The sequence below is a fragment of the Tenacibaculum aquaeponti genome, from assembly GCF_052084715.1.
Lineage (GTDB): Bacteria > Bacteroidota > Bacteroidia > Flavobacteriales > Flavobacteriaceae > Polaribacter.
In genome coordinates, this window is the sequence record NZ_CP197288.1 from 2,670,316 (window position 1) to 2,727,986 (window position 57,671).

Annotated in this window: 50 protein-coding genes and 3 tRNA genes (2 of these 53 only partly in view); 26 read left to right on the forward strand and 27 right to left on the reverse strand. The window is 30.4% G+C overall.

The features are described from left to right. The 9 genes from glpK to ACSIGC_RS12080 form a co-directional block, all read left to right on the forward strand. Nucleotides 1-1,413 carry the 3' end of a glycerol kinase GlpK gene (gene glpK / locus ACSIGC_RS12040; RefSeq protein WP_442265065.1) on the forward strand. It extends 1,758 nt beyond the left edge of the window, so 1,413 of the gene's 3,171 nt are visible here — the last part of the coding sequence; its start codon lies beyond the left edge, outside the window; the stop codon is at nt 1,411-1,413. A 14-nt stretch (nt 1,414-1,427) separates the two neighbouring features. Continuing rightward, the gene (locus tag ACSIGC_RS12045) at nt 1,428-2,864 is read left to right on the forward strand and encodes an SLC13 family permease (protein WP_442265066.1); all 1,437 of its coding nucleotides are present in this window, start codon (nt 1,428-1,430) and stop codon (nt 2,862-2,864) included. Nucleotides 2,865-2,944: 80 nt separating this feature from the next. Next, entirely contained in the window at nt 2,945-5,233 is a 2,289-nt protein-coding gene (locus ACSIGC_RS12050) for an NADP-dependent malic enzyme (RefSeq protein WP_442265067.1), read from the forward strand. 66 nt (nt 5,234-5,299) lie between these two features. Further along, on the forward strand, nt 5,300-5,881 hold the full coding sequence (gene ruvA, locus ACSIGC_RS12055) for a Holliday junction branch migration protein RuvA (RefSeq protein ID WP_442265068.1): 582 nt from the start codon (nt 5,300-5,302) through the stop codon (nt 5,879-5,881). 5 nt (nt 5,882-5,886) lie between these two features. Further along, the gene (gene sprA, locus ACSIGC_RS12060) at nt 5,887-13,062 is read left to right on the forward strand and encodes a cell surface protein SprA (protein WP_442265069.1); all 7,176 of its coding nucleotides are present in this window, start codon (nt 5,887-5,889) and stop codon (nt 13,060-13,062) included. A 35-nt stretch (nt 13,063-13,097) separates the two neighbouring features. After that, complete coding sequence (gene gcvH, locus ACSIGC_RS12065; protein WP_442265070.1) at nt 13,098-13,478, forward strand: glycine cleavage system protein GcvH; 381 nt, start codon at nt 13,098-13,100, stop codon at nt 13,476-13,478. Next, the gene (locus ACSIGC_RS12070) at nt 13,444-13,833 is read left to right on the forward strand and encodes a VanZ family protein (RefSeq protein ID WP_442265071.1); all 390 of its coding nucleotides are present in this window, start codon (nt 13,444-13,446) and stop codon (nt 13,831-13,833) included. The genes gcvH and ACSIGC_RS12070 overlap by 35 nt, the downstream gene beginning before the upstream one ends. A 48-nt stretch (nt 13,834-13,881) precedes the next feature. Beyond that, nucleotides 13,882-14,607 carry an energy transducer TonB gene (locus tag ACSIGC_RS12075; protein WP_442265072.1) on the forward strand — a complete coding sequence of 242 codons (726 nt, stop codon included), beginning with the start codon at nt 13,882-13,884 and terminating at the stop codon, nt 14,605-14,607. Between the two features lie 102 nt (nt 14,608-14,709). After that, entirely contained in the window at nt 14,710-15,459 is a 750-nt protein-coding gene (locus tag ACSIGC_RS12080) for an energy transducer TonB (RefSeq protein WP_442265073.1), read from the forward strand. Nucleotides 15,460-15,623: 164 nt separating this feature from the next. On the opposite strand, the gene ACSIGC_RS12085 is transcribed toward ACSIGC_RS12080, so the two are convergent. Genes ACSIGC_RS12085 through ACSIGC_RS12110 form a run of 6 tightly spaced genes read right to left on the reverse strand, consistent with a single transcriptional unit; the run spans nt 15,624 to nt 22,632 of the window. Further along, nucleotides 15,624-17,015, reverse strand: coding sequence for a mannosyltransferase (locus tag ACSIGC_RS12085; protein WP_442265074.1), 1,392 nt, complete (start codon nt 17,013-17,015; stop codon nt 15,624-15,626). After that, on the reverse strand, nt 17,016-18,506 hold the full coding sequence (locus tag ACSIGC_RS12090) for a cellulose synthase family protein (RefSeq protein WP_442265075.1): 1,491 nt from the start codon (nt 18,504-18,506) through the stop codon (nt 17,016-17,018). Then, nucleotides 18,506-19,201: a glycosyltransferase family 2 protein gene (locus ACSIGC_RS12095; RefSeq protein WP_442265076.1), complete on the reverse strand. Its 696-nt coding sequence runs from the start codon at nt 19,199-19,201 to the stop codon at nt 18,506-18,508. Before ACSIGC_RS12095 ends, ACSIGC_RS12090 begins: the two co-directional genes overlap by 1 nt. Then, nucleotides 19,201-19,677, reverse strand: coding sequence for a toxin-antitoxin system YwqK family antitoxin (locus tag ACSIGC_RS12100; RefSeq protein WP_442265077.1), 477 nt, complete (start codon nt 19,675-19,677; stop codon nt 19,201-19,203). The genes ACSIGC_RS12095 and ACSIGC_RS12100 overlap by 1 nt, the downstream gene beginning before the upstream one ends. Next, the gene (locus ACSIGC_RS12105; protein ID WP_442265078.1) at nt 19,667-21,271 is read right to left on the reverse strand and encodes a 4Fe-4S binding protein; all 1,605 of its coding nucleotides are present in this window, start codon (nt 21,269-21,271) and stop codon (nt 19,667-19,669) included. The genes ACSIGC_RS12100 and ACSIGC_RS12105 overlap by 11 nt, the downstream gene beginning before the upstream one ends. A 17-nt stretch (nt 21,272-21,288) precedes the next feature. Then, nucleotides 21,289-22,632, reverse strand: coding sequence for an NAD(P)/FAD-dependent oxidoreductase (locus tag ACSIGC_RS12110; protein WP_442265079.1), 1,344 nt, complete (start codon nt 22,630-22,632; stop codon nt 21,289-21,291). 157 nt (nt 22,633-22,789) lie between these two features. On the opposite strand from ACSIGC_RS12110, the gene ACSIGC_RS12115 reads away from it, so the two are divergent. The 6 genes from ACSIGC_RS12115 to ACSIGC_RS12140 all read left to right on the forward strand — a co-directional run bounded on the left by ACSIGC_RS12115 (nt 22,790) and on the right by ACSIGC_RS12140 (nt 30,647). Next, nucleotides 22,790-23,671, forward strand: a complete 882-nt coding sequence (locus ACSIGC_RS12115) for a hypothetical protein (protein ID WP_442265080.1) — start codon at nt 22,790-22,792, stop codon at nt 23,669-23,671. A 46-nt stretch (nt 23,672-23,717) separates the two neighbouring features. Beyond that, a complete protein-coding gene (locus ACSIGC_RS12120; protein WP_442265081.1) occupies nt 23,718-24,719 on the forward strand; it encodes a glycoside hydrolase family 113 in 1,002 nt (333 codons plus the stop codon). Next, a complete protein-coding gene (locus ACSIGC_RS12125) occupies nt 24,709-25,446 on the forward strand; it encodes a hypothetical protein (RefSeq protein ID WP_442265082.1) in 738 nt (245 codons plus the stop codon). The genes ACSIGC_RS12120 and ACSIGC_RS12125 overlap by 11 nt, the downstream gene beginning before the upstream one ends. A 2-nt stretch (nt 25,447-25,448) precedes the next feature. Beyond that, on the forward strand, nt 25,449-26,711 hold the full coding sequence (locus ACSIGC_RS12130; protein ID WP_442265083.1) for a POTRA domain-containing protein: 1,263 nt from the start codon (nt 25,449-25,451) through the stop codon (nt 26,709-26,711). A 119-nt stretch (nt 26,712-26,830) separates the two neighbouring features. After that, a complete protein-coding gene (locus ACSIGC_RS12135; RefSeq protein ID WP_442265084.1) occupies nt 26,831-28,651 on the forward strand; it encodes a transglutaminase-like domain-containing protein in 1,821 nt (606 codons plus the stop codon). After that, nucleotides 28,617-30,647 (forward strand): DUF3857 domain-containing protein, encoded by a 2,031-nt coding sequence (locus ACSIGC_RS12140; RefSeq protein WP_442265085.1) that lies wholly within the window; start codon nt 28,617-28,619, stop codon nt 30,645-30,647. Before ACSIGC_RS12135 ends, ACSIGC_RS12140 begins: the two co-directional genes overlap by 35 nt. 13 nt (nt 30,648-30,660) lie before the next feature. On the opposite strand, the gene ACSIGC_RS12145 is transcribed toward ACSIGC_RS12140, so the two are convergent. From ACSIGC_RS12145 to ACSIGC_RS12220, 16 genes are all read right to left on the reverse strand, one after another. Further along, nucleotides 30,661-31,563 carry a sterol desaturase family protein gene (locus ACSIGC_RS12145; RefSeq protein WP_442265086.1) on the reverse strand — a complete coding sequence of 301 codons (903 nt, stop codon included), beginning with the start codon at nt 31,561-31,563 and terminating at the stop codon, nt 30,661-30,663. A 159-nt stretch (nt 31,564-31,722) separates the two neighbouring features. Next, entirely contained in the window at nt 31,723-34,833 is a 3,111-nt protein-coding gene (locus ACSIGC_RS12150; RefSeq protein WP_442265087.1) for a TonB-dependent receptor, read from the reverse strand. A 96-nt stretch (nt 34,834-34,929) separates the two neighbouring features. After that, nucleotides 34,930-35,604, reverse strand: a complete 675-nt coding sequence (locus tag ACSIGC_RS12155) for a DUF2064 domain-containing protein (protein ID WP_442265088.1) — start codon at nt 35,602-35,604, stop codon at nt 34,930-34,932. Between the two features lie 119 nt (nt 35,605-35,723). Beyond that, a complete protein-coding gene (locus ACSIGC_RS12160; RefSeq protein WP_442265089.1) occupies nt 35,724-37,085 on the reverse strand; it encodes a TlpA family protein disulfide reductase in 1,362 nt (453 codons plus the stop codon). 201 nt (nt 37,086-37,286) lie between these two features. Further along, nucleotides 37,287-38,255, reverse strand: coding sequence for an arsenosugar biosynthesis arsenite methyltransferase ArsM (gene arsM / locus ACSIGC_RS12165; RefSeq protein WP_442265090.1), 969 nt, complete (start codon nt 38,253-38,255; stop codon nt 37,287-37,289). Between the two features lie 2 nt (nt 38,256-38,257). Then, on the reverse strand, nt 38,258-38,671 hold the full coding sequence (locus tag ACSIGC_RS12170; protein WP_095074716.1) for a DoxX family membrane protein: 414 nt from the start codon (nt 38,669-38,671) through the stop codon (nt 38,258-38,260). Further along, complete coding sequence (locus tag ACSIGC_RS12175; RefSeq protein WP_442265091.1) at nt 38,671-39,486, reverse strand: purine-nucleoside phosphorylase; 816 nt, start codon at nt 39,484-39,486, stop codon at nt 38,671-38,673. The genes ACSIGC_RS12170 and ACSIGC_RS12175 overlap by 1 nt, the downstream gene beginning before the upstream one ends. Next, nucleotides 39,483-40,085 (reverse strand): TIGR04282 family arsenosugar biosynthesis glycosyltransferase, encoded by a 603-nt coding sequence (locus ACSIGC_RS12180; RefSeq protein WP_442265092.1) that lies wholly within the window; start codon nt 40,083-40,085, stop codon nt 39,483-39,485. The genes ACSIGC_RS12175 and ACSIGC_RS12180 overlap by 4 nt, the downstream gene beginning before the upstream one ends. Beyond that, nucleotides 40,078-40,581 (reverse strand): rhodanese-like domain-containing protein, encoded by a 504-nt coding sequence (locus ACSIGC_RS12185; RefSeq protein WP_442265093.1) that lies wholly within the window; start codon nt 40,579-40,581, stop codon nt 40,078-40,080. The genes ACSIGC_RS12180 and ACSIGC_RS12185 overlap by 8 nt, the downstream gene beginning before the upstream one ends. Nucleotides 40,582-40,584: 3 nt before the next feature. Further along, nucleotides 40,585-41,637: an arsenosugar biosynthesis radical SAM (seleno)protein ArsS gene (gene arsS / locus ACSIGC_RS12190; RefSeq protein ID WP_442265094.1), complete on the reverse strand. Its 1,053-nt coding sequence runs from the start codon at nt 41,635-41,637 to the stop codon at nt 40,585-40,587. A 75-nt stretch (nt 41,638-41,712) separates the two neighbouring features. Further along, the gene (locus ACSIGC_RS12195) at nt 41,713-42,048 is read right to left on the reverse strand and encodes an arsenosugar biosynthesis-associated peroxidase-like protein (protein WP_095074706.1); all 336 of its coding nucleotides are present in this window, start codon (nt 42,046-42,048) and stop codon (nt 41,713-41,715) included. A gap of 35 nt (nt 42,049-42,083) precedes the next feature. Next, nucleotides 42,084-42,794: a DUF547 domain-containing protein gene (locus ACSIGC_RS12200; RefSeq protein WP_442265095.1), complete on the reverse strand. Its 711-nt coding sequence runs from the start codon at nt 42,792-42,794 to the stop codon at nt 42,084-42,086. 530 nt (nt 42,795-43,324) lie between these two features. Continuing rightward, nucleotides 43,325-43,492: a hypothetical protein gene (locus tag ACSIGC_RS12205; RefSeq protein ID WP_442265096.1), complete on the reverse strand. Its 168-nt coding sequence runs from the start codon at nt 43,490-43,492 to the stop codon at nt 43,325-43,327. 486 nt (nt 43,493-43,978) lie between these two features. Continuing rightward, a tRNA-Leu gene (locus ACSIGC_RS12210) sits at nt 43,979-44,064 on the reverse strand. A gap of 25 nt (nt 44,065-44,089) precedes the next feature. Next, a tRNA-Gly gene (locus tag ACSIGC_RS12215) sits at nt 44,090-44,161 on the reverse strand. A gap of 257 nt (nt 44,162-44,418) precedes the next feature. Beyond that, a tRNA-Leu gene (locus ACSIGC_RS12220) sits at nt 44,419-44,504 on the reverse strand. A 257-nt stretch (nt 44,505-44,761) separates the two neighbouring features. Between ACSIGC_RS12220 and cyoE the strand changes: the two genes are divergently transcribed. The 10 genes from cyoE (at nt 44,762) to tsaB (ending at nt 51,895) form a co-directional block, all read left to right on the forward strand. Further along, the gene (gene cyoE, locus ACSIGC_RS12225; RefSeq protein ID WP_442265097.1) at nt 44,762-45,628 is read left to right on the forward strand and encodes a heme o synthase; all 867 of its coding nucleotides are present in this window, start codon (nt 44,762-44,764) and stop codon (nt 45,626-45,628) included. Beyond that, nucleotides 45,628-46,212, forward strand: a complete 585-nt coding sequence (locus ACSIGC_RS12230; RefSeq protein WP_442265098.1) for a cytochrome c oxidase subunit 3 — start codon at nt 45,628-45,630, stop codon at nt 46,210-46,212. The genes cyoE and ACSIGC_RS12230 overlap by 1 nt, the downstream gene beginning before the upstream one ends. 57 nt (nt 46,213-46,269) lie before the next feature. Further along, nucleotides 46,270-47,250: a cytochrome c oxidase subunit 3 gene (locus tag ACSIGC_RS12235; protein ID WP_442265099.1), complete on the forward strand. Its 981-nt coding sequence runs from the start codon at nt 46,270-46,272 to the stop codon at nt 47,248-47,250. A 23-nt stretch (nt 47,251-47,273) separates the two neighbouring features. Further along, entirely contained in the window at nt 47,274-47,612 is a 339-nt protein-coding gene (locus ACSIGC_RS12240; protein ID WP_442265100.1) for a cytochrome C oxidase subunit IV family protein, read from the forward strand. A gap of 56 nt (nt 47,613-47,668) precedes the next feature. Further along, nucleotides 47,669-48,349, forward strand: a complete 681-nt coding sequence (locus tag ACSIGC_RS12245; RefSeq protein ID WP_442265101.1) for a hypothetical protein — start codon at nt 47,669-47,671, stop codon at nt 48,347-48,349. Beyond that, a complete protein-coding gene (locus tag ACSIGC_RS12250) occupies nt 48,336-48,983 on the forward strand; it encodes an SCO family protein (RefSeq protein WP_442265102.1) in 648 nt (215 codons plus the stop codon). The genes ACSIGC_RS12245 and ACSIGC_RS12250 overlap by 14 nt, the downstream gene beginning before the upstream one ends. Beyond that, entirely contained in the window at nt 48,976-49,506 is a 531-nt protein-coding gene (locus ACSIGC_RS12255) for a DUF420 domain-containing protein (protein ID WP_442265103.1), read from the forward strand. Before ACSIGC_RS12250 ends, ACSIGC_RS12255 begins: the two co-directional genes overlap by 8 nt. Nucleotides 49,507-49,561: 55 nt before the next feature. Then, nucleotides 49,562-49,708, forward strand: coding sequence for a hypothetical protein (locus ACSIGC_RS12260; RefSeq protein WP_442265104.1), 147 nt, complete (start codon nt 49,562-49,564; stop codon nt 49,706-49,708). Nucleotides 49,709-49,778: 70 nt separating this feature from the next. Then, a complete protein-coding gene (locus tag ACSIGC_RS12265) occupies nt 49,779-51,116 on the forward strand; it encodes a TolC family protein (RefSeq protein WP_442265105.1) in 1,338 nt (445 codons plus the stop codon). Nucleotides 51,117-51,208: 92 nt separating this feature from the next. Continuing rightward, nucleotides 51,209-51,895 carry a tRNA (adenosine(37)-N6)-threonylcarbamoyltransferase complex dimerization subunit type 1 TsaB gene (tsaB, locus tag ACSIGC_RS12270; protein ID WP_442265106.1) on the forward strand — a complete coding sequence of 229 codons (687 nt, stop codon included), beginning with the start codon at nt 51,209-51,211 and terminating at the stop codon, nt 51,893-51,895. Here the strand turns inward: tsaB and ACSIGC_RS12275 are convergent. The 3 genes from ACSIGC_RS12275 to ACSIGC_RS12285 form a co-directional block, all read right to left on the reverse strand. Continuing rightward, entirely contained in the window at nt 51,880-52,557 is a 678-nt protein-coding gene (locus tag ACSIGC_RS12275) for a hypothetical protein (protein ID WP_442265107.1), read from the reverse strand. The two genes, tsaB and ACSIGC_RS12275, sit on opposite strands and share 16 nt — an antisense overlap. 16 nt (nt 52,558-52,573) lie before the next feature. Beyond that, the gene (locus ACSIGC_RS12280) at nt 52,574-53,374 is read right to left on the reverse strand and encodes a mechanosensitive ion channel family protein (protein ID WP_442265108.1); all 801 of its coding nucleotides are present in this window, start codon (nt 53,372-53,374) and stop codon (nt 52,574-52,576) included. Between the two features lie 244 nt (nt 53,375-53,618). Continuing rightward, nucleotides 53,619-53,819 carry a dodecin family protein gene (locus ACSIGC_RS12285; protein ID WP_442265109.1) on the reverse strand — a complete coding sequence of 67 codons (201 nt, stop codon included), beginning with the start codon at nt 53,817-53,819 and terminating at the stop codon, nt 53,619-53,621. Nucleotides 53,820-53,976: 157 nt separating this feature from the next. Between ACSIGC_RS12285 and ACSIGC_RS12290 the strand changes: the two genes are divergently transcribed. After that, nucleotides 53,977-54,327 carry a toxin-antitoxin system YwqK family antitoxin gene (locus tag ACSIGC_RS12290; RefSeq protein ID WP_442265110.1) on the forward strand — a complete coding sequence of 117 codons (351 nt, stop codon included), beginning with the start codon at nt 53,977-53,979 and terminating at the stop codon, nt 54,325-54,327. A 77-nt stretch (nt 54,328-54,404) separates the two neighbouring features. On the opposite strand, the gene ACSIGC_RS12295 is transcribed toward ACSIGC_RS12290, so the two are convergent. Next, nucleotides 54,405-56,621, reverse strand: coding sequence for a hypothetical protein (locus ACSIGC_RS12295; RefSeq protein WP_442265111.1), 2,217 nt, complete (start codon nt 56,619-56,621; stop codon nt 54,405-54,407). A 126-nt stretch (nt 56,622-56,747) separates the two neighbouring features. After that, nucleotides 56,748-57,671, reverse strand: partial view of a TonB-dependent receptor domain-containing protein gene (locus tag ACSIGC_RS12300; RefSeq protein WP_442265112.1) — the end only. It continues 1,863 nt past the right edge of the window; the window shows 924 of its 2,787 coding nt (coding positions 1,864-2,787); its start codon lies beyond the right edge, outside the window — the gene reads right to left on this strand; its stop codon occupies nt 56,748-56,750.

The window sequence follows — 57,671 nt, forward strand, 5'->3', positions numbered from 1 at the left end:
GAACGTGCTATTGTGCATCAATTAGCTCCGCATTTAGTAATTCCAGAGAAAATGTTATTGCCTTTAATTGAAGGTGGAACTTATGGTAAAATGATGACCGCAATCGGATTAAAAGTTTACGATTTATTAGCAAATGTAGATGGTGACGATCGCAGAAGAATGTTAGATAAAAAACAGACTTTAGAAAAAGAACCGCTTTTAGATGAAAGTATCACTTTAGGAAGTGGTTATTATGCAGAATATAGAACAGATGATGCTAGATTAACAGTGGAAATCTTAAAGAAAGCAACAGAATTCGGAGCCACAATTGTGAATTATTGTGAAATGGAATCGTTTGTTTACAATAGTGAATCAAAGATTGAAAGTTTAAACTGTATAGACCACAATACCGGGAAAACATTAAATATTAAAGCAAATAATTATGTGTCTGCTGCTGGTCCTTGGGTAGATACATTGCGTAGAAAAGATAATTCACTAAACAATAAACACCTGCATTTAACAAAAGGTGTGCATATTGTTTTTCCGTTAGAGAAATTACCAATTAAACAATCTATTTATTTTGATGTTCCAGACGGAAGAATGGTTTTTGCAATTCCTAGAGGTCGTTGCACATATGTAGGAACAACTGATACAAATTATGCTGGTGATTTAGATAGAGTAGTAGCGACTAAAAAAGATGCAGAATATTTGTTGAGCGCTGTGAATAATATGTTTCCAGAAATTCATTTAACAATAGATGATATAGAATCAAATTGGGCAGGATTACGTCCTTTAATTCATGAAGAGGAAAAAGATCCGTCAGATTTATCAAGAAAGGATGAGATTTTTGTTTCAGATACAGGTTTAATTTCTATCGCTGGAGGAAAATTAACGGGGTATCGAAAAATGGCACATCGAGTAATTGATGCTGTTTTAAAAACCATGAGTGAAAAACGTAGAAGATCAGTTAAAAAATCAGAAACAGAACATATTTCATTAGTAAACCCTTCAATGTCATCTTCGGAAGAAGTTCAGGCTTACGAAAAAGAATTGGAAACGAATTTGGCGAACTTAGGAATAGATGATGAAGATTATGCTTGGTATTTGGCTACAAATTTTGGAAAGAATGCAAGTAAGATTTTAGAACGTTTTTCTTTTTATTTATCAGGAACAATCGAAGAGCGTTTCATTCGAGCAGAACTTTGGTATTGTATTCATTTTGAAATGGTAAACGGATTAGCAGATTTCTTTGTGAGAAGAACAGGAAGATTATATTTTGATATTCACAGCATCTTTAAATACAAAGATTTAGTCTTAAAAGATTGTGTCAAAACATTAGATTGGGATCGTAAACGAATTGAGCACGAAAAGCAAATTTTACAAATGCTTTTAGACGATGCAACAACGTATTATGAAACAGAATTTAATTCATAAAGAATGTATTTAAAATGAAATACCCGATTACTAAAAGAGTAGGTTTACTTTTAGGCCCTGTTTTCTTTTTGATTATTAGTGTTTTACCTTTTGAACTGGTTTCTGATAATGGTGATAAAGTTATTAGTGTAGCACTTTGGATGATTACATGGTGGATCACAGAAGCAGTTTCAATTTCAGTAACGGCATTACTTCCTTTGCTTTTATTTCCTTTGCTGAAAGTTATGCCGATGAATGAAGTTGGTTCCAATTACGGGAGTCCGATTATATTTTTATTCTTCGGAGGATTTGTAATGGCCTTAGCTTTAGAGAAAGTGAATTTGCATAAACGTATTGCATTAACCATTATTAAATTAACAGGAACAACACCCAAAAAAGTAGTGTTAGGTTTTATGATTGCTACAGGATTGTTAAGTATGTGGATTAGCAATACAGCTAGTACAGTGGTGATGCTACCAATAGCTTTGTCTGTAATTCAATTGTTAATTGATGATGAAGATGGTTTTACAAAAGATGATAAGAACTTTGCAGTTTCAGTAATGTTAGGAATTGCTTTTTCAGCAAATGCTGGAGGAATAGCAACAATTATAGGTACACCACCTAATTCTGTTTTAATAGGATTTTTAGAAAATGAATACAATATTGAAATCTCTTTTTTAGAGTGGATGACTATCGGTCTTCCATTTTCTCTAATAATGATTTCAGTTGTGTATTTGGTGTTGGTAGAGTTTATGTATCCAAATAAAAATTTGAAATTTAAGGCTTCTCAAGAAGTAATTCATGCAGAATTAAAAAAGCTCGGAAAAATATCAAAACGTGAGAAATTTGTTTTGTTAGTTTTTGTTTGCGCTATATTTTTATGGATTTTCAGAGCTTTAATTAATAAAGTCTTTCCGGAATTAAAGCTTACAGATACGATGATTAGCGTATTTGCTGCATTGGCAATTTTTGCGGTTCCATTCAATTTTAAAAAAGGAGATTTTATATTAAACTGGAAAGATACAGAGAAGCTTTCTTGGGGGATTTTAATATTATTTGGAGGAGGTTTGGCGCTAGCCAAAGGAATGTCAAGTAGCGGTATTGTAGATATGGTTTCTAATACAATTGCATCATATAATTTAGGAGTGTTTTTAACAGGTGTTATTTTAATATTTCTTATGTTATTTATGACAGAGCTTATGAGTAATGTAGCGTTAATAGCTGTATTAGCACCAGTAGTTGCGGGTATCGCTTTAGGTTTAAATATTCCAATTATTAATTTGTTAATTCCTGTTACCATAGCAAGTAGTTGTGCTTTTATGTTACCAATGGCAACTCCGCCAAATGCAATTGTCTTTGCGAGTGGTTACGTTACAGTAAAAGATATGATGAAAACAGGGTTGATTTTAAATTGCTTAGCGGTATTATTACTAGTAATAATCTTTAAATATATTATACCAATTTTACTTTAATTGATATTTTTTCAATCAAACCATAAAAGTTATAACAAAACAACTATATTTATTTTTTAAATAATCAACTAAAAGAGTTTATGAGTCAATCACGTAAAAGACGAGAAGCACTATTGTATCATGCTAAACCTAAGCCAGGTAAAATATCAGTGGTGCCAACGAAGAAGTATGCAACTCAACACGACTTATCATTAGCGTATTCTCCTGGTGTAGCAGAACCATGTTTAGAAATTGAAAAAAACAAAGAAAACGTATATAAATATACTGCTAAAGGAAATTTGGTAGCAGTAATATCTAACGGAACAGCCGTTTTAGGATTAGGAGACATTGGTCCTGAAGCATCAAAACCTGTAATGGAAGGTAAGGGGCTGTTATTTAAGATTTTTGCAGATATTGATGTTTTTGATATTGAAGTAGATGCAACAGATGTAGATAAATTTATAGAAACAGTTAAAGCTATTGCTCCTACTTTTGGAGGAATAAATCTTGAAGATATCAAAGCTCCAGAGGCTTTTGAAATAGAGAGAAGATTAAAAGAGGAATTAGATATTCCCGTAATGCACGATGATCAACACGGAACAGCTATTATTTCTGCTGCAGCTTTAAAAAATGCATTAGAAATTAATGGTAAAAATATTTCAGAGGTTAAAATTGTGGTAAACGGAGCTGGGGCAGCTGCGATTTCTTGTACACGTTTGTATTTAGCGTTAGGAGCCAAGCGTGAAAATGTAGTAATGTGTGATAGTAAAGGAGTAATCCGAAAAGATAGAGATAACCTTACTTCTCAAAAAGAAGAATTTGCTACAGAAAGAGATTTAAATACTTTAGAAGAAGCAATGAATAACGCAGATGTGTTTATTGGTTTGTCTAAAGGAAATGTGGTGAGTCCAGAAATGTTATTATCTATGGCGAAAAATCCTATTGTATTTGCTATGGCTAATCCAGAGCCAGAAATTGATTATGATTTAGCTGTGGATACAAGAGATGATATTATTATGGCTACTGGTAGATCAGATCATCCTAATCAAGTTAACAATGTACTTGGTTTTCCATTTATATTTCGAGGAGCTTTAGATGTTAGAGCAACAAAGATTAATGAAGAAATGAAAATGGCTGCTGTACATGCGTTAGCAGATTTAGCAAAGAAATCTGTACCTGAGCAAGTAAACATTGTTTATGATGAAGTTAGTCTTTCTTATGGTAAAGATTATATTATTCCAAAGCCTTTTGATCCAAGATTAATTTATGAAATTCCACCAGCAATTGCTAAAGCAGCTATAGAAAGTGGAGTTGCTCAAGAGCCAATTCAAGATTGGGAAAAGTATAGATACGAGTTGATGGATCGTTCTGGTTCTGGTAGCAAAGAAGTTCGTATACTACACAATAGAGCTAGAACAAATCCTAAACGAATTGTGTTTGCAGAAGCAGATCATTTAGATGTGTTAAAGGCAGCACAAAGAGTTTATGATGAAAAGTTAGGGCACCCTATTCTTTTAGGAAACAAGGAGATAATTTTAGAGTTAAAAGAAGAATTAGGTTTTGACGCTAATGTGCCAATTATAGATCCTAAAACTACTGAAGAAGTAGAAAGAACTAAACGTTTTGGTAAATTGTTTTGGGAAAAACGTCAACGCAAAGGAATGACTTTGTTAGAAGCAGAAAAGTGGATGCGTCAACGTAATTATTTTGCTTCTATGATGGTGAATGAAGGAGAAGCAGATGCATTAATAACAGGATACTCTAGGCCTTACTCTTCGGTAGTAAAACCAATTTTAGAATTAATAGACCGAGATAAGGGAGTACAAAAAATAGCAGCAACAAATTTATTGTTAACTAAGCAAGGACCTATGTTTTTAGCAGATACAACAATAAATATAAATCCATCAGCAAAAGAGCTAGCAAAGATAACACACTATACAAGTATTTTAGCTAGGATGTTTGGTATGCAGCCAAAGGTGGCGATGTTAGGTTTTTCTAATTTTGGTTCAACCAAGTCAGAAACATCAACAAAAATTAGAGAAGCAGTTGCTTACATGCATGAAAATTACCCCGATTTAATTGTTGATGGAGAATTACAAGCTGATTTTGCATTAAATGCAGAAATGTTATCTAAGGAATTCTCATTTTCTAAATTAAATGGTCAAAAAGTTAATGTTTTAATCTTTCCTAATTTAGAGTCAGCTAATATTACATATAAATTAATGAAAGAAGTTAATGGAGTAGAATCTATTGGGCCGATTTTATTAGGTTTAAGTAAGCCAGTTCACGTCATACAACTAGGAGCAAGTGTAGATGAAATGGTAAATATGGCAGCAGTAGCAATAGTTGATGCACAAGAGCGTGAGAAGGGAAGATTAAGTAATTTTTAAACAGTAAAGTATCGGTTTTACAATAGTAAAAAATTTACTACTTTAGGCGTCTGTTAAAAGAGAACAATGATTACACAAATAAAAGGAAGGTTAGTTGAAAAAAATCCTACACATGTAGTTGTTGATTGTAATGGATTGGGGTATTTACTCCATATTTCATTAAATACATTCTCTGCTCTCCCCAAAGATGAAAATGTATTGTTGTATACACATTTATCTATCCGTGAAGACGCGCATACACTTTACGGATTTATAAATAAAGTTGAACGAGAAGTGTTTAAATTACTGATTTCTGTGTCTGGTGTTGGCCCTAGTATTGCTAGGACAATGTTGTCTTCAATGACAGCAGAGGAAGTACAACAAGCCATAGCTTCAGAAAACGTAAATGTAATCCAATCAGTAAAAGGTATAGGGGCAAAAACAGCTCAACGTGTTATAATCGATTTGAAACAAAAAATATTGAAGACCTTTAATATTGATGAAGTTTCAGTGGTTCAAAACAATACAAACAAAGAAGAAGCGTTATCTGCATTAGAGGTTTTAGGTTTTACACGTAAACAAGCAGGTAAAGTTATAAACGATATTTTAAAAGAATTGCCATCAGCAAGTGTAGAAGAGCTGATAAAAAAGGCACTAAAAAATTTGTAAAAAGGTTGGGAGAAAATTTTCGCAATAAATGTTTAACGACACTTGCTTTATTGGTAAGTGTTGTTTTATTTGCTCAAAATACAACAAAGAAGAATGATTCAATATCTAGAAAAAAAGACACAATCATTCCTCTTAAATATAATTTTAATTTCAATCAAAAAGCTCATCTCTTTTTAAATAATCCGAGTTCTGTTCAAGTTACTTACGATAAGTCAATTGATAAGTTTGTAATTGTAGAAAAAATAGGGAATTATTTAATTGGAACTCCAATGTACTTAACTCCTAGAGAGTATGATAAGTTTCGATTAAAAAATGATGTGAAAACATATTTTAAAGAAAAAGTTGATGCTACAAATCCTAATAAAAAAGATAATAAAGGAAGAAAAAATTTATTGCCAAAATATTATGTGAATTCTAAGTTTTTTGAATCTGTTTTTGGAGGCACAGAGGTTGAAGTTATTCCAACAGGACAAATTAGTATAAAGCTTGGAGGGATTTATCAAAACACTGAAAATCCTCAGATTTCTGTAGAAAACCAAAGTAGTTTTACTTTCGATTTCGACCAACAAATTAGTGCAAGTATACAAGCTAAAGTAGGAACAAGATTACAGGTTACAGCAAATTACGACACACAAACGACTTTCGATTTTCAAAATATTATCAAATTAGAATATACACCTACTGAAGATGATATTATTCAAAAAATTGATGCAGGTAACGTAAACTTGCCAATTAAAAACTCCTTAATTAATGGGGCGCAAGCTTTATTTGGGGTTCGAGCAGATTTTCAATTTGGAAAAACCACAATTCGCTCAGTCTTTTCACAACAAAATTCTCAATCTCGTAATGTAGTTGCTCAAGCGGGAGGTTCAATAGAAACTTTTGAAATTAGAGCAACAGATTACGATAATGACCGCCACTTCTTCTTATCTCAATTTTTTAGAGAGAATTACGAAACTGCATTAAAAAACTATCCATTAATAAACAGTCCGATTAACATCAACAGAATTGAAGTTTGGGTAACGAATAGGAATCAAAATGTAACAGATTTTAGAAGTATTGTTGCTTTTGCAGATATTGGAGAATCTAAACCAGATAATTTAGTAAGTGCAACTGCGGTTGGAGGGGTTTTTCAAGAAGGATATGTAGATGTTGTAAATAACCCAATTACAGTTAGAGGTGAAAATTTACCTTATAATGGAGTAAATAATATAAATGATTTACTTATAGATAATGGAGGAATAAGAGATGTAGCAACAATAAATACTACAGTTCCAACAGAAATGGTTCAAGGTAGAGATTATTCATATTTACAAAATGCTAGAAAGTTACAGCCAAATGAATATACATTACATCCTCAATTAGGTTTTATCTCTTTAAATAGGAGATTAAATGATGGTGAAGTATTAGCTGTTGCCTATGAATATACAGTTGTTGGTGCTCAACAGAGCGGAGGTTCTGTAAATGAAACTATATATAAAGTTGGAGAATTTTCTAATGATGGAATAAATGCTCCTTCAAATATAGCAGTAAAATTACTGCGTAGCGAAATTTTAACTACTCGAAGAGAAATTTCACCTAATAATTTTGTTCCTTTTCCAACTTGGCGTTTAATGATGAAAAACGTTTATGCTTTGGGAGCTGTACCTTTAAATCAAGATGGTTTTCGTTTTGAGTTATTATATAGAGATGATAATACAGGGATTTTACAAAACACACTACAAGGAGCAAATGATCCTAGTTTATTAAATAGAACTTTATTGAATTTATTTGAGATAGATAAACTAGATCAAAGTCAATTTAAAGTTGATGGAGGAGATGGTTTCTTTGATTATATAGAAGGAATCACAGTAAACTCTGCTAGAGGGTTAATTTATTTTCCAAAACCAGAACCTTTTGGAGAAGATTTAGCAATTACAGATGCTGCAGATAGGCAACGTTTTGCTTTCGATCAGTTATACTCTACAACAAAAATTCAAGCTAAAAATGAGTTTCAAGATAGAGATAAATTCTTCTTAAAAGGATATTATAAATCAGAAACAAGTAGAGGAATTCCTTTAGGAGCATTCAATATTCCAAGAGGATCAGTAAGAGTAACTGCTGGAGGTAGAACTTTAGTAGAAGGAGTAGATTATGTGGTAGATTATCAGTTAGGTAGGGTTCAAATTTTAGACCCTGGTTTAGAGGCGTCTGGAGTTCCAATTAATGCTTCGGTTGAAAATAACACATTCTTTAATCAGCAAAGAAAAACATTTTTAGGAGTTGATGTAGAACATAAATTTAATGAGAATTTTATTCTTGGAGCTACATTCTTAAATGTTACAGAACGACCAATTACTCCAAAAGTTAATTTTGGAGCAGAACCAATAGATAATATGATGTTCGGTTTGAATGTTGATTTTTCTACTGAAGTACCATATTTTACAAAGCTTGCAAATAAATTACCTTTTGTTGAAACTGATGCACCATCAAATTTATCTGTTAGAGCAGATATGGCTTATTTATTACCAGGTTCGCCTAGCGGAATTGATGTTAATGGAGCAGCAACTTCATATTTAGATGATTTTGAGGCAACTCAAATTCCTATTAATCTTACTTCTCCACAGCAATGGGCATTAGCAAGTTCACCTTTGTCTCAGCCATTTTCGGAAGATATAGATTTACGATATAATGATAACAGAGCTAAATTAGCATGGTATAGTATTGATCAGTTATTTTATTCAAATAGTGCGAATAGACCATCAAATATAAATGATATTGAATTATCAAGAAATGAGGTAAGACAAGTTAGTTTTTCTGAATTATTTCCGAATACAGATTTAGATATTACTCAGTTAAACTTAGTTAGAACTTTAGATTTAGCTTTCTATCCAAATGAAAGAGGACCATATAATTTTAATCAAACTGCAGGAAATCCAGAAGACAAATGGGGTGGGATAATGAGAGCTTTAACAACTACAAATAACTTCGAGCAAGCGAACGTAGAGTATGTACAGTTTTGGTTAATGGATCCATATGAAGGATATTCTTTAACTGCAGAAGAAGGATTACCAACAGGAATAGATCCTCAAAGTGATATCAATCAAGGTAAACTATTTTTAAACTTAGGTAGTATTTCTGAAGATATTCTAAGAGATTCACAAAAACAATTCGAAAATGGGTTGTCTACAACACAGAATCCGGCACCTCAAGTTGAAACTGTTTGGGGTAATGTACCTAGAAATCCATCAATTTTATATGCATTTAGTACAGATGCAGATGAAAGATCACAACAAGATGTTGGTTTAGATGGGTTAAATGATACACAAGAACTTGAGAAAATTGTTCAAAATTTTCCAGGTATTGCTGATGTAGAACAAGCAAGAAGTATTTTTGGAAATGATCCGGCTGGAGATAACTTCCAGTTTTTTAGAGGGAGTGAGTTTGATGCTATTGGAGCTTCTATTCTTACACGTTATAAAAACTATAATGGTACACAAGGTAATTCTCCAACAATTGATCAATCTAGTGAAGATTTTCCAACATCAGGGTCAACATATCCAGATACAGAAGATTTAAACAGAGACCAAACAATGGATGCGGTTAGTGCGTATTTTGAGTACGAGGTTTCATTAAAAAGAAGTGATTTAGTAAAAGGATCTAACTTTATTGTAGATGTAAAATCTGAACCAATTTCTTTACCTAACGGAGAAACAAGAAGCACAACTTGGTATCAATTTAGAATTCCTGTAAGAAATGGATTCTCACAAGCAGTTGGAGGTATTACTGATTTTAACAGTATTCGTTTTATGCGTATGTATTTAACGCAATTTAGAATGCCAGTTATTTTGCGTTTTGCAGAGTTAGAATTAGTTCGTGGAGACTGGAGACGTTATACAAGAACTTTAGATCCAGCAATTGATCCTCAAGAAGATTTAGATAATACAGACTTAAATAATTTTGAAGTTGGGGTTGTAAGTATCGAACAAAATGATGATCGCTATGAATTACCTCCAGGTATTCCTAGGGAACAATTACAAGGTACAAATAGAATTCAACGACAAAATGAACAATCGTCTACAATTACTGTTACAAATTTAGAACCTAATAAAGCTAGAGCAATATTTAAAAATATAAGTATCGATTTACGTCGTTATAAGAATTTAAGAATGTTCTTACATGCTGAAGCAATTCCTGGTAGTGTATTAGGAGATAATGAAATGAATGCGGTTATTAGACTAGGTACTGACTTAAATGATAATTACTATGAAATTGAAAAACCTTTAATCCTATCAACATTAAGCAACGTTCCAGAGGAAGTTTGGCCAGAGGAAAATAATTTAGATGTCCCACTATCTCAGTTAGCAAGTTTAAAGTTAGAGCGTGATGGTACAGGAACAGCTGTGACAGATGTGTATACAGGAACTTCTTCTAATGGTTTAACAATAAAAGTAAAAGGTAATCCAACTTTAGCACAAATTAGAACAGTTTTATTAGGGGTCAAAAATAATACCACAAATAATGTAAGTGGAGAAGTTTGGTTTAATGAATTAAGAGCTGTTGGTTTTGATAATAAAGGAGGATGGGCTGCTGTATTAAATGCAGATGCTAACTTTGCAGATGTTGCAGATGTAACTTTAGCAGGTAGTATGTCTACAGTTGGTTTTGGTAATGTAGATCAAAGAGTACAAGAAAGAAGTTTAGAAGAAAATAAACAATATAGCGTAGCTACAAATGTACAGTTAGGTAAAATGATGCCTAAAAAATGGAACATGCAAGTTCCTATGAGTTACAGTTATGGAGAGCAATTTATTGATCCTAAATTCGATCCACAATATCAAGATGTTGAACTTGCTGATGCTAAAGCCTCAGGTTCAGATCAGGTAAAACGTAATGCTGAAAATGCACAAGATTACACAAGAAGAAAAAGTATTAGTTTTATCAATGTAAAGAAAAATAGAAACCCGAAAAGTGATAAGAAACCTAAGTTTTACGATGTAGAAAATGTTTCTGTTTCTTACGCTTTTAATGAAGAGTTTCATAGAGATTATAATATTCAAAGATTCGTAAATCAAAATCTAATGGCGGGTGCTAGTTATAATTTCAATTTCGCACCTTGGAGTATAGAACCATTTAAAAAGTCTGAAAAATTAAAGAGTAAACATTGGAAGTTTATAAAAGATCTGAATTTTAATCCACTTCCAAAATCTTTAGCTTTAAATTCTAAAATTAATAGGAATTATAATTTACAACAATCAAGAAATTTAGTTGATTTACCTGTAGCTCAACCAGAATTAATTCAAAGAAGATTTTTATTCGATTGGGATTACGCGGTAGTTTTCGATTTAACACGTTCTTTAAATTTAAACTTTAAAGCAACAAATAATTATATCTATGATAGTTTTGGTGAAGATGAAGAACTTGAGATTTTCGATAAGTTTTTCACTTTTGGTAGAAGAAATCAGTATCATCAAACATTAAACGCTACTTATAATTTACCAATTAATAAATTACCATATTTAAACTTTATTACTTCAGATTATGGTTACACAGCTGATTTCGATTGGCAAGCTTCATCTAGAAGTACAATAACAGAAACAGATGCTTCAGGAAATTCAGTAGATGTTAGTATTGAAGATAAAGTAGGTAACATGATTCAAAATTCAAACAAGCATAATATTAATGCAACAATTGATTTTAATCGTTTCTATAAGACACTAGGTTTAGAAAAATTATTACTAAAAGGAACTAAAAGAAAAGTTACAAAAGGTAAGGTAGCTTTAGGAGCAAAAGCTAAAAATACACCTAAACCAAAACTAAAAAAGAATGCTTCTTTTGCGCAAAAAATGTTAAAAGGAACTTATGATGTTTTAACTGCTGTAAAGCGAGCAAAAGTAAGCTATTCTCAAGAAAATGGAACCTTATTACAAGGGTACAGACCTTCAGTTGGTTTCTTAGGAAGAACAAATTTTAACGGAAGTGCAGCACCAACATTAGGATTTGTTTTTGGAAGTCAAACTGATATTATAAGTAGAGGTATTGAACAAGGTTGGTTAGTAACCAGAGGTGAAGATGAAGATTATTTTAATAAGAACTTTGCACAAACACAAGCTAATAAATTAGATTATAATATTTCGATTAAGCCTTTTAAAGATTTCACAATAGATCTTAGAGGTACTCGAATAAGAACATCTAATACCACACAACAATTAGATATTGTTGAATTTGCAGATGGAACAGTAAGGCAAAATCCTGATTTAAGAGCTTTTGAAACAGGAAACTTTAATATCAGTCATTTTATGTTAGGAACTATGTTCGAAGATGGAGATGCGCTTTATGAAAAGTTCTTAGGTTATAGACAAATAATATCGAATAGATTAGCAAGTCAGGCACAACCAAATGGTATTTTTAATGCTTTCCAAAAAGAAGGACAACAATCAATGCTGCCAGCTTTTCTAGCGGCTTATTCAGGAGTAAATCCAAATGAAGTTGATACTGGGATTTTCAGAAATATTCCAATTCCAAACTGGACAATGCGTTACAACGGTTTAATGAAGATTAAGTGGTTTAAAAAGAGGTTTTCTTCTTTTACATTATCTCATAGTTACAAATCATCGTATAGTATTCTTAATTACACTAATAACTTACAGTTCGATCCTAATGATCTTAGTTTAACAAATAGTTCGGGGAATTATCAACCAGAATTGTTAATTTCGTCGGCAACATTAGTAGATGAATTCTCACCTTTGATAAAGTTAGATATGAAAATGAGAAACTCATTTTCGTTCCGTGGAGAGATTAAAAAAGATAGAAGTTTAACACTTAATTTTAATAACAATACGTTAACTGATATCAAAGGAACTGAATATGTTTTAGGATTAGGTTATAGAATAAAAGATGTTAAGTTTATTACCAGAATTACTGGTAAAAAAGAAACACTTAAAGGAGATATTAATTTTAGAGCAGATGTTTCTTTAAGAGATAATTTAACATTAATAAGATCGATAGATGAACAAAATAATCAAATCACAGGTGGTGAGCGATTATTTGGATTAAAGTTTTTGGCAGATTATAATTTAAATAAAAACTTAACGGTTTCATTTTATTATAATCACAATACATTCGATTATGCGATTTCTACAAACTTCCCAAGACAATCAATTAATGGAGGATTTAATCTTGTATATAACTTAGGAAACTAAATTAAAATCTAAACAATATATTAAACAACATTACAATGAACATTCCAGCAGAATTAAAGTACACAAAAGACCATGAATGGATTAAAATTGATGGTGATGTCGCAACAATAGGAATCACTGATTTCGCTCAAAGTGAGTTAGGAGACATCGTTTATGTAGATGTAGATACCTTAGATGATACAGTAGAAATAGAAGAAGTTTTTGGTTCTGTAGAAGCTGTAAAAACTGTATCAGATCTTTTTATGCCTTTATCAGGGGAGGTTATAGAGTTCAATGAAGCTTTAGAAGATGAACCAGAGTTAGTAAACTCAGATCCTTATGAAGCAGGATGGATGATTAAAGTTAAGATTTCAGACGCTAGTCAAGTAGAAGGATTGTTAGATGCAGAAGCTTATCAAGAGCTTATTAAGGGATAAAGCTATATATATTGCTATATTCTTAACATTAATAGTTGTTTATCTTAGTTTGGCTAACTTAAAAGGTAAATTAATTATTTACTTTAATTATATAGATAAAATACATCATACTTTGGCTTATTTTTTTCTAACCATATCATGGTTATCTGTGTTTATTGGTAAACAAAGAAAAAATCAAATAGTATTATTATGTATTGCTTTTGGAATTCTGATGGAATTCCTTCAATCTAATTTAACAAACTACAGATTATTTGAATATTTAGATATTGTAGCAAATACTGTAGGAGTACTAATAGGTTTGTTATTTTTTAACAGAATTGAAAAAAATCTAATCAATATGTTAAATAGCTTGTAAAAGTCCAAAGAATTTAACTAAATTAGCAAACCAGAAAAAACTAAAAGGATGGAAATAAAGAAAAATCCAAAATTTAACCTTGAGAACTATAGTAAGTTGTTCATTCAACTTGGTTTGGTTTTGGCTTTATTTGTTACCTATGTAGCTATAGAGCATAAAACCTACGAGAAAGAGTATGGTGATTTAGGAAGTGCGGATCTTGGTTCTGAAGTAGAAGAAGAGACGTTAGTTATTAACGCACCACCACCGCCACCACCACCACCACCAGCTCCACCACCACCAACACCTGAGAAAATTGAGGTTGTTGAAGATGACAAGGAAATTGAAGAAACAGTAATCGAGTCTACTGAAACTGATGAGTCTGAAGCTGTAGAAGTTGAAGAAATCGAAGAGGTTGAAGAAGCAGAAGAGGTTGTAGAGGATGTGCCTTTTTCAATTATTGAAGAAGTACCAGTATTTCCAGGTTGTAAAGGAACTAACCAACAAAAGAAAGATTGTTTGAACAAAAAAATGCGTAAGCACGTTCAAAAGTATTTCAATGCAGAGTTAGCTAATGAATTAGGTTTAGCACCAGGTAAAAAAAGAATTTTTGTTCAATTTAAAATTGACAAAGATGGAACAATTACCAGTGTAAATGCAAGAGCACCGCATCCAAGATTAAAAGGAGAAGCAGAACGTATTGCTAAGAAATTACCTAAAATGATTCCTGGTAGACAAAGAGGAAAACCAGTACGTGTAGGGTATACATTACCAATTACATTTAATGTAGAGTAATATCTTACTCAAAACGAAAATAAATAAAAAGCAATCTTAGGATTGCTTTTTTTTGTGGCATGTTTTTTGGTGTTTTTAAGTATCAATTTAAAAACTAATAAGATGAAAAAGTTTAAAAAAAATCCAAAAAAACAGCTAGAAAAATTCTCAACAATTTTTATGCAATTAGGTTTAGTTGCCGTTCTTTTTATTGTCTTTGTAACATTAGAGCATAAATCCGAAGTAAAAAAAGAGGTAGCTGAAAAGCATGATGATGACAATTCTAAACCAATAGTTTTTGAACAAATTCCTGTTCTTATTAAAAGAGTAGAAAAAGTCGAGCAGCCTGTTAAAAAAACTAAACAAAAGCCAGTTGTATTTGAACAACCAAAAGTTGTAGATAACGATCAAGATATTGTTGAGCAAGTTATAGATAGTGATGATGAAATTATTGAAGTTGATGAAGATGATATTATCGAAATTGTAAAAGATGAAGAAATAGATGGTGGTGATGAACCAGTTTCAATGAAGTTTGTGCAAAAAGCTCCTATTTTTAAAGGATGTGAAGGTTTATCTGAAAGTGAAGCCAGAGTTTGTTTTGAAAAGAAAATGAAACGCTTAGTACAACGTCATTTCAATACTGAGTTAGCCAACGAATTAGGATTACAAAGAGGCAAGAAAAGAATAGTAACTCAGTTTGTAATTGATAAAAGCGGTTTAATTACGGATATTGTTATTAGAGCACCACATCCAAGATTGAAAAAAGAAACAGATAGGATTATTAAAAAAATACCAAGATTTAAACCAGGAATACAAAATAATGAACCAGCAAAAGTCAGGTACACATTACCTATAAGTTTTATGGTAGAGTAATAATATTTAAGTCCAGTTTTAATTGGACTTTTTTATTTTTTAAAGGATAGCGTAATTTTTAATAAGTTAAATTATTGAAGGAGAAAATTTTGTGTTAAAATTTTAACAATAAAATGTTAATTTATTTTGGTTGAAACATAATTAACTATATATTTGTTATGTGGTTATAAACCACTTTCTTTTTCTTTTTCATAGCAATTTTTCCCACTCAGACGTGAGTGGGTTTTTATTTCATACAACATAAATAAATATACCACCAAATATTCAGTAAAAACAAACCATAAATTTTCTTTCCAAGGAGTATTAGCATAAGCTTGATAACTTAAAATGATTACTACAGACCATAGTAATGGAAATCTATATTTAGTGAAAATAGACAGCACTATTAATGTAGCTAAATACCATGGATGCATTGTTGTAGTTGTGAAATAGTAGAACGAAAGCCCAAATAACATAGATGTGACCAATATCTCAAATAGATTATTACGTTTAAAGAAAGTTAAATATGCTAAAAAAAGAATGGTTAAAACAGGTGTTATTTTACCTATTGTGGCAATTTCATTATAACCTCTGAACATATAACCAATCTCCCTAAAAATATAGTAAAAACTTGCATTAAATTCAAAATTACGGAACCATAAACCAATAGAATTACTATAACTATCTATTAACTCTTTTGAAAAGAATGGTACAAATAAAACAATAGAGATTAATATTATGATGCTGTAAAATAAAATTAGTTTCCTAAATTGATTCCATTGTAATTTATTATTTGTTCTTATAAACCAATAGAAAAATAAAGGCAAGAAAAGAAGCGGTATCAATTTCACATTGATTGAAAATGAAATTAAAAATGCTGCTAAAATCCAATTTTTTTTCTGAAGATTATATAAAGCCCAAACAAAAAAGAACAGCATAACAGGTTCAAAATGTAAATTTCCTGTGAGTTCAATAATTATAAAAGGATTTAAAAGATACAAGAAAATTAAATTAGGATTCTTATTCAGTTTTTTTAAAAGTTTGTATCCGAAATAAAATATTCCAATGTCAGCAAGAATTATAATAACTCTCATTACTATAGCTGCTCCTAAAATTGATTCATTAGATAGTAAAGCTGCAATGTAAAAGCACAATTGATTTATTGGTGGATAGTTTGTAAAATGACTTCCATTCATCGCTCCCATGCCTTCGTAAAGCTCTGCCGCTTGCTTTATGGGATAATTTCCTTTATTTATAAAGGTTTCAGGTAGAGATATGTATGGGTTGAGTCCTTCAAAAACCATTCTTCCATCCCAAATAAAACGATAAAAATCTTGAGATAGATTGGGGAGTGTTGCAATAAAAATTAAACGAAATATTATGGCTATAGCTAAGTAATAATTCGTAGGTATTTTTGTTTTCTTTGTAAGGAAATAATATCCTGAAAACAATAATAACCAAATGGTAACAACCTGAACAAATTGAGTTCTATCAGTTTGATAAGCAAAAAAATAATATAGAACACTAGAGAAAAGTGTAACAAATAGTATCGTTGAATTTCTTTTTAGAAAATTCATTTATGCTTTAGAAAATACTGATTTAAAGAATACATAGCCGAAACCGATGAATAACATCAAGTGGAAAGGAAAAAGCCCAAAGTCACCATCACCATCACCAACTGTAAAAGCACTAAACAAACCGAAAGCAAAATATAGTACAAGTAACCCCTCTATAACTACATTTAAAGATGGTCGCTTCTTAATATATTTGTTATTTTTCCAGCTATCAGCTAGTGTTTTAATATTGAATTTTGGTGTTCTTACGAACTCACTTTTTTTACCAATATGACCTTCTATAACAGCTATAGTATTATGTAGTGAGAAGCCCATGGCAATAGAAAAGAAAGTGAAAAATGCACCAATATATTTTATAAAGTTTTTTATACCACCACCAAAAGAGTTTTTATACATAAACCAATAACAAACAAAAAAGATAAGTGTACTTGTAACAAAGAAACTCATTACCCAAAAATAAAGTTCTAGGTGTCCGTATTTGTTTTTAATGTATAACATAGGGATACTTAAAATTCCCATTAAAAATACACAAGTAAACATTGAGCTGTTTAATAAGTGAAGTAAACTATGTACTTTAGTTTTTAAATTAATGTTTTTGCTAGTAATAATCCTAGCCGTCATTTTTTGGAAGTTTTCTGCCCCACCTTTGTTCCATCTGAATTGTTGAGATCTAGCTGCGCTAATTACAACTGGTAATTCTGCTGGAGTAACAACATCTTCTAAATATTTAAATTTCCATTTTTTTAACTGTGCTCTATAGCTTAGATCTAAATCTTCTGTAAGTGTATCACCTTCCCAATTTCCTGCGTCGATAATACATTCTTTACGCCAAATACCTGCAGTTCCATTAAAGTTGATAAAATGTCCTTTACTATTTCTACCTACTTGCTCTAAAGAAAAGTGCGCATCTAATGCAAAAGCCTGCACTTTGGTAAGAGTTGAGTAATCTCTGTTGATATGTCCCCAACGAGTTTGAACTACACCAATTTCAGGATCCTTAAAATAAGGAACAGTTTTTTCTAACCAGCATGGTTTAGGTAAAAAATCAGCATCAAAAATGGCAATAAACTCACCTTTAGCAAACTTTAAGCCTTCCTTTAAAGCACCAGCTTTAAAACCAGTTCTATTCTCTCTACGAATATGTTGAATATCTAATCCAGTTTTTTGGAGTTTTTTTATTTGAGCCGCTGTTGATTCTACAGATTCATCAGTAGAGTCATCTAAAACTTGAATTTCCAGTTTGTCTTTAGGGTATTGAATTAAGGCAATGTTGTCTAATAACCTTTCCATTACATAAAGTTCATTGTACACTGGAAGTTGAATAGTGATGTAAGGAACTTCATCTTCATTTGTTAAGTCAAATTTAGGTGAATTATCTACTTTCTTTTTTGAAGATAGATAGTTAAACAATAAATTTAACTGAGCAATTGCATATAAAAAAACTAATAATAAAGATATACTATATAAACCTATAATGATGTATTCAAGTACCATTATTTAAAACTGTATTTAAAAATCCAACTTAATATTTTTACGCCTGCTAATATAGTTCCTTTTATTGTACCAGAAACTTTAGATACCCCAATTCTATTTCTATATTTCACAGGAATTTCCACGTAAGAATACTTCCTTTTAATTGCCTTTAATTGCATTTCTACTGTCCAACCATATGTTTTATCTTCCATATTAAGCGCCAAAAGTTTATCAAACTTTATTGCTCTAAAAGGCCCTAAGTCTGTAAATCTAGCATTAAAAAACACTTTCATTAAAAAAGTAGCCAACCAATTACCGAAAACTTGTTGCGGAGTCATAGAACCACTTTCACGTAGTCGTTTAACACGAGAACCAATTACAAAATCGATATCTTCATTAAGAATCGGGTTTACAATTTCAATAAGTTGTTCTGGGTAATCTGAATAATCACCATCTAAAAACACTACGATATCAGTTTTTAGATTATTTGATGTGATATAATTTATTCCTTTTAAACAAGCGTAACCGTATCCTTTTCTTTCTTCTGATAAAACTGTAGCTCCTGCTTTTTTAGCATTTTTAGGAGTGTTGTCTGTTGAATTATTATTTACAACAATTACCTCTTCTACAATATCAGGAATATCATTAATTACTTTAGGAATTGAATCTTGTTCGTTATATGCAGGTATAATTACTCTAATTAATGGTTGCTTCATTATTTTAAATCATTAAGATTATTTTCTCTCTTGAAGGAAGAGAAATCCGTCCATTCTTTTACTTTTTTACCATTCACAAATTTAGAAGCTTTAATTAATTTACTTTTTTTGTAAATTAAACAGTATCCGTTTTTGATATCATTTTTTAATTGACATTTATGTTCAACAGTACCTTTATTATTATAATAAAGCCACCAATTGTTTTGCATACCATTTAGATAATGTCCTTCTTTTAATTTAGAAGAATTATCGCGGTAAAAATACCAATATTTATTTTTTAAGCCTTTACTGTAATGACCTTTTTCTTTGATTTGTCCATTAGGATAATAAAATTTCCAATAAGCATGTTTTAAGTTATCTTTTAACCATCCTTCTTCTTTAATAGAACCGTTTGGATAATATTTTTTTTGATATACCTTTTGAGCAATACCTAAAAAACCAATTAATAAAAAGAATAATAAAAACTTACTTTTCATTCATTAATTTTATCAAATCTACATCATTACCCAATAATACTTGTGTTGGGTTAATTCTACCATCTTCTGGTCCATTTTCTAATTTTAAAACACCTCTAGGACAAACAGCCGAACATACACCACAACCAACACAACTTGAACGAACTATATTCTCTCCTTTTTGTGCATAAGATCTCACGTCTATTCCTTGTTCACAGTATGTAGAACAGTTTCCACAAGAAATACATTGCCCTCCATTAGTTGTAATTCTGAAACGAGATTTGAAACGTTGCACTAATCCCATGTAAGCAGCTAAAGGACAACCAAAACGACACCAAACACGGTTTCCTAAAATAGGATAGAATCCTGTTCCAATAACACCAGAGAAAATAGAACCAATTAAGAATCCGTATGAACTTTGAATATCATAAGCAGATAAACCAAATGCAACTTCTTTCCAACTTTCAATTTCTGCGAAATATGTGTACAATGTTAATGCTGTCATTACCGTAGCAAAAACTAAAACTCCGTGAATTAACCAACGTTCTACTTTCCATGATAATAAAGACTTACTTGATAATTGTCTGTACGGGTCTCCTAAAGTTTCGGCTAAACCACCACAACCACAAACCCATGAACAATACCATCTTTTCCCATAGAAATATACCATTACAGGAACAATAACCAAGGTTAAAATGATTCCCCATACTAACATGAAGATTCCTAAGTTCCCGTTCTCTATTAAACTATTAATATTCCAGTCGAAGAAGAACGTGTAATTTAAAGGCCAAGCATTTTTAAAATCGAACCAAGGTTTGTTAAATGCAACTAAAATTTCAGGAATTAAGAAAGCAAATGCAATTTGGAAAAATAATACGACAGCAGTTCTTACAATTTGATAATTATTATGTCTGTATTTGATAAACATTCTGATGGCAAAAACCGTCATTACAGAACAATACATGAATCCATATAAAAACCATTGATCTGAAGCATTACCATTTAAAGCTTGCTTGATTGGATTTACAGATAAAATAGGGTTGATTAAGTAATTTGGGAAGAAATACAATAACATATAAAACCCTACGAAATATACGAAAGCAATCATTCCTAAAACACCCCTATTGGTTGCAGAATGTTGAAAAATTCCATTATTTTTTATTCCTGCAGGTCCTAATAACTTATAATCAGCTCCAAAGAATAATAGTCCACCTAAAATGGCTAATCCGAAGGTTAAAAAGAAAAATAATCCTTGGTTTTGAACAACCCAGCCAGTCGCTGAAGACCTAACTAATGGATAAACAAAATCTTTATATGTTTTATTCCATTTTATCCAGATGATTTTATCCCAAGCAATTTCCTTTTGACTTTTATGATATTCGTTAGATTGTTTAGCTATATCAACAATTTTAGAAGATAATTGAGCGGCACTAAGTTCTTTACCAACAATTTCTTGTTTCGCTTTTTCAATAAAAACTTCACTTTTAACATTCTGTGAAGCCCAAGTATTAAATGTTTCTTCAGAAACTTTATTAGTTCCTGTAAACATACTTGCTGTAAAAATAGCAAACCCAATAAGTGAGATTACTAAACCTATATTTTTAATTACTTTCATGGTATTCATTAATTTTTTTATGCCTTACTAAATATGCGTTTCCAACTTTTCTTTTTTACTTGAAGATTAGTACCGTTTTCTTTATTGAATTGCGATACAATTGCTTCTTCGTGTTGTTTAAAGAATTCAGGATCAAAATTGGCATCTTTAAAATGTTCTAAAACATGAGTTACACTTTTTTTCTCGGTAAGCACTTTATCGAAAAAATCATGTCTAAGTCGAATTCCGAAAGTATTAATACCAATAAACTCTTGGGTTTCCTTATCATAATTTAAATGAATGGCTTTTTTACCCGTCTCATCTTTCCAGAAAAAACGCGCTTCATTTTCTTTTGGTTTAGCCCAAACCCATCCATAAGTTTGATATTCAATGTCAATGAATTTTGCTGAGTTAAACCAATGTCCAGGTTTGTATTCAATTCTATTTCCACAAATAGTTTGCGCCACAGTTTCTCCCATCATTCTACCAGTATACCAAACAGCTTCTATTGGTCTTCTTTGTCCAATAGCTTCATGTTGCTCAGCACAATCACCAATAGCATAAATATCTTTTTCACTAGTTTCTAAAAAGCGGTTTACAAGTATTCCTCTATTTGTTTCAATAGAAGATTCTTTTACAAAGTTGATGTTTGGGGAAACACCAGCAGTTAATCCAACAACATTACAAGCAATTTCTTCACCAGTTTCAGCAATAACGATAGATTTTACGTTACCGTTTTTATCTGCTTTAATTTCTTTTAAGTTTACACCTAATCTTAAATCAATATGATTTTCTAAAATTTCTTTATTAATCATTTCAGATTCTTGTTCAGGTAGTACACCATTCCAAAAACTAGACTCACGAACTAAAAAAGTTACAGGGATATTTCTACTATGTAACATTTCTGCAAGCTCAATACCAATAAGTCCACCACCAACAATTACAGCACGTTTACAGACTTTATTGTTCGGAGCATATTTTTCTAAACTTTCTAAATCTTGTTTATGGTACATACCCATAACACCATCTAAATCTTGACCAGGCCAACCAAATTTATTTGGTTTAGAACCAGTAGCAAGAATTAATTTATCATAAGAAAAAGAGCTCCCATCTTGCAATAACAACTGCTTATTCTCAGCATCGATTTTTTCTACTAAGCCTTTCTTTAATTCAATTCGGTTCTTTTTCCAAAACCAATCTTCATAAGGTTTTGTGTTTTCGAATTTCATGTGCCCCATATAAATATACATAAGAGCCGTTCTAGAGAAAAAGTGTTCAGTTTCTGAGGAGATAATGGTAATTTTTTTATCCGAAAGTTTTCGAATATGTCTTGCTGCAGTAACGCCAGAAATACCATTACCAATAATAACGATGTGTTCCATGTTTTTGAAAATTGCTATTGACTATGTCGCTAGAAAAGATAATAATTTACTTTTGTTTTAAATTTAGAATTGATTTAAATAAGAGAAAGGGATAGAGCCTTCATGTAATGATTTGTTTTTTTAAACGACTCAGCTTAAGATCAAAAAAAAACTACTCATGAAACGAATTTCAATTCTTTTAATATTACTGACATTTAACTACACTGGTTTTTCTCAAGAAGAAAAGCAAGAAGAAGAGAAAAATAACTTACAAGTATTTACTCCATCTAAATTATTAAATAAAGGTCAATGGGATATAAAATGGTTTAATGGTTTATACACACAGACTAGAGAAACAGGTCAAAACAATAGTGAAGGACGTGATGTGGCAAGATCAAATTTTTTTACATCTACTGTGGAAGTATTTACTGGAGTTTCAGAAAATAACAGAATAAATATAGGTGGTATTATTGAATTTCGTTCAAATACTTTTGGTGGAAGACAAGCACTTTCTGTATTTAGCTTAGAAGATACTCCAACAAATAGAGTAGGAATTTCTTCAATTGCTCCAGCAGTAAAGATTCAACCTTTTAAAAGTATTGGAAATTTTTCTATTCAAAGTGCGATTCACATTCCTTTGTTAGGAAGTGGTGACGAAAGTAATCCAGATGGAGGATTTTTAGATCAAACAGCATGGTCGTTTCAAAATAGATTCTTTTACGATTACACATTTCCAAGCGGAAAGTGGCAATTATTTACAGAGTTAAATACTGAATATGGTTTTGGAGATGATAAGAGTTTTGCTAACAATACTTTTTTAGTAGTTCCAGGAGTTTTTATTAGTTATTTTCCAACTCAAAAAGCAACAGTTTTAGCTTTTGCTCAACATTCTGAGCGTTTTGGAGATTTTGAGCAAGACAATACTTCTTTAGGTTTTGGTGGTAAATACCAATTAACAGATGTAATAAACTTAGAAGTTTTATACAGTAACATAGTAAGAGGGTTTAATTTTCAAGGTTTAGGAGAAACATATAGTTTTGGAATTAGAGCTTTATTTTAAACTTTTAATGTATAAAGAAGTGTAATTTAATGGCTATTTTTAATGCATGAAGATCAAGCAAATTTTTATAGTATTGTTTTTAGTACTATGTACTTCTTGCAATAGTCAAAAAGAAAAAATAAACGGATTAAGCTTTGTTGCTTCTTCGGAAGCAATAAGCGATAAACATACAACACCCGTAGTTAAGGCGTCAGCGAATTATGTTTCGTTGATGCCTTTTGGTTTTATAAAAGATTTAGCATCTCCAGAAGTTCGATATAATTCGTCTCGACAATGGTTTGGTGAAACCAAAAAAGGAGTAAAACAATATGCTGAAGAATTTAAAAAACTAGGAATAAAGTTTATGATTAAACCTCAGATTTGGGTTTGGAGAGGCGAATTTACCGGGTATATAGAAATGAAAACTGAAGAGGAATGGAAAGTTTTAGAAAACTCTTACAGTGCTTTTATTTTAGATTATGCGAAAGCTGCTGAAGAAGTTAAAGCAGACATTCTTTGCATTGGTACTGAGTTAGAAAAGTTTGTAATGAACAGACCGAATTATTGGAATTCTTTAATTCAGAAAGTTAAAAAAATATATTCAGGTAAATTAACCTATGCAGCAAATTGGGATGAGTTTAAAAGAGTTCCGTTTTGGAATCAATTAGATTTTATTGGTATAGATGCCTATTTTCCTTTAAGTGAAGCGAAAACCCCTTCTGTTGAAGAGTTAGAGCAAGGTTGGAAACCTCATAAAGCAACAGTTAAAGAGTTGTATCAGAAATTTAATAAACCTATTTTATTTACTGAATTCGGATATAGAAGTGTGAATTACACTGGTAAAGAACCTTGGAGTTCGAACAGAATCTCTGGAGAAGTAAATTTAAAAGCTCAAGAAAATGCTACCCAAGCAATTTATAATCAGTTTTGGAAAGAAGATTGGTTTGCTGGTGGGTTCTTATGGAAATGGTTTCACGATCACGAAAAAGTTGGAGGAGAAAATAACAATCGATTTACACCTCAGAATAAACCAGCAGAAAAATTAATTCAGAAATTATATGCACAGTAAGTGGATACTTATTGTTTTAATACTACTTTTTTCATGTAGTAAAGATGAAAAATCAACCAATTTATCTGATACTATTTTAAGTGATTTTTTACAGAATCATTCAAATAAAGTTTTAGATGAAGTTATTGCATGTGCAGGAAGTAGTAACAATGAAGATATAGTTTTGGTATATTATTTTCCTGAAGAAGGAAGTTTTGATTTTAAATATTACGAAACTGAGAGTATAAATGTAAATCCTGATGATTTTTCTAATTATAAGCTTAAAATTTTACCTATTGAAGGTGTCTTCGGAAATAAACTTTCGGCCTTTAAAAGAAATGAATTACAAGATGCTTGGGGAATTGTTACATACCAAACCGAAGGTAAAATTCATAAATCGAATCCTATACGAATAAAGCATACGCAACAAGCAACAGTATATAATTCTGATGTGACAATTGATACGTCTGTTCGTTTGTCACCAGAATTTCGTTGGAATGAAAGCGAGTTGAAAAATGATGCTATTTATTTTCAAGTCTTATTAGAGCAAAACAGTATCTTTGTATCAGGAACTTATACTTTTGATCGATTTTTCCGTTATTATGATACATCTAATGTAGTTTTAACGATAAATCCAACCACACCTCCTAAATTAGAAATAGCAAATGATTACCAGTTTATTGTACTAGGTGTAAGTCTAGATAATTGGGTAAATAGTTATTCCTACAAAAATTTTACCGCAGAGTAATAATGAAGAAATTAATAACCATACTACTTTTAATATTTTTTACATTTTCAGCGTTCTCTCAAGAAGATGGAATGATAGTTCGTTCAGTTACTTTTAAAGGTATGAAAAGAACGAAAGCATCTTTTTTGAAATCGATAACAGAGACAAAGAAAGGAGATGTATACAATACTAGAAAAGTTGAACAAGATATTACTATTTTAAAGCGATTACCAGCTGTTGCACATGCCTATTTAAAGACAAACACCGAAGATGGAAAATGTGATCTTGAATTTCACATTCAAGAAAGCTCAACGATTTTACCAGAATTAGCTTTTTGGACAACAACTAATAATAGGTTTGCTTATAAATTAGGTGTTTATGAATATAATTTCTTAGGTAGAAATATCGCAGTTGGCGGATTTTATCAGAATAACGGACATGATACTTATGCGTTTAATGTTAGAGCTCCTAATTTATTTTCAAAAAAGTTTGGACTAGGTTTTAGTCATCAAAATTGGAAAAGTGAAGAACCGTTATTTTTCGATAATCAGACAGCGAACTATTTGTACAATAATATTTCAACTGAATTATTAGGATTATATCAAATTAATTTTAATCATCATATAACTTTTGGATTCAATTATTTTCAAGAAAAATATCAATATTTAAATGGAGCTACAAGTCCGGAAGTTCCCAGAGATTTAAAAGTAAATAAAATATTATATAAGCTTTTGTATACATATGAAGATCTTGAATATTATTTTCATTATTTAGATGGATTTAAAAGCATTTTATATCTTCAATATGTTACTTCTCAAAATGATTTTCAAGATAAGTTTATTATAGCTTGGAACGATTTCTTTTATTACGATAGAGTAGGGAAGAAAGGAAATTGGGCAAATCGATTACGCATAGGTTTTGCTTCTAACAGTGATTCTCCTTTTGCTCCATTTGCTTTAGATAACAATATTAATTTAAGAGGTGTTGGTTTTATTGTAGATCGTGGTACAGCAAGTATGGTTTATAATACTGAATACAGACATACATTTTACGATAAAAAATGGCTAACAATTCAAGCTAATGGGTTTTTAGATGTAGGAACCTGGAGACAACCTGGTGGAGAGATTTCAGATTTTTGGAAGTCAGATAATATGAGATTTTACTCAGGAGTCGGACTACGTTTTATCAATAAGAAAATTTACAACGCAATTTTTCGAATTGACTATGGAATTAGCTTAACTGATAAAACTAATGGTATAGTCTTTGGAATTGGGCAGTATTTTTAGACTTAAAACTTGAATTATTATCTAAGGTTATTTAAAAAACATTTTGAGTAACTTTGTGCTTTATTAAAAAGTATACACAATTAATTATAATAGTTGTATACTAATAAAAATATGCAAAAGTGAAAAAGATATTAAGTACTCTAATTTTATTACTTTTTATTTTCTATGATTTCAAATGTTACAGTCAAGATATTCATTTAAAATCTATAAAGGAAACCATAGAAATCAAAGAAGATTCTTCTTTCATAAATAATATTTCAATTCTTTTCAAAAAAAGTAATAAACCGCGCTTTTACCCTATATTTTATGATACAGAATTAGAAAAAGTATCAGATATTAAACTGTTTATCAAGAAAAGGAGAAGAGATAAACCAATATATATTAAAAAGATCTATGAAGAAGATGCTAAGTTAGAGTATATTACAAGTAAGAAAATTAAATATGTCATGATTCCTGCTGATAAAGAAATTAAACTTTCTTATTCAGTTAGTTGTAAGGAATTAATGTATTTTTCAAGTTTGCCTTTTTTTTCTTATAATCAAATAGATACACTTAGTTATAAAATAAAAATTGCTAAAAATTTTGAGTTGGCTCATAATACAATTTACAAAGAATCTATTCCTTACTATAAAATAGATTCTACTAAAACAAATACCAATTCAGTATGGAATATTGAAGTAGTTCCTCAAAAAGTAGAACCAGATCCTTTTCAGTTTTTTGGTGTTTATAAGAATATGAGAAATCCTTTGATGCGAATTATAGTCACTCCAGATTCTTATAAAAATAGGCCTACTAATTATATTAACGATTGGTATTCAGAAAAAGTAGCTTCAAAAAAAGGGTTAAACTATCAGGTAAAACAAAAAATAGACCAACTAACAATTAACATTGAAGATCCCTCAGAAATTATCAACATCATTTATAACTATGTTAAAAATAACTTTAAGTATGTAGCTATAGAAGTAGGTATGGGCGCTTTTATTCCAACTCATGCAAATGCTGTTTATTTAAATAAAGAAGGAGATTGTAAAGATCTATCAAATTTTTTATCAGAGGCTTTAAGATATAAAGGAATTAAAAGTGATATAGCTTTAGCAGCTACTTTTGATCATATTAGTGATTGTGATTTTCCGTCTTTAAGCTCTGCGAATCACGTGATTGCTGTAGCTTATATAAATGGAAAAGTGATTCTGTTAGATCCTACAGACTCAATTCATAGAGAAGGAACACCCGTAGAGAGTTTACAAGATCGTAATATTTTAATTGTGAATTCAAATGGAGGTGTTTTTCATACTGTAAAAAGCTTTACTCCAGAAGAGAATTCTATTTTATATCAATTAGAATTAAAGGAAGATAATACAAATATTAAAGGAACATTTTATACTTCATATAATGGGATTTCTGGGAATTATTTGAAGCGTAGACTTAAGGGTAAAAAAGAGGAAGAACTTAGTGATTTTGGAAATACATTTTATGAAGAAATTTTCAGAAATCAATCTGTTTCTAATTTAGAGCTGTTAAATGTTGAAAAACTAGAATATAAAGGAGATATATCTATTAGTAGTAAGTCTTTTGATGATGGAGAAAATAAATACTTATTTATCGATTTTTTACCAAGAATTATAGAAACTGAAAATAGAGAAATATTAATGGAGGGGATTAATTTGGCAAACCCATTTCATAAAAAAGTTCGTACAAAAGTAAAAATTAACGAACCCATAAAAGATTTCGAGCCTATAACATATAACTACAAAGAAAAAGGAATTTCACTTAAAGTAATTATTAAGTATATATCAGAATTAGAAATCGAATGTAATTACGATTTTATTCTTAATCATATTTACATAGATAAAGAAAATGTTGATAAAGCAAACGACATTTTAAAATCATTTAAAAAAATAATAAATGAACCTATCATATTTAAAAAACAGAAAAGTTAGTTTAATTGCCATAAGCATATGCTTACTTTTTTATAGTTTTAAATCTGTTTTAAGTAAAGGAAATGACCCTTTCACTACTCTCTGTGAAAAATCAGATGCTTATTATTCATATTTTTATAAAGATGTTACTTATGCTAAAGAATGGTCTGGATATAAGAAATATATTTCTATTACAAATAAATTAGTAATAAACACATCTAAAGGAGTTGAAGATTATGCTTTTTTAAATCTAAGTGAATATGAAAGTAATCATTTACAAAGCATTAAGGTTAAAACTCTAAAAGCAGATGGAACCAAAGTTAAATTAGATTCTGGTCTGGTATTCAAACGTACTTCTAAAGGAAAGAAATTTGGAGAAATAAATTATCCAATTCCAGCTGTAGAGCCAGGAGACACCATTGAAATGAATTATATATACTATGAAAGATTAAAAAAGAACGATTTAAAGAATTATGTGGATTTATATACAGATGTACCTAGTATAAATTCTCAATATACTATAAAAACTCATCCAGATGTATTATTGAGATACAAATCATATAATGGTTTTCCAGAACCAGCAGTGGTATCTAATGACACTTTATTCTATGTTCAGTTTTCTATGGATAAGGTAAAAGGAATTAAAAAAAATGAATTTAACTGTTTGCCTTGCGAAAAACCATATCTATATTACTCTATAGACAAAAAAGATACAAAATTGAGAACATGGAAAGATGTTTATAACGAGGAGTTTAATTTTGTTACTCAACCATTTGCTTTAGATTATGAAAAGTTTTCATACTATAAAAGGTGGAAGAGAAGAGTAGTAGGGAAAGCTAAAGATAGTTCGAAATATTACAAATTTAACTTATTGCATACTGAAGTAGTAAATAATTTTAAAATGGAACCTACTAGAAAAGAAGAATTAATTAAGTCTAGTGGTTATTTTTTAAAGAAAAAACGATTTGATCCATTAAGTATAAAAAGGTTTTATAGGCAAATATTAGAGGATCTAGAAATAGAGTATTGGGCTGTTTTTGGTAGAACCAAACGTTTAGGGGCTATTAGTAAACATTATATTAGAAGAGGAGAGTTTGATCATATATTTTTTGCCTTTGAAGATCAAAATAAACAATTAAAATTATTATATCCTCACGAAGATTTTTATCAATATCGAATTAATGAAATACCTACTTCTATTTATAACTCAGATGTTATTCTAGTAAAACCACATTTAACCAAAAAAAGAAGGAAAAAAGATAAATTTATTTCTAGAAATTTAAAGTTAGCTAAGGCAGATTCAGTATCCATCAAAACTGTTAAATTACCTAGTATGAGTGCTAACATTAATTACCTACATCAAATAATTTCTGGTGAGGTAGATGTTAAACAGAAAAAGACTTCCTTTAAATCAATTTTTAAAATTTCGGGAGGATTATCTACAGAATTACGAAGTTTTTACGGTATGTTAGATCAAGATCAAAAAGCTAGTGATTTTTATAACGCCTTGTCAGAATATCAAGGTGTAGATAATGCTATAGATATAGATACAATAACAAGTAGGTCATTGAGTCCAAAAACTCCTTTTGTTTATAAAGTTAGAGGTAAGGGTACATTAAATAATGCAATTACATTTATAAACGATAGTCTAGTAAGTATTTCTGTGGATAAACTGATTAATCATAATCAGTTAGATAATGATGCTAACTCTTCAGAATTAAGTTATTATTTAGATTATAGTTATTCTGATTTGATGATGTGTTTTTTAAACTTTCCATATGATATAGAAATTTTAGGTAAAAAAGAGATAAACTTGAAATGTGAAAATGATATAGGTCAATATTCTTTTGAATTAAAAAAAACTAAGAATAATCAAATTAAATTAAAATCAGATTATAAAATTCTAAAAGATTTAATTCCTAAAGAAAAGCTCACTGATATAAAACTTATCAATGAAAAAGTTAGTGAAGCAAAAGGCAAACGATTTGTAATTAAATTAAAAAAGATAAAATCGTAAAAAGAAGATGTAATTAATAATTCATATTATGATTTTTTTGGTTGATAGGATACAACTCCTGTCCAAGAAAATCTTTTGGGAATTTTTCGTCACCTTCAAAGCCAATTTCAATATCTCTACCAGAATACGGAATGTAATTTGTTTTAAAAATATAATCCCAAATACTTAATGTAATCCCGAAGTTTACACCGTTTTTTCGGTCTTCTGGTAACTCTTTAACATGATGCCAAATATGCATTTTAGGGTTGTTTAAAATGTATTTTAAAACACCATAATCCCAATTAATATTGGCATGGTTTAAATGTCCGATAGTAATATTAAAGAAATGAACAATAGCAACGTCTTGAGCTGTAAATCCACCCATAATAGCTAAAGGGATGTATTTCATTGATTTATATACAACAGGTTCCATCCAATGGTAACGCAAGTGAGCTGCAAACCCCATTTGTTTAACGGAATGATGTACTTTATGAAAGTTCCATAAAAACTTGTATTTGTGTAATAAAGTGTGTGTGTACCATTGTACAAAATCAATGATAATGAAGAATACAAATAAGCGTAAAGCATAAGGGAAACTATTAATATCAAATAATTTAAGGTCTGTTATTGAGATGTTCAACAACCCTAAAATATCATTGAAAACTTCAGAAGCTGTATTGGAAAGAGCAATTAGAACAATCAAATTCAATAAGAAAAAATTAAAGAACATATAAAAGGTGTCTAACCAGAAATCTTTTCTGAAGGTAGGTTGATTCTTACGCCAAGGAAACACAATCTCTAATCCCCATACGACTAAAGAAATTAGAATTAATCCATAGAAATAATTCTCCCAGTTTAATTCCATTAAAACAGATTGTTTAATGTAATTCCAGTAGTTTATATATGAGTTTTTTATAAGTTCTAGATACTTCTGCATGCTTTTGTAAAAATACGAGAATAGTTCAATAGATTAAGTCGCTTTATATAGATATTATATACAGTACTATGGAGTAATAGTTATTGTGTAAAAGAGGGAAAAGATATTTTTAAATGTGTTTTCCCTCTTTATAAATTAAAAAGATTTTATCTAGCGGCATTAAAACTGATATTTTAATCCAAGTTGGGCTCTCCAGCGAGAATTAATTCCATCTAAAACCCAAGGTGTAGCGTTTTCATCTAACGTGAATTGATACACAGGTTGATTATTCTGAACACCTCTAAATTCTAATAAGTTGAAATTTGAGTTTACTACGTTAGGTACAAAAACTAATCGTCCCCAGTTTTTATGAATTAAGTTTAAAACATTAAAAACATCTAAACTGATTTGTAAATTCGAATTATTTTCAAAAGGAAGATTGTATACAAACTTAGCATCTAATTGATGATTCCAAGGTGTTCTACCTCCGTTTCTCTCTGCATAACTTCCTCTATTTTCTCTTAAATAATCATTATTCTCAATAAAAGCATCTAAACGATTCCATTGTTCTTGCGCAGAAACTAATACATTTCCATTGGTGTCTGTAATATTTTGCAATTGAATTTCTCCTTGATTTGCTGGAATATAAACCAAATCATTTCTAGATGATCCATCTCTATTTACATCTCCTTGATACACTACAGAATACGGGTTTCCTGAGGTTCCTGTATATAAAGCAGAAAGCTGTATTTGATGTTTGTTTTTGAAGTTGATATTGTAACCGTGTGATGAAACAAACTTATGACGTAAATCGAAATTAGAGAATGATAAATCTGGATCGTGAGAGTTTATAGCCTGATTCCATTCAAAATTTGCAGCGGAAGAATTACGAACAGTACTCGATATTTCTTTACTTTTTCCATTTGTATATCCTAAGAACCCAGAATAATTATCGGTTTCTTTATATAAACCAAGATTGATATTATAACGGTATCCTTTGTTTGTATTACTTAATAAAAACACATTGGTAAAGTTGTCGTTTACGCGAGTTCCATTATAAAATAAACGATTATCTGCTCCAGAATAATTGCCAAATTCTTGTCTTCTGTTTATCGATTGAAAGAAAATTCCTTTTAAAACATCAGTATAAGTTGCTTCAGCTGTAAATCTAAACTTCCTTGGTAATTTTGCTTCGAAATGTAAGCGAGTTTTCCATTCTCTTGGTAATTCAAAATCGTTATCAATTAAATTGATTTCTGTTAAGCCTGGCTGTTGAGTAGCTAATGTTCCTAAATTTTCTTCTAAACGAACTGTATTTCCATTAGGGCGAATATCTACATTAAAATAATCTGTTCCAGAAATATATTCTGCATATGCAAACCATAAATACGGAATTCTACCTGTAAATAATCCGCTTCCTCCACTAAGTTTGTATTTTTTGTTTTCATCTAACGTATATTCAAAACTTACTCTTGGATTGATATGTGGATTTACTTCTATTTGATTCGTGAAATTACTGAACTCTGGAGTGTTTCTAACTAACGGACTTAAAGGTAAATCGTCTAATAAGAATTGATTATCTAATCGAACACCTAAGTTTAATGAGAATTTATCACTGATTCTTATTTTATCTTGAAGATAAAAAGCTGAAGTCAAAACATCAATTGTTGCTGAAGGGCGATTGTTTACAAAATCAAAAGAATTGTTTGTAACATGATATACTCCACGAATTCTGGAAGGTCTATCATTTAAAAAATCATCGACAGAACGATAAGCCCAACGTCCATTCCATGCAGTTAAAAATCCGTAATCTATATCATTGTATTGAAATAATAATCCACCCGTAATTGTATGATTATTTTTGTAATACGTTAACTTATTTGTGAGCTGAAAAGTGTTCAAATTTGTATTGTAAATAGAAGCTTCTCGATATGTTCCGGCAAAAATTCTATTAGAAGAATCGTTAATTTCTATATGCGGAAAAACTCTTCCGTCATACGAACGATCTTCCTTTACTTTTGTGTAACCGAAAGTTAAAATATTAGATGTGTTTTCAGATAAACTAGAGTTTAATTCTAATGTTGTACCGTTAAGAATACTATTGTGTCGGTATCCCTGATTTCCAAAATTAAAAACCGCTTGGTTCCATTCTAAATTATCAGTAAAACTCTTTACAAAGTTATTCCGTAAAGTTAGTTTATGTTTTTCTGAAATATTATAATCTAAACGAGCAAAAATCTTCGTAGAAGCAGTTTCTATATCACTACTTTCAAAAGCACCAGGATCGTAATTATAATCTGTTCTTAATTTATCAGCAATATCAATTACAGTTTGTTGACTAATATTTGACCCTGAAGAACCCGGAGCTCCGATAAGAGGAGTTTTACTCAACGCTTGCTCAACATTTACATAATAAAATAGTTTATCTTTTTTTATGGCTCCACCAACGCCACCACCAAACTGAATATCATAAAAACTATTCGCTTCTTGTTCAATTCCATCAGCAAAAGAACCAATTAGTAATTGATTGTTTCCATAGCCATATACTTCGGCTTTTGTAGTATTTGTTCCGTTTTTTGTAACCACATTAATATTGGCTCCAGTAAAATTTCCTATACTTACATCAAACGGTGAGGTTTTAACAGAAAGCTCTTTAATTGCTCCGAAACTAATAGGCTGACTACGAGATAAACTTCCAGGAGTTCCATTTGCAGAAGATCCAGCTGCACCACTTGCTGGCTCTTGAAAACCAACAACGTCGTTACTAGCTATTCCATCAATATTAAAATTATTAAATCTATTGCTTGCTCCTCCAAATGAATTCAAATTGGCTTCAGATAAGTTTCTTGTTAAATCTTGCACACTTCTACTAATTGTAGGAGTTTTTAACAATTGTTTGGTGTTAATAACAGATGGATTTATCCTATTCGATTTTCCAGAAATTACAACTTCATCTAACGTAGCATTTTCTTCCTGTAAAGGAATATCTATAGTTAATGTTTTTCCCAATTGAATTGTAATTCCTGTTTTAACGTATGTGTGATAGCCAATAAAATGAACTTCAATTTTATATGTATTTCCTGGTGGAATATTAGCGATTACATAATGACCAGATTCTTGTGAACTTGTTCCATAAGAAAAATTAGTTTCTGTGTCTGTTATAATTATCGAAGCAAAAGGAATTGAAAGTCCTTGTTTATCTGTTATTTTCCCCTCAACATTCCCTGTAGTTTCTTGAGCGTAACTGAATAAAACAGAAAAAAGAACAGCAATAAAAAATTTAATTTTCATACGAATGAAAAATGATTTAGTTAATTAAAATAAAGGTGTGCATAGCTTGTACTTTTAAGTAGTTGCTTAAAAGTTTATCACAAGTAAATAATATGATTAAGCTAATAGGGGAGAACCTTTATTATGCTGACTTTTTATATAAGTTTCTGAAGAAGTACATTCAGTGTAAAAAGGAATACAGAAGGTTGAGATGATAGTTAAAATGATACTTTCTAAAACAGAATTTTTGGTGTTTAAAAAGTAAAAAAGATCACTTTTAGAATCTAAATCTTTTAAAGGATTTAAAAGAAGAGGTGCCGAATTTTTTTTAGTGAATAGCGTAGATAAAACTTCTAACAATTCTGAAGTTTGCCAAGGTAATGCAGCAAACTCATCTTTTTGGAATTGTTGTTTTGAAATTCCTATTAAATACACTCCACCATCAAAAGCAGGACCTAATGTGTTTCTGTGTCCAATTAAATTTTCGTGAGCGATTAAAATATGTTGTGAATTTAATTCAGGACTATCGTTACCAATAGTAATTACATGATCGTATCCTTGATTAAAAACAGTTTCAATTGCATTAGAAAATCGTTCACCGAAAGTTTTTCCTTTTTGATTCTTTTCATTAAAAACAAGAATGTCTAATCCTGTTTTTTGAGCTTCAGAAAGTGTTTTTTGATGTAAATATTTGAATAAAAGTTGACCCTTGCGTATTTGCTTTTCTTTTACTTCTTTTTCAGAAGTATTTGAAAACAATAAAATGGCAGTATTGATACTTTTATTTAACATTCTTTTTAATAAAGTGGAGTATATAGTCGATATAAATTACAACACATTACTTGATAAAGAAAAAAAACGACCAAAAAGGTCGTTTTTTAACAATGAATATGTTGTAATATTATTGACTTTTAAATCTTTAATTCGTCAAATAATTCAATAAGTTTTTTGTCTGATGGTCTAGGAGCGTAAGATTTTACAATGTTTCCTTCAGGATCAATTAAAATAAAATGAGGAATTCCTTGAACTTGATAATCTAAAACAAATTTAGATTGCCAGTCTTTGTCAGCCATTAACTGGATTCCTCCTAATTCTTTATCCTTAATCATTTTTTTCCAAGTATCATGATCAGCTTCAGCATCAATTGAAATACTAACAAAAGCAATGTTTTTATCACTATATTTTTCTTCCACTTTCTTTAAAAATGGAATTTCAGCTTTACAAGGTTTACACCATGTTGCCCAAAGATCGATGTACACATATTTTCCTTTTAAATCTGCTAAAGATGTTGTTCCGCCAGCATTATTTTCATAGTTTTCGAAAGAAGGAGAAGCATTACCAGCGGCTAATTTTTTAATTCCATTAAACTGTTTTGTTATTCTTTCTTTTAAGGCTTCGTCTTTAGAAAGCTTCATAATGGCATTATATAAAACTTCTGATTTAGGATTGTTCGCCGATATTTGAAAAGCCATATCCTTTAATAAGCTACTTTTGATTATTTCACTTTTATGTGATTCTATATATTCAATAGCTGCATCTTCAAATGAGATGTTTTTTTCTTTTGATTTGATACGAGCAGAGTTAGTAAAATGATAACTAACAATGTTTTTATAAGAGTTGAACTTTTTGAAATGATCTTCATTATTTACATCTAATTTATCTAAGTTAAGAGGGAAAGATTCTGAAACTTTAAACTCATTATCTTTTGAAAAATATCGATGTGCAGGTTGATAATTTGTTAGATGCGATAAATACTCGTAATTTAAATTGATTTTCTCTTCCTTAGCAAAATCGCTATCTACATTTTCTAAAGTTTTTTCAAGTTCTTTATTTATGTCGTCCATTTTAGCTAAGTATGCAGTTTCATCAAGAGAGTATAAGTCTTGCATAGATCCAGCTCTTTCTTTAATTAAGTATTTTTGAGCTAGAAAGTTATTTGCTTCGTTACCTTCACCTGAATACACAATTGTTTCATCAAATTCTTTAGCATCCATATTTAAAGAAAGCTCATATCCGTCTTTTAAATAGAAAGAAGAGGATTCTTTTCCGTCGCTAAAACGATGATGACCATTAGCATTAAAAATGGTGTCGGCAAAAGAACCATCTTCTGATAGTTTAATTGTTTTAACCAATTCGTTAGAACTATTTATAATTGCTAATTCTTTGCTGTTAGGATTTTTAATGTTTCCTTTAAATAAAGCGTAGTTAACTGTTTGTTCTTTACCGCATGAAACTAAAGCTATAGTAGCGATACCAAAAAGTAGCTTTTTCATAATTTTTTAAGATTTAGATTGGTTTTTAATATGAATTAAATATATGATTTTTTATCAAAAATAATGCCGACTCTACATCTTATTTGGTTGATTTTTAATTTGTTTGTTTCTTTTTGGTTTTTTTATTGCAGATTTATTAAAATCATATAAACAAAAAACGACCTATCAGGTCGTTTTTTTGATTAGAATACGTGTTGATTATTAACAGCATCCACCTCCATCATAATGGAAAGTAGATTCTGAAAAATAAATATCATCTCTTCCTAAAGCTTGTAAAGCAGTGGCTGTTTTATCGCAAATCGCTAAAGGTTGATTTTGTAATAAAGTGTGTCCTTTACCATCATCGAAATACTCTTCTTCACCGTAGTAAATAGCAGCTTTTCCAGTAAAAATACATGGACCATCTTCTGGCATAGGATCTTTTATTGCAGCTACTTCTATAGATTCGATATAAATCAATTCATCTGTAGGATAATTTTTTGGATCTAAAATTCTGTAAGGTTTTCTAGCTCTAATTTCAATAGTACCGAAACCAGCGTCAGTTAACATTTTTACATATTCAGCAATCGGTAAACTTCCACTTAAACATAAAGCACGTAAACGTTCGTCGTTTCGTAACGTCTCATTCATTGGTTGTTCACAAGTTGGATCACTCATTACTAAACGTCCGTGAGGTTTTAATACACGATACATTTCAGCAATAGCTTTCTTTAAATCATCTGCTTTAAAAATGTTGAATAAACAATTTTGAGCAGCAACATCGATAGAGTTATCTTCTACAGGTAAATTCATTGCGTCACCTTTGCGTAGATCAACAAATTCGCTTTTAAACCAATCGTTTTGTTCTTCTGCTTTAATAAAGTTTTTTCGAGAAGCTTCTAACATTTCATCGACTACATCTAAACCAATAACCCCATTTTTTTGACGAGAGAAGTAAGAGAATTGTAATAATTCCATTCCACCTCCAACACCAACGTATAATATTTTCGGACTATTAGTTAAGTCTCTAGCATGCACTGTTGAACCACAACCGTAGTTCATTTCTTGCATAATTTTAGGGATTTTTAATCCTGGTAATTCCCAAATTGGGTTAGTAGTACAACATAATCCTACATCTGGAGTTAATGCTGCTTCTTTATATACATCTTTTGTTGTTTCTAAATAACTCATTCTTACTTGTCTTTTTTAATTAAAAAGTCTACAGAAAATTTATCAAGTTCTTTTGGTAGTAATAATAAACTTACCAAAAGTATTGTTCTATACATTACATGAGATAAATCCCAAATAGGATCCTTTAAACCATGCCCAAAAGTTACAATTACTAAAACTAAGGCTAAAGTATATAAGGCATAATCTCTTTTTAAACCAATTACTAACAAAAAACCACCAATAAATTCTGCTAAAGAAGTAAAGTAAGCAGAAAATAACAATAAGAAGTCAGGAAGTAATTCACCATAACTGGATTGGAAGAAGTTTTTGTAAACATTATCCAATCCAAATTTGAATACTTTTCCAAATCCTTGGAAAAAGAAAATAAATCCAAGAATTAGTCTAATTGTTAAAACAGCTATTTGTTTGTTAAGCATTATAGTTCTTTAATTAAATCTTTAAATATAGCGACCAAATTAGGTTCTGCTTTTCCAGCAGTTGCGATAATATCAGCAATATCTACTGGTTGTAAATTTTTAGGGTCGCACTCATCAGTTAAAACCGAAATAGCACAACATGGAATATTTAATTGTTTAGCTACAATTACTTCAGGAACAGTACTCATACCTACAGCATCTGTTTCAAGTATTTGAAGCATTCTATATTCTGCACGCGTTTCTAATTGCGGACCCAATACACTAGCATAAACTCCTTCGTGTAGCGTTATGTCGTGTTTTTGAGCAATACCTTTCAGTAAATCATTTAATTTTTTTGAATAAGGCTCTAACATGTCTGCAAAAATGTTTCCGAATTCTTTGGCTTCACCAAAAGCTAAAGGAGATTGTCCTTGTAAATTAATATGATCTTCAATAAGCATTAACTCACCTTTGTTGTACGATAAATTAATAGCTCCGGCAGCATTAGAAATTAATAAGTTTTCAATTCCTAATCCGTGCATAGTTCGAATTCCGTATGTAACTTCCCATGGTGTATAGCCTTCATATAAATGAAAACGTCCAGACATTACAACCACTTTTTTACCAGCTAATTCTCCGTAAATTAGTTTCCCTGAATGAAATTCTACTGTAGCTTCTGGAAAATTTGGAATATCACTATAAGGAATTTCTGTTTCTATTGTTATTTCATCTACTAATTTTCCTAAACCTGTACCTAATACAATTCCGATTTTAGGATTTGTAATATCATTTTCTTTAAGGTAGTTTATAGTTTCTTGTAGCTGTTGTTTTTTCATAAGTTTAAAAATTGTTGAAATGCAGGGTGTTGTTGAATGTCTTCAATAACATCAACATCATTTAACATGGGTAATAAATGTACACTTTCTTTTTGTAAGTCTTGTAGTGTTTCTTTTCTAACAGTTGAGGTTCCCCAAGCTTTGTTTTGGAATATTTCAGGATACACTTTTTTGCTGGCTAATAAATAATAACCACCATCTTCTGCTGGACCAATAATAATGTCATTATGATCTAGTTTTTCAAAAGCTTCATTAATATGATCTGGAGTTAAATCGAATAAATCACTACCGATAATAGCAACCTTTTCATAACCATTTTCAAAAGCTTCTGTAAATGAATTTTGCATACGCATACCTAAATCTTCTCCAGATTGTTGGTGTTTTGTATACGTTGTATCCCAAATATCGTTGTTTCTAATTTTTACAGAATAAAAAACAGCTTTATCACAAGATAAATGCTGCGTAACTTCTTTGGTTTTATTCAGTAAGAATTTATATATATCTAATGCTTTTTGATCTCCTAGAGATTTTGCAAGCCTTGTTTTTACTTTACCCAATTCTGGATTTCGCGTAAAAATCATCAGCAAATTTTTACTCATATACTTTTATGCCCTTTTTTAACCACTTTCCCCATTCTTTATCAAAAGCATGTACTTTTTCTGTAGGTTTATTATTTGTGTTAATCACAGTAAAACCTTTGTTTTTCCATTCAAAAATACCTCCGTATAAATTAAATACATTGGTAAATCCTTTTTTTTGTAGCTGTTCTGCGATGTCTTCAGAACGTACTCCGAGAGAGCAATATACTACTATTTTAGCATCTTTTTTATTTGCTAAAATTACATCTGTAGTTCTTTTTAAATCGAAGTTTTGGTAACCAACAAAGATTCCATTTTTAATACTGCTAACATTATATTCTTTAGCTTCTCGAGCATCTAATAGAATATAGTTACTTTTTTGTTTTGATAACTCTTCAACAGTAATATACGGAACAGACTCAGTATTGTATTTTTTCAATAGTCGTTTTAAACTACTTTGTGAGAAAGTAAATGAGAAAATAAAAAACGATAGAAAAAATACAATTTTAGTCTTCATGATTTATGCAACAGTTCCTTGACAACTACTTCCTGCTCCAGCAGTACATCCGTAACAATGCTGATTGATAATGATATTTCTGTTTTGAAGTAATTCTTCGTTATATTCAGAAATGTGTTTTACTTTACTTGCTACTTTTAGATTTAGCATTTGATTGAAATCACAATCATATAACCAACCATCCCAACTTACAGATAAAGTATTTGTACACATTACATTTTCTACAGCCATTGGATTATAAGCTTCAACTAAAGCGTACATATAATCTTCATAATTTTCAGAAGCGATTAAATAATCTAAAAATCTACTGATAGGTAAATTTGTAATTGCAAATAAGCTATTGAAAATAATACCAAAATCTTCATGCAATGCTTTTTTGAAATCACTTTCTAAAGCTGCTTGATCTCCTGGTAAAAATGCTCCTGAAGGATTGTAAACCAAATCCAATTGAAGTCCAGATCCTTCTTTTCCGTATCCAACCTCATTTAGCATTTGAAGTGCTTTGATAGACTTATCAAAAACACCATCACCTCTTTGTTTGTCTGTTTTTCCTCTTGTCCAGTGTGGCATAGAAGAAACAACATGAACATTATGTTTTTTGAAGAACTCTGGTAAATCGTAGTACTTTTTGTTGGCTCTAATAATAGTTAAGTTAGAACGAACGATAAAATCTTTGATTCCTGCTTTAGAAGCTTCTTCAACAAACCATCTGAAATTTGGATTCATTTCTGGCGCTCCACCAGTTAAATCTAATGTATGTGCCCCAGTTTTTTTAATAACATCTAAGCATTGTTGCATAGTTTCAGTGGTCATAATTTCTTTTCTGTCTGGACCCGCATCAACATGACAGTGCGCACATACTTGATTACACATGTAACCTAAGTTTATTTGTAAAATTTCTAGCTTTTTTGGACGCAAAGGAAACTGATTAGTCTCTTTTATCTTATCTGCAAATGTTGGTAATTCACCATTTTGAAATATTCCGTTAGATAATATTTCTAATTGATGAGTAGTATTTGCCAAATCATTGTTTCTAGCTAAGAGTGATTTTTTCATCGAGTTTTAATTGTGAATTAAAAATTATAAACGAAATCAAGTTCAATTCATAATTTAGAATAATTCATAGCATGATTACATTTCAAGTTTATTCACTTTATTCATCATTTGCACACCATGTACTAAAGTTGCTCCACTTTTTATAGCAGCTCCAACATGAATTGCTTCCATCATTTCTTCTTTAGTAATACCTCGTTGTAATCCGTCTTTTGTATAAGCATCAATACAATAAGGACATTGCTCTGTGTGTGCTACAGCTAAAGCAATTAAGCTTTTTTCACGAGCAGTAAGTGCTCCTTCTTCAAAAACTTTTCCATAATAGTCGAAGAACTTGTTTCCAAGTTCTTCGCTCCATTCTGTAATTTTTCCAAACTTTCTTAAGTCTGAAGGATCGTAATATGTTTTAGACATTGATAATTTCTTATGTATTTAGAAAACTAAAGATACTATTTTCCGTTTAGATTCCAGTCGTAAGGTAAGTGATGGATTTTAGCTTCGCTAGCTACTTTTTCATCAGCATACTTATTAATATAATCTATAACAGAACCCTCTTTCGTGAAATCTCCTTTAAACCAGTTGAAGATTTCTGAGATGTGTATTGTTTTCTTTTTATTTAATTTGTTTCTTTTTGAATCATTTATGAATTGCTTCATTAAGCTTTCTAATTCACTATCAATATTTTTAGCTGTGAAAGCTTTGTTGTGTAATTTAGGACAAGAACCAGAAGCGCAATTTACACCAACATGAATTCTTGGATCAAATAATTTTTTTCTTAAGATATTATGTTCAATATGATCTAAAGTATATGTTTTACCGCCAACTTTTGCAAATGGAATTTTCCAAGCGTTTTTACCTTTCTTTTTAATTTTAGTGATACTCTTCAATGGATAGTTCTCTAAAATTAATTTTATCGTATATGCATTGTAAGCATTAATCCAAAAAGCTTTCTGCTTGTCTTTAGACCAAGAAAGACTAGGTATTGTTTGGTTTAAATACGCTAAATAAGAATCTAAAACAGCTTCATCTTTTTTAAATGCTTTATAATTCACGTTTCCTTTAGTATCTACATGTTTATTTAATAATGTGTTGAACTTTGAAGATTGAGCTATTACATTTATTGATAAAAATATTGATAAAATAAAAACGATTTTTTTCATGATAATTGTTATTTATAAATGTAGACGTTAGTTTTAAAAAAACTTTACAAAGAATATTTAGGAATATTAAAGAGTAACCAAATTAAATAAAAAAACCCACTCAAAGATTGAGTGGGAAAATTGCTATGAAAAAGAAAAAGTGTCCTCAAACGTCTCTGAGGACACTACAAATATAAAGCAATTAAAAGGTATAAAAACAGGAAAAACATGGTTTTTTTTTGTGTTTTTTTTATTGTGTTGTAAATCAATGGTTAAGAAGTGTTTTTTTTATGTTAAATTTTTTTCTGTTTCGAAAAAAATTTTAAAAAGAGGTTTTTTAGCTCTGTTTACTTTATGATTCCGTTTTGAAATATTTTAAATTTTAGTTTAGAACACTTAGATTTTAACTGGTTCATTAATTGCTTTTATAGGAATTTTATAAGGAATGTCCATAAAGTTACTATGTCGAGATTGTAGAATTTTAGCATCATAAAATATGAATTGCTTTTATTTATAAATATGTGTTTGTTAAAGGTTAGATGTATTTCAGGCTAGTCTGATGAAATAAAAAGAAATGGTTTTCGAAAGATAGTGCCTGCAACTTGTCCCCATTGAAAACCATCAAGATTGTATCCTGTTCTTATTTCATTATTGGTTAATAATGCTTCTCCTGCTGCTGCTCTTGAATGACTAAATACATCAATTTGATTATGATTCAATTTATTTTTTAAAAGCCTTTCAGAATTTTTTTCGTTTAGTTTATCAATCACCGAATTTATATCTTCAGCCCAGCATTTAACTATATTTTTCACAAAGTAAGAAGTTAAGTTTTTTCGAATTATAGGATGACAATCTTTAAAAGTTATATCTTGTTGAAAAGCTTTTATAGATGATTCTATTATATTCCATGAATCCTTTTCAATCTTTTGAGTAAACTCATGATTGAAGCATTATAAGAGAAAAATATCCCTTTGAATAAGTTTTCTTAACTGTAGCTTAAAGCGTTTAAGGTTAAAATAAATTCGAAATTTTGCATTTTGTTTTCTTACAAATTTCGTTGTCAAGATGTTTTTAAAACAATGCTATATCGCTGTTAAAACTTGCTTTAAGACTATTTATCTTCGTAGTTATAACAAATAGAAAGGAGGTTTTAGTTTTTAAAATAAAAAAAACCGTTAAAAATCATAAGATTAATAACGGTTTAGTACAGAAGGCGGGACTTGAACCCGCACGGGCATTACGGCCCATTGGATTTTAAGTCCAACGTGTCTACCAATTCCACCACTTCTGCATGGTGTGTTTATATTAAGAGTTCGAGCGAAAGACGGGATTTGAACCCGCGACCCTCACCTTGGCAAGGTGATGCTCTACCCCTGAGCTACTTTCGCGTAAGCTTTTTTATGAACTTGTGCAATTGTTATTGCGGATGCAAATATACAACGGTTTTTTTATTCTACAAATAAAAAACAAGTATTTAAAACAGCTTTTTATAAGTAAAATGTTTTTTTAATGTTTAAGTGGTTTAAAAACAGTTGTGTAAATAAAAAAATATTTTTGTTAAAATGAATAGAGGGTTAAATCGTGTAGCGAGAAAAATTAAGCGCATAAAAAAACCGTTGAAAACGTAGGGTTAACAACGGTTTAGTACAGAAGGCGGGACTTGAACCCGCACGGGCATTACGGCCCATTGGATTTTAAGTCCAACGTGTCTACCAATTCCACCACTTCTGCATGGTATTTTATATAGAAATCAGATTTAATAAATAATTTCTGATTTGTAATTTTAAGAACTTGTGCAATTGTTATTGCGGGTGCAAATATACAATGGTTTTTTTATTCTGCAAATAAAAAAGATGTTTTTTCAATAAAAATATTTTCACTCATTAATAAAACTCAAAAAACATGGTGGTTACACTATTATAGAATATCTTTGCAAAAATTTTGGAATTAGCAAGGTGGGTTTAGTTTTGGTTGAAGATAAGTCGATATTGAAAACAGTTTTTTTAGATTTTAAGCAGCTTACTAAAGTAGGACTTTCGGTAAGTGTTGTATTTACATCAATTGCTGGATATTTATTAGGAGCAGAAACTATAGATTATACAACTATATTAATGTTAGCTATTGGTGGCTACTTAATGGTTGGTGCATCTAATGCTTTTAATCAAGTAATTGAAAAAGATATAGACAAATTAATGCAACGCACTAAAAACAGACCACTTCCTGCTGGAAGAATGAGTCCTACTGTGGCATTAATCATAGCTTCATTATTCACTATATCTGGTATTGCAATATTATATGCTATCAATCCGAAATGTGCTTTGTTTGGAGCAATATCTATTTTTCTTTATACAAGTGCATACACACCTTTAAAAGCTGTGACTCCTTTAGCTGTGTTTGTTGGAGCAATTCCTGGAGCAATTCCTTTTATGTTAGGTTGGGTTGCAGCAACAGGTAAATTTGGTGTTGAAGCTGGATTTTTATTTATGATTCAGTTTTTTTGGCAATTTCCACACTTTTGGGCTATCGGATGGTTGCAATATGAAGAATACAACAAAGCTGGTTTACATATGCTTCCAATGGATAAGAAAGACAAAGGAGCTGTTGTTCAAATGATATTTTATACTGCTGTAATGATTTTAATTTCTATTGCACCAGTTTTAAAGAGTACTGGGAGTCTATATATATATCCCATAACAGCAGTCATTGTAGCAAGTTTAGGGCTGTTAATGCTATTTTATGCAATAAAATTGTATAAATCAGAGTCGAATATAGATGCGAGAAAGTTAATGTTGGCTAGTGTGTTTTATATCACAGTGTTGCCAATAATATATGTTATAGATAAATTTTTACACTAATGGATAGAGCTCAAGTTGATAGTGAGTTAAGAGTAGCGAAAAGAAAATCAGCAAAACCAATGTTATGGGTTTCACTTATAAGTATGGTAATGTTCTTTGCTGGTTTAACAAGTGCTTACATTATAAGTATGAAAAGAGATGATTGGGTAACTTTCGATTTACCTCAGGCTTTTTATGTGAGTACAGTTTTAATAGTTTTAAGTAGTATAACCTTGTTTTTATCTCATAGATTACTAAAACAAGATAAACTACAACTATCTTTTGTTTTACTAACCCTAACTTTTATTTTAGGTTTAGCATTTGTTTGGTTCCAATATGTAGGGTTTGAGCAATTACGTAGTTCTGGGTTATATTTTACAGGTCCAGGAAGTACAGTTTCTGTTTCATTACTACTAATTATTACTTTTATGCATGTTTTACACTTGTTAGGAGGTGTGATTGTGTTAATTGTTGTTATTTATAATCATTTTAAAAAGAAGTACTCTTCTGCCGATATGCTTGGTTTTGAACTAGGTGCAATCTTTTGGCATTTTGTAGATGTTTTATGGATTTATCTATTTTTCTTTTTCTATTTCATTAGATGATTAAAAATGTGTAATTTTGGCGGACGATTTAACAAAATTTAACTGATAAAGATATTTATGGAAGCTAATATCGCTGTAAATTCTGATAATAAAGAGACCTGGAGCGGAGGTGGAGTGAAACCATTTGGCGCTAGTTATGGTAAAATGATGATGTGGTTCTTCATCTTGTCTGATGCTTTAACCTTTTCTGGGTTCTTAGCTGCTTATGGTTTAACACGTTTTAAGTTTATAGATTCATGGCCGATTGCCGATGAAGTATTTACTCACGTTCCTTTTTTCCATGGTAACTACCCAATGTATTATGTTGCATTCATGACATTTATTCTTATTGTGTCTTCTGTAACTATGGTTTTAGCTGTAGATGCAGGGCATAAAATGCAACAAAAGAAAGTAGCACTTTATATGTTTGTTACTATTGTTTTCGGATTAATATTCGTTGGTTCTCAGGCTTGGGAATGGAAAACATTCATTAAAGGTTCTTATGGAGCTGTTAAAACTACAGATAATCATATATTACAATTCGTTAAAGATGGAGAGCAGATCGCTTTAGCTGATTTTGTTCAGGGAGATAGAACTGACGGAAGAGTTCAGCACTCAAGAAAGAACGGATTATGGTTTACTAACGAAGCTACAATTTCTCAATATTCAGTTGCTCAGGTACAAGAAGCGTTTAAAAACGATCCTTCTTTACAAGTTAGAAGTGAAAAAATTGATTTAGCAACTAAGAAGAAAATCATCTTATCTAGAGAAGAAAGTCTTAAACAAATGGCTAAAGTAAAATTAGTTGTTGAAGGTGCGAATTTACGTGATAACGAATACGGTAATCCAATCTTTGCAGATTTCTTTTTCTTTATTACAGGTTTCCACGGTTTCCACGTATTCTCAGGAATTGTAATTAATATCATTATCTTCTTCAATGTTGTTTTAGGAACATACGAAAAAAGAGGACACTACGAAATGGTAGAAAAAGTTGGATTATATTGGCACTTTGTAGATTTAGTTTGGGTATTCGTATTTACATTCTTCTACTTAGTATAATTAATATTTAAAAGTATTTTAAAATGGCAGGTCATTCACACGAGTCAAATAAAAGAATCTGGATAGTTCTAGCTATATTATCTATAATTACAGCAGTAGAAGTAGGTTTAGGTATTGTTAAGCCAGATGCATTACACTTACATGGTCCAGGAACAAGTTGGTTAAACTGGATATTCATTATCCTTACTTTAGCTAAAGCTTATTATATCGCTTGGGCGTTCATGCACTTAGAAGGAGAGAAAAAATGGTTTAGAAGATCTATAGTATGGACAGGAGTTTTCTTAATTTGTTACTTATTATTTATAGTACTATTAGAAGGCGATTATTTATATGATACATTAGCACCATTAATTAAATGGTAATAATATAAAATTGGTGGTTTTAACCACCTTTTTTTTGCTTTAAACTATACATTTTCATGAAGATTAGTAAAAAACATTTAGTTCTTTTCATCCTATTCATAGTTCCTTTATTATTCTATATATATCTTCAAATGGGAACTTATAATTTCGGTAAATTACCTGTGGTTACAAAGGATGTTATAGATGTAAGTAATATTGATAGAAAATTTAAATTCAAAGGAAAAGTCACTGTCGTTAATTTTATTGGTAAGGATACTACAAATAGTAGAGGTGAAATTTTCAATTTGAATGAAAAGATTTATAAGAAATTTTACGGATACACAGATTTTCAATTAATTTCATTTGTAGATGAAGCCTATAAAAGTCAAACAGAAGAACTGGCAAAGAAATTAGGTAAGTATACAAACATGGTTAAATGGAAGTTTTTATACGCTTCTAAAGTTGAGATAGATGCACTCTATGAAAGTTTTCAGACCAATGAAAAACTAGATGCTAATATTCATTCTAAAAAGGCTTTCATAATAGACAAAGAAGTAGCTTTGCGCAGAGGAGAATCTACTATAAAGAAACTTAAAGAAAAGAAACTTTATGGTTATAATATGCAATCTGTAGCTGAATTAAAAAATGATATGTTCGATGATGTTAAAGTTGTTCTAGCAGAATATAGTTTGGCATTAAAGAAGAATAATAGAAGTGAAGATAGAAGAATAAAAAGTATATCAAATGAAGAAAAGTAATTATTCTTATATAGGGATTTCATTTATAATCTTACTATTTGGAATCTACTCAATCCCTAAAATTGTAAAGCATTTTCAAAAACCTGATTTACACAAATTCAATAAAGTACCAAGTTTTGAATTTGTAAATCAAAAAGGAAAAACAATAACCAATAAAGACTATGATGGAAAGGTTTATGTCGTTGAGTTTTTCTTTACTACTTGTCCAACAATATGCCCAATTATGAACAGGAAGATGGTTACAATACAGAATGAGTTCTTAGGGAATCCTAATTTTGGAATTGCATCATTTTCAATTACACCAGATAAAGATACTCCTGAAGTTTTAAAAGAGTATGCAGATAACTATAAGATATCACATGTTAATTGGCATATGTTAACAGGTAAGCCTGTAGATGATGTGTTTAATTTATCAGAAACTGGATTTAAATTACCTGTTGGAGTAGGTGGAGAAGAACATGGAGGTTTTTATCATTCAGGTTTGTTTGCTTTAGTTGATAAAAATGGATTTATACGTTCAAGGTACGACGAACATGGAAATCCAATAATGTATTACAGAGCATTAGAAGAAGAAACATTTCCAGATCAAATTACAGAGTTAAAACAAGACATAAAATTATTATTAAATGAGTAATTTAACTGTTCAAGAAAAGAAGTATAAGAATTTTATTACGATAGTTTCTATTGTAATACCGATAGCCGTAGCAGCACTTTTTAGAATAAAATTATCTAATGTAGAACCATTAAGTTTTTTGCCTCCAATTTATGCAACAATGAATGGAATTACAGCTGTTTTATTAGTCTTTTCAGTTATTGCAATAAAGAAAGGAAATAGAAAAAGACACGAATTGTTAAATACTTTAGCAATAGTTTGTTCAGCATTGTTTTTGGTAATGTATGTTGCTTATCATATGACCTCTGAATCTACACCTTTTGGAGGAGAAGGTTTCGTTAAATACGTTTATTACTTTATATTAATTACTCATATATTATTATCTATTATAATTATCCCTTTTGTGTTATTTACATTTATGAGAGCAAAACTGGGACAATTTCCACAACATAAAAAACTAGCAAAAATTGCTTATCCATTATGGTTATATGTTGCAGTTACTGGAGTAATTATTTATATCATGATTTCACCCTATTATGCTTAAAAGAATTTTATTTTTTTTATTATTGATTTCTTCGCTAGCAAACGCACAATGTGCAATGTGTAAAGCCGTTATTGAAGGAGGTGATGAGTCTGTTGCCGAGGGAGTTAACAATGGAATTACCTATTTGATGGTATTTCCATATTTATTAATTGGATTACTTTTATTCTTCTTATACAGACATAGAAAAAAAACTAGTAATTAATTTCGTTCTTTTTTTGTAACATATTGTTTACTTTGTCGTCATATCGATACTTACTAAATAAACAAAGATTGTGAAGAACAAAAAATTACTACTGTTATTTCCTTTTTTATTAGTTTCTATACTTTCCTATAGTCAAAAAAAATGGACATTAAAAGAGTGTGTAGATCATGCTTTAAAGAATAATATACAGGTTAAAATAAATGAACTTAATGTTCAAGTTGCAGAAAAAGATGTAAAAAGTAATAAAGCTAATTTCTTGCCTTCTGTTAATGCTTCAACAGGTGGAAGCTTAAATTTTGGTTCTACTTTCGATCCTGTATCTAACGACAGGGTATCTACAACTACATTTGGAGGTTCTTTAAGTTTAGGGGTAAGCTACACAGTATTTAATGGTTTTAGAAATTTAAATACATATAAACAAGCTAAATTAGGTGTAGAAAGAAGCAAATTAGACTTGGAAGTTATTGAAAATGATATTGCATTAAGAGTTGTGAATACATATTTAAATGTGTTGTTTGCTAAAGAAAATTTAGAAGTAGCCAGATTTCAAGCAGATATAAGTAAAAAACAAATAGAAGGAGCTCAAGCTCAGTTTGATTCAGGTTCTATTCCTAAAGGAGATTTGTTGAATATTCAATCTACAGCAGCTAATGATGCACAAAATGTAGTAACACAAGAAAATAGTTTAAATATAGCTCTGCTAAATTTATCTCAACTATTACAAGTTAGCTACGAAGGATTTGAAGTTGCAACTATTGAAATAGGTTCTCCTTCTGCGGCATTACTATATAGTAGTTCTAATGAAGTATATCAAAAAGCTTTAAAGAGCAGACCTGAAATTGAAAGAGCTAAGTTGAGTATAGAAAACTCTGAATTTGGAATAGAGATTGCAAAATCAGGTTATTTACCTTCTATTTCTACATCAGCTAATATTGGATCTAATTATGGTTTTAATTTAGATTTACCTCCTGGTTTTTCTAATACAGGATTATTTACTCAGCTAGATAACAACCTTGGTTATGGTTTAGGTTTTAGTATTAATATTCCTGTTTTTAATGGTTTTAGAAATGATGCTAATGTTGAAAGATCTAAAATTCAAAAATTAATTTCTGAAAACAATTTAGAAATTGAAAAATTAAGTTTAAAGCAAACTATAGAGCAAGCATTTTTAGATGCTAAAGCTGCTGCAAAAACTTTTGAAGCTGCAAGTATCTCTTTAGAATCACAAAATGAAGCTTTTAAAAATGCTCAAGCAAGCTATGAATACGGAGCTATGACAAGATTCGATTATGATCAAGTCCGTAATCGTTTAGTAAATGCCGAATCTGCTTTAATTAGAGCTAAATTTGATTATATTTTTAAAACAAAAGTTTTAAAGTTTTATTACGGAGAAAATATTTTAGATTAAAATAAACGACTAACTATACTTATTTTAAGCCTTGCAAATTAATTTGTGAGGTTTTTTTATATATATAATATATTTGCATAAAAATTATATTAATGGCTTTAATTTTAAATATAGAAACATCTACTAAAAACTGTTCCGTTTGTATTTCTAATAAAGGTGAAGTTATAATATCTAAAGAGTTAAATGATGTTGGTTATTCTCATGCAGAAAAATTGCACCCTTTTATTTTAGATGTTGTGAAAAGTTCAGGGGTTTCTATAAATGATTTAGCTGCTATAGCTGTAAGTAAAGGTCCTGGTTCTTACACTGGTTTACGAATCGGGGTTTCAGCAGCAAAAGGGCTTTGTTTTGCTTTAAATAAACCATTAATAAGTATAGGAACATTAAATGCTTTAGCACTTTCTATAGATGTAAAAGAAGATGCTTATATCATTCCAATGTTAGATGCTAGACGTATGGAGGTGTATTCAGCAGTTTTTACTAATTCTAAAGAGCAAGTTAGAGAAGTAAAAGCTGAAATTATAGATGAAGATTCATTTAAAGAATATGCTGATAAGAAAGTTTACTTACTTGGTGATGGAAGTGAAAAATGTAAAGAGGTCTTTAATCATTCTAATTTTGTGTTTGTAGAAGGTAAACATCCTTCTTCAATCCAAATGGCAGAATTAAGTTATATAAAGTACAAAAAAAACGACATCGAAGATGTCGCTTATTTTGAGCCTTTTTATTTAAAAGATTTTATGGTTACTCCACAAAAGAATAGTTATAAAGAATTATAGTACCTTAAAATTCTAAATAAGTCTTTTTTTCTTTTATGTTTTAATTTGTTTTTTTTGGCAAATTCTTTAACCTGATCTTTTTTATCACCCATTATCTTAAAAAAAGCTTTCTTTTTCTTTGGAAGTTTTTTTAATTCACCTTTTCCAAAGTCTAAATAGTAAACATCTTTTATTCTTTTAAACCTTGCAGGTTTAGAATTTTCGTAACTAGATACAGCTTGCTTTTCCTTAAGGAATTTTACTTTTTGTTTAGATAATAAGGTGAAGTTTTTTAAAGGTAATTCTTCCTTATAGTATCCGATAGTTTCTGTTACAGGATCTTTATGAACGCTGTAAGCAATTTTTAAACTACTATTATATACTCTGTTTCCTTCTTTTCTTGGTAACTCGTATGTTTTTGAGTTCGACTTAATTTCAACAACGTCTCTATAAGCATTGTATCTAAAAAGTACTTCATTTGGATATTCATTAATTTTACCTTGGAAAAAATCTTTAACGATATAAGGAGACCCTTCTACTCCTGTATAATCTACATTTTTCCCTTCTTTACTAATTAAATCACTAAAGAATCTACCTCTTGAACTCCCCGAAGAACCTATACTTTGTGCGAAAGTAGTAGTAGTGATTAAAAAAACTAAAACCTTAAGAATGTTTTTTGTCATGATTTTTGTATTTACTCTATTTTTGAATTTCAACCGAATGTGGATAAGGTATTTCAATCCCCGCCTTATCTAATTCAATCTTTGTGTTTTCTATTATATGAAAATATGCATCCCAATAGTCAGAAGATTTAACCCAAGTTCTTGTGATAAAATTTACAGAACTATCAGCTAATTCTCCTACTAATACCACTGGTTCAGGATTTTTTAATGTAAAAGGTGTGTTTTCTATAACAGATAAAAGTACTTTTCTTGTTTGTTTTATATCTGCATCGTAAGAAACACCAAATGTTAAATCAACACGTCTTTTTTCTTCTGATGAATAATTGATAATATTTCCATTAGATAATATTCCATTAGGGATAATTACTTCTTTGTTATCTACTGTATTTAATTTTGTTGTAAAAATCTGTATGTCTTTTACAACTCCTTGTTCTCCTTGAGCTTCGATGTAATCCCCAACTTTAAATGGCCTAAAAATCATAATAAGAGCACCTCCAGCAAAGTTTGATAGTGAACCTTGTAATGCCATACCGATTGCTAAACCAGCTGCAGCAATAATAGCAGCAAAAGAAGTAGTTTCTACTCCAAGTTGACCGGCAACTGTTACTAGTAAAAAGATTTTTAAAGTCCAGTTAACTAAACTTCCTAAAAAACCACGGAGAGATGTATCTATATCTCTTTTTTCCATTAATTTCTTAACTGTTTTAGTTATAATACCTATAACCCATAATCCAATAATTAATAACAATAAGGCTGCTGCTACTTTTGGAGCATATTCAATTAATACATCTTTGAATTTTTCTATGTTTTTTTCCATGTTTTGATTGATTGTTAGTAAGAGCTATTCAATTCAATAGCTTGGTTATCTACATCAATATCTAATATGTTCGCCTTTTTTTTTATGGCATACATGTAGTATAACAGTTAAAAATAAATAACTCCTACCTGATTAATAAAATTTTAAATGTTTTTGGGTTTTAATTAACATAATTACTAATTAAACAAATGAAAAACGCGGTATCAAATACCGCGTTTTATAAAAGTAGTAGCTTTGTTTTTATTTATTTAACCTCAAAGGTTACTTTTAAGTTTACTCTAAATTCAGATACTTCATCATCTTTAACAACAACACTCTGCGATTGAACAAAAGCTGATTTGATGTTTTTTACAGATTTTGATGCTTGATTGATTGCTTTTTTTGTAGCATCTTCCCAGCTTTTTTCAGAGTTAGCTAGAATCTCGATTACTTTCATTACTGCCATAATACAATTTTAATTAATTACTAACACAAATATAAACTTTTTGATAATCAGAATCAAAAAACACTCCAATGTTAAATTAAAGTAAACAAAAGTTTGCTTAATGGTAAATTAATCGTTATATTTGTAATATAAATGTTAATGAATAAATGTTTTAGATATGAAAAAATTTGTAGTTTTAGTTTGCTTCATAGTTATGGGAAGTGCGTTTGCGCAAAATGAAATAAAACCTTTATACGAGAAAGAAGGTGATTTAATTAAAGTAACTCACTTTCATAATAATGGTAATGTTAAAGAGCAAGGTTTTTATAAGGATAAATTATTACACGGTAAATGGGTGATTTATGATGCAAAAGGAGATAAAAAAGTTATGGCTTTTTACGAAAAAGGTAAAAAAGTAGGTAAGTGGTTTATTTGGGATAAAGATGAATTAAAAGAAATAAACTATGAAAATAATTCAATAGCTAGTATACAGTCTTGGAAAGAAAGTACTAAAATAGCTGTAAAGTAAAAACTACTACATAGATATATAAGTAAAAAAGCGAGATCATTAATGATCTCGCTTTTTTACTTATATATAAAAAAATATTATAAACCTCTAGTCCAACCAGCAGTCCAAGTTGGAGCAGCAGCACCGTTACCAGCACCAGTTGCAGTTCCTTCAGTTAAGAAAGATGAACCAGCAGCACCAGTATAATCAGTAACTTGGAAACCAGTAGCGTTATTAGCAAACTGAACATTCGTCATAACCAAATCTCCGTTTTCAATTCTAACACCAGCTTCTGCATCAGTAGACTTAACTTTAACCCCTAAATCAACTGCAGAAATGTAGAAGTTATCGATAGTAAAGTTACCACCACCTTCTTTGTAGAATAAAGCACCTTCAGTTACAGAACCTACAACAGTAATGTTTCTTAGTGTTAAGTTAGTTACAGGAGCAGCATCACCGTTATCTCCGTTGTTAGATGCTTCAACACCAGCTTTAGCACTTCCTGAAATATATACGTTTTCAATTGTTCCATTGTACCCATCAGCAACATCTAATGAATCATCACCAGAATTTGTACAAACTAAGTAGCTTCCGTTTACAGTACCTCCGAAGAATTCGATACCATCATCACCACCTTCGAAAGATTGTACATACTCAACAGTAGTTCCGTTACCAACACCGAATAAAGAAAGTCCGTTAAACTCTTTTGAAGAGTTGAAAGTTGCACCAGTATACTCAATTCTTAAGTAACGAATAGAACCTGAATTATCATTAGTAGTACTTCCACCGTAAGTTAAACCAGCAACTTCAGAAGTGGCTACAGAACCTACGTTTGTTGGAGCTTTACCACATACTACTAGTCCTCCCCAGTCTTTTGGAGCAGGGTTAGAAGAACCAGAAGTCATTACTACTGGGTCAGAAGCAGTACCTTCAACAAAGATTTGACCACCTTGAGCTACAGCAATGTAAGAAGAAGTACCTCCTGTTGCCTTAATAGTAGTACCAGCAGGAATAGTTAATTTACCACCATCTTTTACTACAAAAGAGCTAGTTAATAAGTATTCAACATCAGCATTTAAAGTAACTTCTCCAGTTACTTCACCAGCTAAATTTTCTGAAGTAACACCACTGTTACTTAAACCTCTTGTCCAACCAGCAGTCCAGTCTGGAGCAGCAGCACCATTACCAGCACCTGAAGTTACACCTTGAGAAATGAATGATTGGTTTGCACCAGCATAGTCAGTCATTTCAAATCCTGTTGCATTAGAAGCAAACTGAACATTAGTCATAACTAAATCTCCATTTTCAATTCTAACACCAGCCTCAGCGTCTGTATCTTTTACCTTAACACCTAAATCAACTCCAGATATATAGAAGTTATCAATGTTAAAGTTTCCTCCACCTTCTTTATAGAATAAAGCACCTTCAGTAACAGGACCTACAACTGAAATATTTTTTAAAGTAGCGTTAGTTACAGGAGTAGCATTACCGTTATCTCCATTATTAGAACCTTCGATACCAGCTTTTGCACTTCCTGAGATATACCAGTATTCACCAGTACCAGCCCATCCGTCAGCGAAATCAATTGAATCATCTCCTGAGTTAGTAGCAACTAAATATTTACCATTAACAGTACCTCCGAAGAATTCGATACCATCGTCTCCACCTTCGTAAGATTGTACATATTCAACAGTAGTTCCGTTACCAACACCGAATAAAGAAAGTCCGTTGAATTCTTTAGAAGAGTTGAAAGTAGCACCAGTATATTCGATTCTTAAGTAACGAATAGATCCAGAGTTATCATTAGCTTCAGTACCACCATAAGTTAAACCAGCAACTTCAGAAGTAGCGGTAGAACCTACGTTTGTTGGAGCTTTACCACAAACAACTAATCCCCCCCAATCCTTTGGAGCAGGTGTAGCAGCACCAGAAGTCATAACAACTGGATTGTCTTGATTACCATTTACAAATATTTTACCTCCTTGAGCAACAGCAATGTAAGAAGAAGTACCTCCTGTAGCCTCAATTTTTGTTCCAGCAGGAATGTTTAAAACTCCTCCGTTTTGGATAACGTAAGCACCAGTTAACTTATAAGTTACACTAGCATTTAAAGTAACTTCACTAGTTACGTCTCCAGATAAATTAGCACTAGTACATGGTTGACATGAAGAACCCCCACAGTCAACTCCAGTTTCGTCACCATTTTGAATTCCATCAGAACAAGAAGCAGTCTGAACAGGATCATCGTCTCCACATGATACAACGAAAGCTAAAGTAGCAACCATCATCATTAGGCTAAAAAATTGTCTTTTCATTTTTTTTTAAATTTATAATTTTATATAGAATTTCCAATGCTACAAATGAAATAACCCAAGATTAATTTAATGTTTTACAAAAATTAATCTTGGGTTATTGGATTGTAAATAAAATGTTATGTGTATTTAGAACTTATATGATAGAGAGAAATTAAGATTTACACCTCTTCTAAAAGATAAAATAGTAACATCTTGGTTGTCTTGGAACCTTTCGATACTTGGGTTTAATAAGTTTTTAGCAGAAATACCAATACTCATATTTTCATTTATTGCAGACTTTAAGATCAAATCTAAAGTCCCATAGCCTTTATCTACCAAGTTTCCTTTTCCTTCAGTTCCTAAAGCGAAAATTCTATCTGTAAAATAATTGAAAACTATAGTAGATTGTATATTCATACCATTTCTAAAATCTTTTAAATATGTAAAGTCAGTATTTAATAAGAAGTCAGAAGCTCCAGCAAAACCATCTTCTTCAAAAGAAAAGTCCACACTATTTCCAGGATTTTCTCTGATTACTTTTTCTTTATCTAACTCTTGATTGTGCATCATGTATGAACCATTAAATCCAAAAGTTAATTTATTATTTAATGTTTTGTCGTTAGTTTCAGTTTCGAAATTGAAAAGTTTTTTTCTTAATTCTAATTCGACACCATAGGCAATACCCCAGTCACCAGTGTTTGCATAACTAATATCATTAGAAGCAGAGTTAATTCTTACTTCATTAATTGGATTTGCAATATACTTACCAAATAAACCTGCTGAGATAATTTCTTCTTTTTCAGGATAGAATTCCCACTTGAAATCAACATTATAATTATCTGAAGAATATAAGTTAGGATTACCTAAAGAATTATTTACGATATCTTCAAATAAGAAAGGAGCTCTTTCTTTAAATTGAGGTAATGTATATGTTTTACTAGCAGCAAACTTTAAATTGTTTTTGTCGTTTAAAGTATATTTTAAAGAAACAGATGGTAAAATTTGAGTTTCATCTAATTCACTTTGTCCATTTAGGATAGAAGTGTTATAAAATAAAGATTGACTGATTTT

Excerpts from the sequence above, each read along its gene's own strand:
- ACSIGC_RS12095 (WP_442265076.1), bottom strand. The coding sequence starts at position 19,201 with ATGAAGCAACCATTAATTAGAGTAATTATACCTGCATATAACGAACAA.
- ACSIGC_RS12290 (WP_442265110.1), top strand. The coding sequence starts at position 53,977 with ATGAAAAAATTTGTAGTTTTAGTTTGCTTCATAGTTATGGGAAGTGCG.
- ruvA (WP_442265068.1), top strand. The coding sequence starts at position 5,300 with ATGATTACACAAATAAAAGGAAGGTTAGTTGAAAAAAATCCTACACAT.
- ACSIGC_RS12130 (WP_442265083.1), top strand. The coding sequence starts at position 25,449 with ATGAAGAAATTAATAACCATACTACTTTTAATATTTTTTACATTTTCA.
- ACSIGC_RS12115 (WP_442265080.1), top strand. The coding sequence starts at position 22,790 with ATGAAACGAATTTCAATTCTTTTAATATTACTGACATTTAACTACACT.
- ACSIGC_RS12120 (WP_442265081.1), top strand. The coding sequence starts at position 23,718 with ATGAAGATCAAGCAAATTTTTATAGTATTGTTTTTAGTACTATGTACT.
- ACSIGC_RS12200 (WP_442265095.1), bottom strand. The coding sequence starts at position 42,794 with ATGAAAAAAATCGTTTTTATTTTATCAATATTTTTATCAATAAATGTA.
- tsaB (WP_442265106.1), top strand. The coding sequence starts at position 51,209 with ATGGCTTTAATTTTAAATATAGAAACATCTACTAAAAACTGTTCCGTT.
- ACSIGC_RS12070 (WP_442265071.1), top strand. The coding sequence starts at position 13,444 with ATGCAGAAGCTTATCAAGAGCTTATTAAGGGATAAAGCTATATATATT.
- ACSIGC_RS12175 (WP_442265091.1), bottom strand. The coding sequence starts at position 39,486 with ATGAAAAAACAACAGCTACAAGAAACTATAAACTACCTTAAAGAAAAT.
- ACSIGC_RS12045 (WP_442265066.1), top strand. The coding sequence starts at position 1,428 with ATGAAATACCCGATTACTAAAAGAGTAGGTTTACTTTTAGGCCCTGTT.
- ACSIGC_RS12090 (WP_442265075.1), bottom strand. The coding sequence starts at position 18,506 with ATGGTACTTGAATACATCATTATAGGTTTATATAGTATATCTTTATTA.
- ACSIGC_RS12285 (WP_442265109.1), bottom strand. The coding sequence starts at position 53,819 with ATGGCAGTAATGAAAGTAATCGAGATTCTAGCTAACTCTGAAAAAAGC.
- ACSIGC_RS12255 (WP_442265103.1), top strand. The coding sequence starts at position 48,976 with ATGAGTAATTTAACTGTTCAAGAAAAGAAGTATAAGAATTTTATTACG.
- ACSIGC_RS12260 (WP_442265104.1), top strand. The coding sequence starts at position 49,562 with ATGTGTAAAGCCGTTATTGAAGGAGGTGATGAGTCTGTTGCCGAGGGA.
- ACSIGC_RS12275 (WP_442265107.1), bottom strand. The coding sequence starts at position 52,557 with ATGACAAAAAACATTCTTAAGGTTTTAGTTTTTTTAATCACTACTACT.
- ACSIGC_RS12085 (WP_442265074.1), bottom strand. The coding sequence starts at position 17,015 with ATGAATTTTCTAAAAAGAAATTCAACGATACTATTTGTTACACTTTTC.
- ACSIGC_RS12170 (WP_095074716.1), bottom strand. The coding sequence starts at position 38,671 with ATGCTTAACAAACAAATAGCTGTTTTAACAATTAGACTAATTCTTGGA.
- ACSIGC_RS12230 (WP_442265098.1), top strand. The coding sequence starts at position 45,628 with ATGGATAGAGCTCAAGTTGATAGTGAGTTAAGAGTAGCGAAAAGAAAA.
- ACSIGC_RS12110 (WP_442265079.1), bottom strand. The coding sequence starts at position 22,632 with ATGGAACACATCGTTATTATTGGTAATGGTATTTCTGGCGTTACTGCA.
- ACSIGC_RS12250 (WP_442265102.1), top strand. The coding sequence starts at position 48,336 with ATGAAGAAAAGTAATTATTCTTATATAGGGATTTCATTTATAATCTTA.
- ACSIGC_RS12155 (WP_442265088.1), bottom strand. The coding sequence starts at position 35,604 with ATGTTAAATAAAAGTATCAATACTGCCATTTTATTGTTTTCAAATACT.
- ACSIGC_RS12145 (WP_442265086.1), bottom strand. The coding sequence starts at position 31,563 with ATGCAGAAGTATCTAGAACTTATAAAAAACTCATATATAAACTACTGG.
- gcvH (WP_442265070.1), top strand. The coding sequence starts at position 13,098 with ATGAACATTCCAGCAGAATTAAAGTACACAAAAGACCATGAATGGATT.
- ACSIGC_RS12080 (WP_442265073.1), top strand. The coding sequence starts at position 14,710 with ATGAAAAAGTTTAAAAAAAATCCAAAAAAACAGCTAGAAAAATTCTCA.
- ACSIGC_RS12195 (WP_095074706.1), bottom strand. The coding sequence starts at position 42,048 with ATGTCTAAAACATATTACGATCCTTCAGACTTAAGAAAGTTTGGAAAA.
- ACSIGC_RS12280 (WP_442265108.1), bottom strand. The coding sequence starts at position 53,374 with ATGGAAAAAAACATAGAAAAATTCAAAGATGTATTAATTGAATATGCT.
- ACSIGC_RS12105 (WP_442265078.1), bottom strand. The coding sequence starts at position 21,271 with ATGAAAGTAATTAAAAATATAGGTTTAGTAATCTCACTTATTGGGTTT.
- ACSIGC_RS12140 (WP_442265085.1), top strand. The coding sequence starts at position 28,617 with ATGAACCTATCATATTTAAAAAACAGAAAAGTTAGTTTAATTGCCATA.
- ACSIGC_RS12235 (WP_442265099.1), top strand. The coding sequence starts at position 46,270 with ATGGAAGCTAATATCGCTGTAAATTCTGATAATAAAGAGACCTGGAGC.
- ACSIGC_RS12125 (WP_442265082.1), top strand. The coding sequence starts at position 24,709 with ATGCACAGTAAGTGGATACTTATTGTTTTAATACTACTTTTTTCATGT.
- ACSIGC_RS12295 (WP_442265111.1), bottom strand. The coding sequence starts at position 56,621 with ATGAAAAGACAATTTTTTAGCCTAATGATGATGGTTGCTACTTTAGCT.
- ACSIGC_RS12245 (WP_442265101.1), top strand. The coding sequence starts at position 47,669 with ATGAAGATTAGTAAAAAACATTTAGTTCTTTTCATCCTATTCATAGTT.
- ACSIGC_RS12050 (WP_442265067.1), top strand. The coding sequence starts at position 2,945 with ATGAGTCAATCACGTAAAAGACGAGAAGCACTATTGTATCATGCTAAA.
- ACSIGC_RS12150 (WP_442265087.1), bottom strand. The coding sequence starts at position 34,833 with ATGAAAATTAAATTTTTTATTGCTGTTCTTTTTTCTGTTTTATTCAGT.
- ACSIGC_RS12240 (WP_442265100.1), top strand. The coding sequence starts at position 47,274 with ATGGCAGGTCATTCACACGAGTCAAATAAAAGAATCTGGATAGTTCTA.
- ACSIGC_RS12075 (WP_442265072.1), top strand. The coding sequence starts at position 13,882 with ATGGAAATAAAGAAAAATCCAAAATTTAACCTTGAGAACTATAGTAAG.
- ACSIGC_RS12180 (WP_442265092.1), bottom strand. The coding sequence starts at position 40,085 with ATGAGTAAAAATTTGCTGATGATTTTTACGCGAAATCCAGAATTGGGT.
- arsS (WP_442265094.1), bottom strand. The coding sequence starts at position 41,637 with ATGAAAAAATCACTCTTAGCTAGAAACAATGATTTGGCAAATACTACT.
- ACSIGC_RS12185 (WP_442265093.1), bottom strand. The coding sequence starts at position 40,581 with ATGAAGACTAAAATTGTATTTTTTCTATCGTTTTTTATTTTCTCATTT.
- ACSIGC_RS12160 (WP_442265089.1), bottom strand. The coding sequence starts at position 37,085 with ATGAAAAAGCTACTTTTTGGTATCGCTACTATAGCTTTAGTTTCATGC.
- arsM (WP_442265090.1), bottom strand. The coding sequence starts at position 38,255 with ATGAGTTATTTAGAAACAACAAAAGATGTATATAAAGAAGCAGCATTA.
- ACSIGC_RS12100 (WP_442265077.1), bottom strand. The coding sequence starts at position 19,677 with ATGAAAAGTAAGTTTTTATTATTCTTTTTATTAATTGGTTTTTTAGGT.